47 protein-coding genes and 11 pseudogenes are annotated in these 53802 nt (G+C 60.8%); 47 read left to right on the top strand and 11 right to left on the bottom strand.

From position 1 onward, the window contains the following. A pseudogene (locus tag M3A49_RS36565) lies at nucleotides 1–211 on the bottom strand (IS5/IS1182 family transposase); the annotation flags it as partial. Between the two features lie 286 nt (nucleotides 212–497). Here M3A49_RS36565 and M3A49_RS36570 point away from each other — a divergent pair. Then, the gene (locus M3A49_RS36570; RefSeq protein WP_266233214.1) at nucleotides 498–809 is read left to right on the top strand and encodes an ATP-binding protein; all 312 of its coding nucleotides are present in this window, start codon (nucleotides 498–500) and stop codon (nucleotides 807–809) included. Nucleotides 810–1078: 269 nt separating this feature from the next. On the opposite strand, the gene M3A49_RS36575 is transcribed toward M3A49_RS36570, so the two are convergent. Then, nucleotides 1079–1456 carry a HesB/IscA family protein gene (locus M3A49_RS36575; RefSeq protein WP_133191141.1) on the bottom strand — a complete coding sequence of 126 codons (378 nt, stop codon included), beginning with the start codon at nucleotides 1454–1456 and terminating at the stop codon, nucleotides 1079–1081. A gap of 575 nt (nucleotides 1457–2031) precedes the next feature. Here M3A49_RS36575 and M3A49_RS36580 point away from each other — a divergent pair. The 12 genes and pseudogenes from M3A49_RS36580 to M3A49_RS36635 all read left to right on the top strand — a co-directional run bounded on the left by M3A49_RS36580 (nucleotide 2032) and on the right by M3A49_RS36635 (nucleotide 12544). Further along, entirely contained in the window at nucleotides 2032–2532 is a 501-nt protein-coding gene (locus M3A49_RS36580; RefSeq protein ID WP_246089473.1) for an Lrp/AsnC family transcriptional regulator, read from the top strand. 598 nt (nucleotides 2533–3130) lie between these two features. Continuing rightward, nucleotides 3131–3838: an IS5 family transposase gene (locus M3A49_RS36585; protein WP_323183470.1), complete on the top strand. Its 708-nt coding sequence runs from the start codon at nucleotides 3131–3133 to the stop codon at nucleotides 3836–3838. 352 nt (nucleotides 3839–4190) lie between these two features. Next, the gene (gene nifW / locus M3A49_RS36590; protein WP_266233215.1) at nucleotides 4191–4529 is read left to right on the top strand and encodes a nitrogenase stabilizing/protective protein NifW; all 339 of its coding nucleotides are present in this window, start codon (nucleotides 4191–4193) and stop codon (nucleotides 4527–4529) included. A 94-nt stretch (nucleotides 4530–4623) separates the two neighbouring features. Then, nucleotides 4624–5325: an IS6 family transposase gene (locus M3A49_RS36595; protein WP_266233216.1), complete on the top strand. Its 702-nt coding sequence runs from the start codon at nucleotides 4624–4626 to the stop codon at nucleotides 5323–5325. Between the two features lie 55 nt (nucleotides 5326–5380). After that, on the top strand, nucleotides 5381–5635 hold the full coding sequence (locus tag M3A49_RS36600; RefSeq protein ID WP_266233217.1) for a hypothetical protein: 255 nt from the start codon (nucleotides 5381–5383) through the stop codon (nucleotides 5633–5635). A gap of 224 nt (nucleotides 5636–5859) precedes the next feature. Then, the gene (locus M3A49_RS36605; RefSeq protein WP_266233218.1) at nucleotides 5860–6252 is read left to right on the top strand and encodes a hypothetical protein; all 393 of its coding nucleotides are present in this window, start codon (nucleotides 5860–5862) and stop codon (nucleotides 6250–6252) included. Nucleotides 6253–7623: 1371 nt separating this feature from the next. Next, nucleotides 7624–8279: pseudogene (locus M3A49_RS36610) on the top strand (IS6 family transposase); the annotation flags it as partial. Nucleotides 8280–8674: 395 nt separating this feature from the next. Further along, entirely contained in the window at nucleotides 8675–8926 is a 252-nt protein-coding gene (locus M3A49_RS36615) for a response regulator transcription factor (protein ID WP_246089462.1), read from the top strand. A 43-nt stretch (nucleotides 8927–8969) separates the two neighbouring features. Continuing rightward, nucleotides 8970–9104 (top strand): annotated as a pseudogene (locus M3A49_RS36620) (LuxR C-terminal-related transcriptional regulator); the annotation flags it as partial. A 185-nt stretch (nucleotides 9105–9289) separates the two neighbouring features. Continuing rightward, nucleotides 9290–9925 (top strand): response regulator transcription factor, encoded by a 636-nt coding sequence (locus M3A49_RS36625; RefSeq protein WP_266233248.1) that lies wholly within the window; start codon nucleotides 9290–9292, stop codon nucleotides 9923–9925. Between the two features lie 211 nt (nucleotides 9926–10136). Next, nucleotides 10137–10790: a hypothetical protein gene (locus M3A49_RS36630; protein WP_266233219.1), complete on the top strand. Its 654-nt coding sequence runs from the start codon at nucleotides 10137–10139 to the stop codon at nucleotides 10788–10790. Nucleotides 10791–11380: 590 nt separating this feature from the next. Next, complete coding sequence (locus M3A49_RS36635; RefSeq protein ID WP_266233220.1) at nucleotides 11381–12544, top strand: S8 family peptidase; 1164 nt, start codon at nucleotides 11381–11383, stop codon at nucleotides 12542–12544. 56 nt (nucleotides 12545–12600) lie between these two features. On the opposite strand, the gene M3A49_RS36640 is transcribed toward M3A49_RS36635, so the two are convergent. Continuing rightward, the gene (locus M3A49_RS36640; RefSeq protein WP_254344572.1) at nucleotides 12601–12822 is read right to left on the bottom strand and encodes a hypothetical protein; all 222 of its coding nucleotides are present in this window, start codon (nucleotides 12820–12822) and stop codon (nucleotides 12601–12603) included. 37 nt (nucleotides 12823–12859) lie between these two features. Between M3A49_RS36640 and M3A49_RS36645 the strand changes: the two genes are divergently transcribed. The 3 genes from M3A49_RS36645 (at nucleotide 12860) to M3A49_RS36655 (ending at nucleotide 14994) form a co-directional block, all read left to right on the top strand. Beyond that, nucleotides 12860–13285, top strand: a complete 426-nt coding sequence (locus M3A49_RS36645) for a hypothetical protein (RefSeq protein ID WP_266233222.1) — start codon at nucleotides 12860–12862, stop codon at nucleotides 13283–13285. A gap of 528 nt (nucleotides 13286–13813) precedes the next feature. Continuing rightward, the gene (locus tag M3A49_RS36650; RefSeq protein WP_266233223.1) at nucleotides 13814–14389 is read left to right on the top strand and encodes an IS110 family transposase; all 576 of its coding nucleotides are present in this window, start codon (nucleotides 13814–13816) and stop codon (nucleotides 14387–14389) included. Nucleotides 14390–14592: 203 nt separating this feature from the next. After that, nucleotides 14593–14994 carry a hypothetical protein gene (locus M3A49_RS36655; protein ID WP_416339086.1) on the top strand — a complete coding sequence of 134 codons (402 nt, stop codon included), beginning with the start codon at nucleotides 14593–14595 and terminating at the stop codon, nucleotides 14992–14994. A 39-nt stretch (nucleotides 14995–15033) separates the two neighbouring features. On the opposite strand, the pseudogene M3A49_RS36660 reads toward M3A49_RS36655, so the two are convergent. Next, nucleotides 15034–15159 (bottom strand): annotated as a pseudogene (locus M3A49_RS36660) (IS6 family transposase); the annotation flags it as partial. Nucleotides 15160–15232: 73 nt separating this feature from the next. Then, on the bottom strand, nucleotides 15233–15685 hold the full coding sequence (locus tag M3A49_RS42820; protein WP_416339087.1) for a DUF3757 domain-containing protein: 453 nt from the start codon (nucleotides 15683–15685) through the stop codon (nucleotides 15233–15235). Nucleotides 15686–16786: 1101 nt separating this feature from the next. Here M3A49_RS42820 and M3A49_RS36665 point away from each other — a divergent pair. The 20 genes and pseudogenes from M3A49_RS36665 (at nucleotide 16787) to M3A49_RS36765 (ending at nucleotide 37446) form a co-directional block, all read left to right on the top strand. Then, the gene (locus M3A49_RS36665) at nucleotides 16787–17812 is read left to right on the top strand and encodes an IS110 family transposase (protein ID WP_254346685.1); all 1026 of its coding nucleotides are present in this window, start codon (nucleotides 16787–16789) and stop codon (nucleotides 17810–17812) included. A gap of 344 nt (nucleotides 17813–18156) precedes the next feature. Further along, nucleotides 18157–19206 (top strand): annotated as a pseudogene (locus tag M3A49_RS36670) (IS630 family transposase). A 680-nt stretch (nucleotides 19207–19886) separates the two neighbouring features. Next, nucleotides 19887–20774 carry an IS5 family transposase gene (locus M3A49_RS36675; protein WP_266233224.1) on the top strand — a complete coding sequence of 296 codons (888 nt, stop codon included), beginning with the start codon at nucleotides 19887–19889 and terminating at the stop codon, nucleotides 20772–20774. Between the two features lie 329 nt (nucleotides 20775–21103). After that, nucleotides 21104–22189 carry a hydrogenase small subunit gene (locus M3A49_RS36680; protein WP_323183474.1) on the top strand — a complete coding sequence of 362 codons (1086 nt, stop codon included), beginning with the start codon at nucleotides 21104–21106 and terminating at the stop codon, nucleotides 22187–22189. A gap of 67 nt (nucleotides 22190–22256) precedes the next feature. Further along, nucleotides 22257–24113: a nickel-dependent hydrogenase large subunit gene (locus M3A49_RS36685; RefSeq protein ID WP_266233226.1), complete on the top strand. Its 1857-nt coding sequence runs from the start codon at nucleotides 22257–22259 to the stop codon at nucleotides 24111–24113. Nucleotides 24114–24172: 59 nt separating this feature from the next. Beyond that, nucleotides 24173–24883 carry a Ni/Fe-hydrogenase, b-type cytochrome subunit gene (cybH, locus tag M3A49_RS36690; RefSeq protein WP_266233227.1) on the top strand — a complete coding sequence of 237 codons (711 nt, stop codon included), beginning with the start codon at nucleotides 24173–24175 and terminating at the stop codon, nucleotides 24881–24883. A 7-nt stretch (nucleotides 24884–24890) separates the two neighbouring features. After that, the gene (locus M3A49_RS36695) at nucleotides 24891–25553 is read left to right on the top strand and encodes a HyaD/HybD family hydrogenase maturation endopeptidase (protein WP_266233228.1); all 663 of its coding nucleotides are present in this window, start codon (nucleotides 24891–24893) and stop codon (nucleotides 25551–25553) included. 8 nt (nucleotides 25554–25561) lie between these two features. Continuing rightward, nucleotides 25562–26353 (top strand): HypC/HybG/HupF family hydrogenase formation chaperone, encoded by a 792-nt coding sequence (locus tag M3A49_RS42545; RefSeq protein ID WP_323183471.1) that lies wholly within the window; start codon nucleotides 25562–25564, stop codon nucleotides 26351–26353. Between the two features lie 60 nt (nucleotides 26354–26413). Beyond that, a complete protein-coding gene (locus M3A49_RS36710; protein ID WP_266233229.1) occupies nucleotides 26414–27265 on the top strand; it encodes a hydrogenase expression/formation protein in 852 nt (283 codons plus the stop codon). Between the two features lie 2 nt (nucleotides 27266–27267). Then, the gene (locus M3A49_RS36715; RefSeq protein ID WP_028209130.1) at nucleotides 27268–27501 is read left to right on the top strand and encodes a rubredoxin; all 234 of its coding nucleotides are present in this window, start codon (nucleotides 27268–27270) and stop codon (nucleotides 27499–27501) included. Next, nucleotides 27498–28049 carry a [NiFe]-hydrogenase assembly chaperone HybE gene (gene hybE / locus M3A49_RS36720; protein WP_266233230.1) on the top strand — a complete coding sequence of 184 codons (552 nt, stop codon included), beginning with the start codon at nucleotides 27498–27500 and terminating at the stop codon, nucleotides 28047–28049. The genes M3A49_RS36715 and hybE overlap by 4 nt, the downstream gene beginning before the upstream one ends. Next, nucleotides 28046–29125 (top strand): hydrogenase maturation factor HoxV/HupK, encoded by a 1080-nt coding sequence (locus M3A49_RS36725; RefSeq protein WP_266233231.1) that lies wholly within the window; start codon nucleotides 28046–28048, stop codon nucleotides 29123–29125. Before hybE ends, M3A49_RS36725 begins: the two co-directional genes overlap by 4 nt. Beyond that, entirely contained in the window at nucleotides 29113–29475 is a 363-nt protein-coding gene (locus M3A49_RS36730) for a hydrogenase maturation nickel metallochaperone HypA (protein ID WP_266233232.1), read from the top strand. The genes M3A49_RS36725 and M3A49_RS36730 overlap by 13 nt, the downstream gene beginning before the upstream one ends. A 16-nt stretch (nucleotides 29476–29491) precedes the next feature. Beyond that, nucleotides 29492–30466 carry a hydrogenase nickel incorporation protein HypB gene (gene hypB, locus M3A49_RS36735; RefSeq protein WP_266233233.1) on the top strand — a complete coding sequence of 325 codons (975 nt, stop codon included), beginning with the start codon at nucleotides 29492–29494 and terminating at the stop codon, nucleotides 30464–30466. After that, the gene (locus M3A49_RS36740; RefSeq protein WP_266233234.1) at nucleotides 30463–31632 is read left to right on the top strand and encodes a carbamoyltransferase HypF; all 1170 of its coding nucleotides are present in this window, start codon (nucleotides 30463–30465) and stop codon (nucleotides 31630–31632) included. Before hypB ends, M3A49_RS36740 begins: the two co-directional genes overlap by 4 nt. Before the next feature lie 3 nt (nucleotides 31633–31635). Further along, entirely contained in the window at nucleotides 31636–31902 is a 267-nt protein-coding gene (locus tag M3A49_RS36745; RefSeq protein WP_266233235.1) for a HypC/HybG/HupF family hydrogenase formation chaperone, read from the top strand. After that, complete coding sequence (hypD, locus tag M3A49_RS36750; protein WP_266233237.1) at nucleotides 31899–33035, top strand: hydrogenase formation protein HypD; 1137 nt, start codon at nucleotides 31899–31901, stop codon at nucleotides 33033–33035. Before M3A49_RS36745 ends, hypD begins: the two co-directional genes overlap by 4 nt. Beyond that, on the top strand, nucleotides 33032–34108 hold the full coding sequence (hypE, locus tag M3A49_RS36755; protein WP_035515601.1) for a hydrogenase expression/formation protein HypE: 1077 nt from the start codon (nucleotides 33032–33034) through the stop codon (nucleotides 34106–34108). The genes hypD and hypE overlap by 4 nt, the downstream gene beginning before the upstream one ends. A gap of 452 nt (nucleotides 34109–34560) precedes the next feature. Further along, a complete protein-coding gene (locus tag M3A49_RS36760) occupies nucleotides 34561–34926 on the top strand; it encodes a hypothetical protein (protein ID WP_266233238.1) in 366 nt (121 codons plus the stop codon). A 627-nt stretch (nucleotides 34927–35553) separates the two neighbouring features. Then, entirely contained in the window at nucleotides 35554–37446 is a 1893-nt protein-coding gene (locus tag M3A49_RS36765; RefSeq protein WP_416339088.1) for a S53 family peptidase, read from the top strand. Nucleotides 37447–37553: 107 nt separating this feature from the next. Here the strand turns inward: M3A49_RS36765 and M3A49_RS36770 are convergent. The 3 genes and pseudogenes from M3A49_RS36770 to M3A49_RS36785 all read right to left on the bottom strand — a co-directional run. Beyond that, nucleotides 37554–37986, bottom strand: a pseudogene (locus M3A49_RS36770) (DDE-type integrase/transposase/recombinase); the annotation flags it as partial. A gap of 8 nt (nucleotides 37987–37994) precedes the next feature. After that, nucleotides 37995–38448, bottom strand: a pseudogene (locus tag M3A49_RS42825) (IS6 family transposase); the annotation flags it as partial. Between the two features lie 238 nt (nucleotides 38449–38686). Further along, a complete protein-coding gene (locus M3A49_RS36785) occupies nucleotides 38687–39691 on the bottom strand; it encodes a reverse transcriptase domain-containing protein (protein ID WP_266233241.1) in 1005 nt (334 codons plus the stop codon). A gap of 2 nt (nucleotides 39692–39693) precedes the next feature. Here M3A49_RS36785 and M3A49_RS36790 point away from each other — a divergent pair, with 2 nt between their 5' ends. The 3 genes from M3A49_RS36790 to M3A49_RS36800 all read left to right on the top strand — a co-directional run bounded on the left by M3A49_RS36790 (nucleotide 39694) and on the right by M3A49_RS36800 (nucleotide 42605). After that, nucleotides 39694–39990: a Y4bD/Y4pK family protein gene (locus tag M3A49_RS36790; RefSeq protein WP_266233242.1), complete on the top strand. Its 297-nt coding sequence runs from the start codon at nucleotides 39694–39696 to the stop codon at nucleotides 39988–39990. A 52-nt stretch (nucleotides 39991–40042) separates the two neighbouring features. After that, nucleotides 40043–40375, top strand: a complete 333-nt coding sequence (locus M3A49_RS36795) for a DUF6788 family protein (protein WP_323183472.1) — start codon at nucleotides 40043–40045, stop codon at nucleotides 40373–40375. A 136-nt stretch (nucleotides 40376–40511) separates the two neighbouring features. After that, complete coding sequence (locus M3A49_RS36800) at nucleotides 40512–42605, top strand: recombinase family protein (protein WP_266233244.1); 2094 nt, start codon at nucleotides 40512–40514, stop codon at nucleotides 42603–42605. Between the two features lie 410 nt (nucleotides 42606–43015). Here M3A49_RS36800 and M3A49_RS36805 read toward each other — a convergent pair. Continuing rightward, a pseudogene (locus M3A49_RS36805) lies at nucleotides 43016–43273 on the bottom strand (IS6 family transposase); the annotation flags it as partial. Further along, nucleotides 43224–43547: a hypothetical protein gene (locus M3A49_RS36810; protein WP_246089447.1), complete on the bottom strand. Its 324-nt coding sequence runs from the start codon at nucleotides 43545–43547 to the stop codon at nucleotides 43224–43226. The gene M3A49_RS36810 and the pseudogene M3A49_RS36805, both read right to left, overlap by 50 nt. A 775-nt stretch (nucleotides 43548–44322) precedes the next feature. Between M3A49_RS36810 and gspD the strand changes: the two genes are divergently transcribed. The 8 genes and pseudogenes from gspD to M3A49_RS36850 all read left to right on the top strand — a co-directional run. Further along, entirely contained in the window at nucleotides 44323–46527 is a 2205-nt protein-coding gene (gene gspD / locus M3A49_RS36815; RefSeq protein ID WP_254358490.1) for a type II secretion system secretin GspD, read from the top strand. A gap of 662 nt (nucleotides 46528–47189) precedes the next feature. Then, the gene (locus M3A49_RS36820) at nucleotides 47190–47618 is read left to right on the top strand and encodes a hypothetical protein (protein WP_133190727.1); all 429 of its coding nucleotides are present in this window, start codon (nucleotides 47190–47192) and stop codon (nucleotides 47616–47618) included. 84 nt (nucleotides 47619–47702) lie between these two features. Then, a pseudogene (locus M3A49_RS36825) lies at nucleotides 47703–48402 on the top strand (IS6 family transposase). 169 nt (nucleotides 48403–48571) lie between these two features. Then, the gene (locus M3A49_RS36830; RefSeq protein WP_133190731.1) at nucleotides 48572–48784 is read left to right on the top strand and encodes a hypothetical protein; all 213 of its coding nucleotides are present in this window, start codon (nucleotides 48572–48574) and stop codon (nucleotides 48782–48784) included. A 66-nt stretch (nucleotides 48785–48850) separates the two neighbouring features. Then, complete coding sequence (locus tag M3A49_RS36835) at nucleotides 48851–49114, top strand: PAAR domain-containing protein (protein ID WP_266233245.1); 264 nt, start codon at nucleotides 48851–48853, stop codon at nucleotides 49112–49114. 663 nt (nucleotides 49115–49777) lie between these two features. Further along, on the top strand, nucleotides 49778–51628 hold the full coding sequence (gene tssF, locus M3A49_RS36840) for a type VI secretion system baseplate subunit TssF (protein WP_266233246.1): 1851 nt from the start codon (nucleotides 49778–49780) through the stop codon (nucleotides 51626–51628). 30 nt (nucleotides 51629–51658) lie between these two features. Further along, the gene (locus M3A49_RS36845) at nucleotides 51659–52060 is read left to right on the top strand and encodes a hypothetical protein (RefSeq protein ID WP_266233247.1); all 402 of its coding nucleotides are present in this window, start codon (nucleotides 51659–51661) and stop codon (nucleotides 52058–52060) included. 95 nt (nucleotides 52061–52155) lie between these two features. After that, nucleotides 52156–53297, top strand: a pseudogene (locus tag M3A49_RS36850) (IS3 family transposase); the annotation flags it as partial. A gap of 247 nt (nucleotides 53298–53544) precedes the next feature. On the opposite strand, the pseudogene M3A49_RS36855 reads toward M3A49_RS36850, so the two are convergent. After that, nucleotides 53545–53802: pseudogene (locus M3A49_RS36855) on the bottom strand (IS5/IS1182 family transposase); the annotation flags it as partial.

A 53802-nucleotide genomic window follows, 5' to 3' on the forward strand; every position in this document is an offset into this window, starting at 1 on the left:
TCAGCATGGCTCGCAGTAACTTCTCCGGTGCGATGCTCGGCCGTCCACCTTTTATGTCCGCTTCGTACATCTCGGCGAACAGTCGATCCATCTTCGCCAGCGCTTCGTTCGCCATCACGCGGATCGAACGCAACGGATGCGACTTTGGGACGAAGTCGTCCAGCTTGCGCATGGAAAACAGACTCTCAGTGAACGTGTCGGCGCCGCGCATGATCTCCAGTGGGCAAGTGGTGGTTCATCTATCAACGCTTCACGAACTCTGCGCGATGACGTGTTTCAGCGGTACTTCAGCAACCTGCTAAAGCCCCTGTTGGAAGTTGCAAATCTCGATAAATTAACTTGATGCAATTAGAGAAGGCAGCGGCAGTAAACCCGACTGGTGTAAAGCGGGATTCGCACACTCATCTTCTCCGAGGAGCACGCAAATGGACGCGTCTGACACATCCCTCCGAGGGAGAATACGACGCTAGGTGGCCGCCTGCACATGGCATTTGAACTTGGCGAGAAGACTGGAAGCCCATCACTGGGTGATGGACGGCGAGCCGCTGGACATGCGTGATGTGATCAGAACCCAGGAGCTACGTATGCAAGGCATAGCCGCTGCTTCGAGCAAACTGCTCGAACAGGGCGAGCTTGCACAGTCAACGGGGCGGCGGTCGCTTGAGCAGTTGCTTGCCGCTGAGAGCGTCGATCGGGCCGTGCGCGTGGTCAACCACCAGATGTGGTTGGCGAAGTTCCCGGTGGATCGCGATCTGGGTGGGTTCGACTGCGACGGCTCGCCAGTTTATCGCAAGCCCGGTATGCGTTGATCCAGCGCAGTTGCGACTCGTGCTCCGCAGGCTGATGCCAGCGTGATTGCTCGCCCATCGGTACTCACATATGGCTGGCAACGGGTGTTAGGTGACTGAATGAACCCGTAAGAGCGTTCATTCCGGTACTGTTGATACCAGCGCGCAGACCAAGCGAGGCTTGCACGAATCTCATTGCATTCAGAGGTGGTCCGCGCGTCGCCGATTCACCATCTTTGGTCTGCATCGAGACCACGTGCAAGCGGTATAAATATCGGCATGCTGCGATGTCAGCGCGGACATGAGGAAAATGATTCACTGCGGCCGCAAGATGTTGATGCGCTCGGAATTTCAATCACGAAGCGCGGAAGCGGGGTATCTTCCTCATAGTCGATCCGGGTGCCGATAAAATAACGTAGGCTAGTCTCGTCCACGAACACAGTGAGGCCCTGTGTAAACACCTTCGTGTCGAAATCGCTTACGGAGTCAACCAGGACAATAGAATATTCTAGCTGTCCTCCCGCACGAAATTCGGCACGCAGTCGAATATAAAGGGGCGCTTCGTGGCTCTGCGCGACAAGCTCGGCGGCTTCATTTGCTGCTCGGGCCGTGAACGTAAAAAATTCACACGCGGGTGCTGTCGATATGCTTGATCGTTGGGAAATCATAGATTTTCCTTGAAAATTAACAGAGAACGATATCCGTCTTGACAAATGCGAATCTGCACAACGAAGGAAAGCAAGTACCGCGCCACGACGCTCGCTCGCAATACTATTGCTCGGGTACGGAATCAGCTTGTTGAGGCGAGTGTGCACCCAGAGGCTGTGTAAGCGACAAGCCAAATTATTCACGCTGTTGAGCTCGCCCCCAGACGTCGTCATCAAGAGTGAAGCGATGCGCGGAAGGGCATAGTGGAGATCTCCTTGCGCCATAGAAAACAACTAAGCGAGATCCGCGGCGCGCGACTTGCGACTTCGTCGCGAGTCGATAGACGTTCTCTTTAATCAGTTGAAGTTTGCGATCTTGGACGTCCACATTCGACGTTAAACCAAGTTTTCCCTATACACTGAGAAACTAGCGCCGCGCTCAGGAAACGCAGACGGAATAACGGCGCGAAGTTAGCTGATATAGAATGGTTAGCGCAAGCGACTCTCGCTCGGGGAAAGCGAGTTGCACGGATAACGCATGAAACAACGATACATTTTTCGAATTCCTCTCATTTGTCAGATGGGAAATGAGTGCAATGAAATTGATAGCGCATCCAGTCGCCGCCCAGAAGGGCATAGCCGCCTTGGATTCCGTAGACCGCGCGATCCTCAGACACTTGCAGCAAGACGCCTCGCTATCGATTGTCAGCCTTGCAGCGAAAGTGAAACGCAGTGCACCTGCCTGCCTGCGGCGCGTGAAACGGCTCAAGGAGACGGGACTGATACGAAGAGTCGTCGCACTGCTCGACGCGAAGGCCATCGGCGCGGGCATGTTCGCCGTAATCGGGATCGTGCTCGACGGCTCGACGCCCGAGGCGTTTGCCGCATTCGAGAAAGCGGCACAGAAGGTGTCGGGCTGCGTAACGTGCTACGCTGTGAGCGGGCAGTTTGACTATATCTTGCTCGTTCGAGCACGCGGCAACGAAAGCTTCAACCGGTTACATGCTGCACAATTGTTGCACCTGCCGGGAGTAAGGGAACTGCGTAGCTTCAAGGTGTTAAAGGAAGTCTTATCGACGCAGGCGATACCGCTGTAACCGCAAACGCTTGAGAATGTAGGCTTGACCTGTGTCAAACATCACACAGGTGCTGGTCGTAACCAAACGACACGTTTCGAATCGCCCCGCTGGCTTCCGCAGACCAAACTCGTGACGGATAAACTCTTGACCCGTCCGTCGGCAAAGTCCGTTCGTAGTGGTGCGAGCAGACTGAGTTGCGCCAGCAACGTCCCGACTCATGTTCAGTAAAGTTTCGCCGGCAACCGAAGCCGACTGGATGCACTTCGCGCAACGCGCTGCGCTGTCACAATCCAGACAATTCAGACAGAGGCAACGTGACACCGGCCTCCCTATTACGGTGATCGGGAATTGCGATGCATGCTAGAAACATCTTCCAGGTTTAGGTAAGACAGGGGCGTTGTTGCACTAATCGGAGAGCTTCGCGGCGGATTGACGTTTACGCGCAACGCTCGGGTTGACCAGGATGTTAACTCCGCTTCGAACTGCGTAGATTCTTGCTTTTTTCGCCGGCAAGATGCGCAAGGACGAACGCAAGGCAAGCGGGCCCAAAGGGGTCTACCGCGTCAGGAACTGGCGGGATTACAACGCCGGCTTGATCGCAAGAGGCGATGTAACCATGTGGATTGATGAAGGCGTACTGACGCAGGTTTCCGAGGCTGGCTCGACCAGGCGCGGCCGACCGCGTGTCTACAGCGGTGCAGCGATCCAGATGCTGCTTGGCCTCAAGGAGGTTTTTCATCTGCCTCTGCGCGCTGTGCAGGGCTTCGCGCACAGAATGCGCAAACTCGCCTACCCGGGCTTGCCGGTGCCTAACTACACGCAGTTGAGCCGTCGCGCGCAGACCCTCAAGGTCGCGCTGCCGGCGCAATGTCCCCATGAGCCCATGCACCTCGTGATCGACAGCACCGGGATGAAGGTCTACGGCGTAGGCGAATGGAAAGTGCGCAAGCACGGCTGGTCCAAGCGCCGGACGTGGCGCAAGGTCCACCTTGCGATGGACGCGAACACCGGCCAGATCTGCGCCGCGCTGATGACCCATCAGGACGAAGCCGATGGCGAAGTGTTGCCCGATCTGCTCGACCAGATTCCGGCTGACGTGATGATCGATACCATCGGCGGCGATGGCGCTTACGACACCAGGCCTTGCCACGCGCGGATCGCCGCGCGTGGCGCGAGCCCGTCGATTCCGCCGCGCGAGGGAGCGAAGCCGTGGCCAGATCGCACGCCTGGCGCAATGCAGCTATTGCTGCTATCGAAGGAAGCAGCAGGCGCGAATGGAGGCAGGCGACCGGCTACCACCGGCGATCGCTCGCCGAGACCTTGATGTACCAGCTCAAGGTACTCACGGGCTCCAGTATGTGGGCGCGCGCGACTGGCTCGCAAGCCACCGAGGTGTCGATCCGTGCGGGTGTACTCAATCGCATGGGAGCCCTCGCTCGCCCGCAGTCCGTCCGTATCGCCTGAGATTGAGAGCACAGAGGTCATGTCGTCTTTACGCCTGATTTTTGCAACAATGCCTAAGACAGGCATGGTCCTTGCGTGCCGTGGGCCGCTAAGTTAGAAGGCACAGACAAGTTAAGACCTTTCGTCAATGAGAAAGCGCTTAACAATGGCATAAAACTCGCCACCTCGCTACGGACGGCTTCGCGGCCAACTTTGTCATACGGAGCAACAACATGAAAGCATTAATTGATAAAATGCACCGGCTTTCGTCGGCTGAGGACTTCTTCCGATTCTTCGCCATCTCATATGACGACAAGGTGGTGAACGTAAGTCGATTACATATACTAAGGCGTTTCTTCCAGTACATCAGGCAGGCGGAGGAGCTGTCCGCGGATCACGACGCAACCTTATTCTTGATATATCGAAATCTCCTGCTGAAAGCGTACAACGACTTTGTCATTTCCACGCCTGCTGAGCAAAAGGTGTTCAGGGTTCTTCAGGAAGCCGACGGAGAGCGGCATATCTCTCTTGATAGCCTGCGTGAATCTCTGCCGGCTCGGGCTAATAATTGAAGTTGGTGAGCGAGTCATATTGGTGCTTGTCTGAGGGATCTGTCGCAATAAGGCGGTCTGCTATGCTGACGGGCCTTAATGCGTGACGTGATCGATGACCGAGAAGCTGAGTCCGGGTGTGGGAAAAGTACTCAAACGCTTGCATTACCCGCTGGACGTGATGTTGCTGTGCGTTCGGTGGTACGTGGCCTATCCGCTGAGCCTGCGCCATCTTGAACAGATGATGGCCGAGCGCGGGATTGCGGTCGATCATTCGACCGTTCACCGTTGGGCACTCAAACTGTTGCCGGTCCTGGAGAAGGCGTTTCGACGGTGCAAACGGACGGTCGGCAAGAGCTGGAGGATGGACGAGACCTACATTCGAATCAGGGGTGAGTGGCGGTATCTCTACCGGGCTGTCGACAAGGCAGGCAACACCGTTGATTTTCTGCTGCGAGCCCGACGGGACAAGGCTGCGGCCCGGGCCTATTTCGAAAAGGCAATCGACCAGAATGGTGAACCCGAGACCGTGACGATCGATAAGAGCGGATCGAATCTGGCTGCCTTGCAAGCGATCAACGCCAGGCGGGAAGTGCCGATCAAGGTCCGCCAGAAAAAGTATCTGAATAACATCATCGAACAGGATCATCGGGCAATCAAGCGCCGGACCCGACCGATGCTTGGGTTCAAGAAATTTCGTTGCGCCCGCATTCTCCCGGGTGGCATCGAAGTCATGCAGATGATCGTCAAGGGGCAATTGAACGATGGCGGCGTTGGTCAAACTCCCGCACAGCAGTTCTATTCGCTGGCTGGATAAGGAATCCATACCATATCGCTCTTGGCCGACCTTTCGCTCTTACTGCGACAGAACCATGCAGATGCTCGTCAGATTGAATGAGCTGCACGGCCTTCGCTATATTCGAACTGGAATGAAGCAATTTCCGCTGTGGTCGATAGTTGAGCCGTTGGCTGTACGGCTCCATCAAGCGGTGGCTCCGGTGGTGGGATACCGCACCTTCGCGAAGGCGTACGGGAGAGGCAATTCACCGAGTACTGCGCACAGTGAAGATGGGCTTGCTGCGAAGTTTGACATCTTGGCTCGGGCGTTCGACGAGCCTTCGAAATGACCGGTAAAATTCAGCAACACAGATGATGCAGCTTGAAGAAGCGAAAGGGCGAATGACCGCCACAACTCCGGAAATAGCCTGACTGGAAACCTGACCCTACGGCCTATAAGATGCGCGACGACTTCGATTCAAAGACAAGGAACGCACTCGCTGCTCGGGCGAACTATCGGTGCTCGTTTCGAGGATGCGATTGTCCGACATCGGGCCCTAGCGATGAATCGGACATGGCGGTCGCAAGCATAGGCGTGGCCGCACATATTCATGGCGCCGCCGAGGGGCCAGGGAGCCGGCGATACCTGAAAGAGATGACCTCAGATGAGCGGCGGCATATTAGCAATGGTATCTGGCTGTGCAGCAATCACAGCATCCTCATTGATCGGGATGAGGTGACGTACACCCCGGATGTCCTTCGGGCCATGAAGGAAGAACACCTTCATAGGGTGGGTCTTCAGCTAAGCGCGGCTGGGTCTTCCAATGCGACTTCCGCGGTACATTCAGACCTGATCGCGATCGGGCCTGAGGTCATCTGCACCGGGCGTTCTGTCGACGCTGAACGCAGCCTTGCGCAGCGCGCTTTCCTCCGGGCTCTCGCCTGCCCGGACGATGTCGTGAAATAAAATTCGCATGATGCGGCCTCAATGGCCTCAATGTTGGATCGGCAGGCGTTCGCAGTTTAACGTCTCTTTGGACGCGACGCCGGCTAACCCTGTGCCCCGCAATAACTGAGAACGAAAGTGATTCCCGATCCCCGCGGGCGGCCAAAACCCGCGTCCTCGAGTTCATACTGCAGGCGGAAGAGAAGCGGAACCCCACGCCTTTTAACAGTCCCCAGCTAGCCGGCACACGTCCTCCGGCAGTTCGTCCATGCGCACTTTGTACAGGATTCACCATGTTCGCGGCGAGGTGGTTGTACTTGGGGCGGTCTGAAGAAAGGGGCGACAAGATGCTCGTCGAAATGACCCGAAGCCGCCTCAAAAGGTTTGGACAGTCCTCAGAAAACCTGAAGCGAGTCAGTTTGTCCAGGCTCTTCAGCCTGCTCATCATCGGTTCTCAATTCGTTCAGCCCAACACCTTAACCGATTTGCCCACGCGCTATTGGCACCGCAGCCCTTGATCTTCAGCAAGGAGCGTCTTCATTTCGTCCTCCTTGACACATGCACCCTGTATCGTGCAGCAATAGGGCATTCCGTGAGGAATATGTAGCCATGCCGAAAATCGATGCAGGATCCCGTACGGCGGCGCTAGATGTAGCATCAGTTCTGCGCCCGCTGGCGATGTCCTTAGCGCTCCCGTTGCCTCCGACCCACCGCAACCATCGTGCAGCACCACTAACGCGGTTGGTGTTTGGCCGTCCAAGCTGGAGAACGACAGGCGCTGCGTCACACGGACGCAACTTGGTTGCCGCGTCATTGGAAGCAGCCGAGGCGCGAACTGCGGTGCCGGCGTTGACGCAACAATTGGGCATGAGTCACACAAAAACGCTGGCGACGCTCGGTCCAGTGCTTGGGCACCGGGGACTGGAAATGTCGTCGATTGTTGGAACTTCCTCGCGTCCGCCCGTTTCACTACCCCCTCGCCTGCGAGACAAGATTGCGGCTGTCGAAGGCGCGATGCACGAAGCGAAAGCGCCGCTCAGGCAGTACGCGCAAGCGGCGACTATCCGCGTACGGCATCGTGCCATGCAGGAGTCTTCAATAACGCACTTGACATCGCAAACCTGAATGCGTTGGCAGATGTCGAGACTTCGCGAGGAGGAAATGGTGGATGGCGCTCGGCCGCCAATTGCACTTGGACCGTCGAGACAAGTATGGTTCAATTCTGCCGGCCAAAGGCGACTGCTCTTGATCACACTGCGGAGGGAGTCATGTCGATGCATTCATAATCACACCCCAGTTCCGAGGATTTCGGCCCGGTGCGGGCAACATTGGAAATGGCCAAAGCTCATCGACTCCCTCTACGTGCCCATTCGTGATGACGTCATCGATAATTTCCGCTTTCAGTTGAGCTTGCGCGATATCGAGGAGTTGCTCTTTGAGCGCGGGGTGATCGTGAGCTACGAGACGATCCGATGCTGATGCGACAAATTCGGCAAGAGCGTGGCGCACCGGGTGAAAGCCGCGCGGCGCAAGCCCGGTTCAACCTGGCACCTTGACGAGATGTACGTCACGCTGCGCGGTGAACCGTATCTGCTATGGCGAGCGGTGCACGAGCATGGCGCCGAACTCGACATCCTGGTGCAGAAGCGGCGCGACACGGCCGCGGCCAAGCGCTTTTTCAAGCGGGTGCTGCGCTCAAACCCGGTACCCCGCAAGATCGTTACCGACCAGTTGCGCAGCTACCCGGCGGCCAAAGCCGAAATCCCGGAGCTGGCGAGCGTGAAGCATGTGTTCGTTAAAGCGGCGGCCCGGGTGAACAACCGCGCCGAGAATAGCCATCAACCCACGCGTGAACGCGAGCGGCGCATGCGCGGCTTTCGTGAGCCGAAACGCAGAAATTCCTTTCTTGCTTCGGGCCAATCCGCCAACATTTCCCGCTCAAGCGACATCTGGTGCGTGCTTCGCTTTATCGCAAACAGCTTGCCGCACGATTTGTGGCTTGGCGCGAATTCACCGATGCCACCCAAAATCCGTCCTTCGCTTTCTGATTACCCGGCCTGCAGGCCATCAACTCGTCTCATTTCGCTGAGTTGACAATGCCCGGCCAACGCCACCCCGCCAGCCGACGCGGAAATTGCCAACGATGGACATATTACCGACGAGCCCGCACAACTGAACGACATCGGCACCCATTGGTACCAACACTCCGCGCGGCCCGGCCAGACCCCGGCGGTCACGTGGTCATTCGATGTGGCACGCGACGCGGTGCTGACTATTGGCTCACGCGGCAGGACTGCAACCCTAATCGGCAGCTTGCGCGCTACGCGTTGAAGCCAGAGCCTATCGCACCTGTCGGTTACGTCGCCATGCTCGCCCGAACTCGTGGGTCCAGCTTCGCGCCTATCCTGCTGTGACCGACCTCGTCGTGCGGGCACACAACGGGGTGACCTGCGGATTGCCGCCGTTCACTGCTCGACAAAACCAGATTCTCGGCGCCCTCGGCCGCGGTCTCTCATGCCGGAGCATTGCTCGGGAACTGTCGATCAGCGAGTTCACCGTACGCAAGCACCGAAGCAACATGCTCACTAGGCTCTGCTTACGCAATGTTGCCGAACTCGTCACTCATGCACGGCGACAGGGATGGTTAATGCCACCCACCTTACTCGAAAAAAGACTGCTCCCTATCGGCACGTGAACATGAAGTAACAGCGCTCGTCGTTGAAGGGCGAACCAGTAAAGAGATTGGACGCCTGCTCGGCATCAGTGACCTCACTGTGCGCAAGCACCGCGAGAATGTTCTGCGGAAGCTGGACTTGCACAGCACGGTCGAACTCGTCTCACGGCTATCCAACCCGGGTTTTGGCGATGTCTGAACAGCGTGCGTCTTACCCGATACGACATCGGGAGTATTGAAGACCTCGGCCAATATAAGCACGATAGCCAGAACAACCGGACGCATTGAGCTTACCGGCATAACGCGGGGAACAGGATGGGGGGACAACCAATGGATACCGAACCAATTTGCGTAGCCGATACCCAATAGGAACGCCCAGTGAACATGCCTCCATCGACGACGCGGGTACTCTTGATCGCTCCCCCATGCTGGCCGAACCAGATGCTGGCGGCAGTCCTTGCCACGGTGCCGCAGATCCAGCTGGCGGGATGGAGTACCAGCACTGCTCAAGGCGCGGCGGCCACGACGAACCTGCAGCCGCATCTCGTGCTTGTTGACGCTGCGTTAGGCGAATACGAGGACCGCATGCCGACACTGAGCGCGGGGACGACCGCACGTGTCCTCGTTTTCAAACGGGCGGAAAAACCTCCGCATGAAGTGGACTATACGGCGAGCGTCGGGGCCGCCAGCGTCGAAGCCATCCTGTCGCTGACGCAGTTGATCTATGCATTGCAGGAAATCGATGCGGTCCGCGCGTCACTCACTCCAGCAGCAGCGGAACTTGTCGTGCCGAACCGCGTCGCTACCGAAGGTGCCGCCCCGGTGCCCTTAACCGCGCGCGAGTGCAACGTTGTACGGCTGGTGGCCTCAGGCTTGAGCAACAAGGAAATTGCTCGGACACTCGGCGTCAGTGTTGCGACCGTCAAGACGCACGTGCACAACGTCCTCGTGAAGCTGAAACTTCAACGCCGTGCGCAATTGGCCTTTTGGGCGTCGACATCTCGCTGGCTATTCACGTAAGACACGATTGTCAAATAACCACCGGCGAATCCAACGCCGCAAGCCGATCGAGCGGTTCTCAATCTTTTCTCAATCCATTTTCCGCCTTTTGGTCGATAGGCAGCAGCCGTACGAACGGACGAATATATTAACCAGACGAATATGGTTTCGACAGAATTTTGATTCCGCTTCGTCTACCCTGATTAATCAGAAACCTATCGAAGGAATCACCATGGCAAATGCATTCGCTTCCAACGTGAATTCGACTGAATTCCGTGTTACGAACAATACCGACAAGCTCGGAAATCAATCTATCCTGGTCTTTCTCACACCGGCGAACGATGCTCATCAGTGGCTCTACGCTGCATGGCAGCAGCTGCATCCGGGAAAGGGGGGTACGAGCAAATTTGTCCTGTGCGAGGAAGTCAGCGGCCAAATGGAGGCCACCGACGGAACCTATTCGACCAATGTGGTTGCAATCCCGCCCGGATATGTCTCCGAACTGGTCAATGGGTCTCAGCTGCAACCGACGTTGAGCACGCCCATTTTGGGATCGAGCGCACGGCTACCTCACGTCACTGCCCAGCAATCGGGCGTGCAGAATGCAACGGACCAGCCGGCCGTCGAGATGAATGCGCTCTGGTATATCAACGGAAATTTGACATGCCAATCGATTGCTCCGGTCAGTGCCGGCAATGTATTGTCGGCATTCGAATTGAATACCACGCTGTATTGGGCCGTCGGCAACACAGTCACCGGGCCCAATTACACATACAACCAGGTCACGCCGCTGACGAAATATGTGCTGCCCGCGGCAACGCCCGCTGTGAACGTTACGCTCGACTACAGTAATTCGCAATTTAAGTTTTCCTTTACTCCGGTATAAGCTGGCTGACAAAATCTAACGTCGAATCGATGCGTCTTCTTGTGAGGCGGTCGCCGTCGACGCGGCGACCGCTCGACGTATCGCGTCTGGACGACGTTCGCACAGTTATTCGGATACTCCACAATTGGTAAGGAGTGCTACTATGCCTGGAAGCAACGAGCATCAAAGGAATTTTTCTCTCAACTTCAAGAGCGAAAACTCGTATAGCGTGTTTGGTCGCGAATGGGCAAAGGCTTGCGTCGCAGGAAGGCGAAGGCGTAATCATCGCCAACCTGCTGAACCGGTGGAACGCCTTCGGCAAACCGGTTTGCGTCAAAAATGCATAGTCGCGTCCATAGCACGGGAACTCGTACCCATCCGGACAAAGCCCGTCCGATGTACCTGCACGGCGATGAAATCCAGCGCCAGACAGATGCGGCAGGCTTTTGTCGCGCGTCACGTCCCAAGCAAACAAGCCGATTGACGCTCTCAATGTCGTGATGACGGAATTTTCTGGGATTCCGGCGTAGAACCCCGTTATGGATTCCGGGGAGTTTGTGACGCGGTCACGGCGATCGGCCGCGGCCAATTGAACTTTACAGGAGCTTCTCGTGAAGGAAAAGTACATCATTCTCCGCGGCCGCGGGTTCGCCGCAGGGCTCGGGGCCACGCCGTTCGAAGTTGCTGCCGAGCCGGCGCCTGCTTTCGAGGTCGATGAGCTCGACTATCGCAAGGCAGCGCAGTTGAGCGCACGAGCAGACATCCAGATGGTCGCGCCCGCCATGCCGATGCGACTGACCCAGCCCGTCGAAATGCTGCCGGTCGCGGCGCCCGCGCAAGGGCCGGGCACCGCATGGGGCGTTCATGCCGTCAAGGCCGACACCTCTCCCTTTGACGGCGAGGGCATCGTCGTTGCGATGCTCGATACCGGCATCGATGCGACTCATCCCGCCTTCAGCGGCGTGACGTTCGTACAGGAGAACTTCACGGACGACCCGAATGGCGGAGACACGGTCGGTCACGGAACACATTGCGCCGGTACGATCTTTGGGCGCGATGTGGACGGGTTCCGCATCGGCATCGCGCGGGGCGTCGCGAAGGCGCTGATCGGCAAGGTGCTGAGCGACAAGGGCGGCTCGAGCGAGCGCATCGCCGACGCGATGCAGTGGGCGGTCAACAACGGCGCTCATGTCATTTCGATGTCGCTCGGCATTGACTTTCCCGGATACTCGGCGGGACTGCAGGAGCGGGGATTTCCGCCCGAACTCGCGATCTCGCGCGCGCTGGTTGGATATCGGATGAACGTGTTGCTGTTCGAGCGGCTCGCCTCGGCGCTGCGCGCTCGCGCTCAGGCAACCTTGATCGTCGCCGCGGCGGGCAATGAGAGTCGGCGCAAGGTCGATCCCCGATTCGAGATCGCGGTGTCGCCACCTGCCGTGTCGGAAGGGATTGTCTCCGTTGCAGCACTGGGCCAGGACGCGGCTGGATTGTCAGTCGCGGAGTTCTCGAACACCGGTGCACTCATATCAGGACCGGGCGTAAGCATCATCTCGGCGGCCGTGGGCGGCGGCTTGCGCACGATGAGCGGAACCAGCATGGCCACGCCGCACGTCGCGGGCGTCGCCGCGCTCTGGGCGCAGAAGCTGATCCAGTCCTCGCCGCTGGGTTGGCAGATCTTCAATGCAAGAGTGCTGTCATCGGGTACGTCGAACGGCTTCGCCCCCGGCTTCGACCCGACCGATACCGGCGCAGGTCTCGCGACGGCGCCTCAGTAAGTTTCACGCGGCGACCCGCCAGCGACACAGGCCCGAATCGAACGCCCGCTCATCGCTCAAAGCGAAACCTCGAAATACAACAGTGTCGTCTTCACGTTGTCGGTCGCCGCCGCCGGAGCCGGGTCTTGGTCGGTTCTCAACACGCTGCCGCGTCCCTGAATCGCGGCTTCGAGTGCCTCGACCAGCGACGGAAGCGGGAGCTTGCCCCAGCCTTTCTTGACCGCCATGTCGTGATCGACCGGAATCATGGCGTAGCGCAGATTGGACATCAGCTGCACGCCTTTGCTCCTTGAGCGTCGCATTGGGACTGCCGTGATGCCCGACCTTGTAGAAAATGGACCGGCGCAGCAGATCGGTTCCCGAAACCGTGCCTGCGCCGACGTTCCAGTTGCACCCGGACCATGTCAGCCAGTTGCCGACCTGCGCATCGGCGGCAAACAGCAGCACGTCGCCGCCGTCGAGCTCAATTGCGAGCACGAGGCTCGTGTTGTTCGTCATGTTGTCGAGGGCGATGGCGAGCGCGGTCGCGGCGCCGAGATAGTCGGAGTCGATCCTGCGCCAGTCGCCGCCGCTCCAGTACTGCCGCTGGAAAAACGGCTGCTGGCGGCCTACATCGTCCGGAGTTCGCCATGCGTTGCCAAATGGAATCGCCGCGTCATCACCGAATGCGTAAGCCGCGTTCGCGAGCGAATAGGTTTCGGGCGCGGCGCTCGACAGCTGGGTCTTCCTGGGGTCGCTTGAGAAAACGGAAAATAAAGCACGTGTGCGACGTGAGGTCGCGCCAGTTATGGTCTCGGCCCGTAAGGGACAGTGAGACTTGTTGTTCCCTCAGCAATAGCCTACCGGGGCGAGCGTGGCTGGTAACGGCTGGGTTCGAAGCCCTCGGGACAATGAAGTCCTTCGCAAGAGAAGAGCGGGCCGCGAGGCAAGCTCAACTGCTGCCAGCATCAGGCGGCAGGGACGCTAGGCTGGACAGGATGGTCAACGTAGGTGAACCGCCGTAACTTTCGTTAAATTTGACAAGCCCAAGATGCTGGCAGGCTTGGACCAAAAGGTATGTGACGGGTTGCTCGATACGTGCTGCGAGCAACAGGGACAGACAGTCACCGGAAGAAAGGCGGGACCTAAGCTGTTCGTGTAACTGGCGTGGAACACGGTAAGCCCGAATCTTCGCCCCCGTGGCAGGCGAACCGCAAGGAACGCCGACGGGGATGCGGGTAGAGGATGGTCGAAAAAGCGAATGCCACCAGGTAATGGGGTGGATAGGGGTTGAGGCAAAGGGTCATCGAAGCCCTCTCTAATCGCGAGCATGGCCTTTGCGAACAGTTCCGGACTCTGATCCAGTTACTTGTGGAGCACTTACGCGAACTGGGCAACAAGGCAGCTGAACTGGAGGGACGCATCCGCGCGATGCATCGTACGGATGAGGCCGGGCAACTTCTCGAAACAATTCCCGGAGTCGGGCCGCTCACCGCTTCCGCGCTGGCAGCATCAATCGGTAACCCACGAGCGTTTCGGGACGGCCGCGAACTCGCTGCATGGCTGGGTCTCGTCCCGCGTCAGCACTCCTCGGGAGGCAAGCCACGTTTGCTGGGCATCAGCAAGCGCGGCGATACAGCACTACGAACACTGCTGATTCACGGCGCTCGTGCTGTTATCCGTATGGCAGTCAACAAACCTGAAATGACCGATTCGTGGGTCATGAAACTATGTCGACGCCGACACAAAAAAATCGCCGCCGTGGCGCTTGCAGCAAAGAACGCCCGAACGGCGTGGGCCTTGCTAATTCGCAAGCAGGTCTATCAGGTTAGCCACGTTCCCGTGCGAGCTGACGCAACGGTCTAACAGGCTCAGGTTCTAACGTAGGTACAACACCACCTTCCAGAGGTTGCTTGAGCAGATTTTGATTCGATGACAGAACGGTCGGACCGTGGCGGGCCAAACCCGCTTTGCACCAAGGGCAATCAAGCCCGTGGCTCTGATGGGGTACCCACTCGCGGATATTCATCGTGGGCCAGCAGCGATTGCTGCCAAATGAGCCCGGATACATGGCTGCAACCTCGACCCAATGCCAGAGAGTCAGTCTGCTTGACAACTGGGAGTCGTCCATACATGGTGCAAATAGGCGGTCGGCCTATCCCCTGCAGGCGTTCGACACCCTGTTTGCCGCGCGCGCCTGGGTCACCGGGTTGGTGCGCTGGTATAACCACGAACATCGTCACAGTGCGATCCGTTTCGTCACGCCTGCCCAACGGCACGCCAAGCTCGACCAGCAGATCCTCGATCGCCGCGCTACGCTCTACGAGGCGGCAAAGCAGCGCAACCCGCTACGATGGAAAGGCCCCACGCGAAACTGGAAGCGCGTACATACGGTCCACCTGAATCCCGATCAGAAAGACAACTTCGAACCCATCAAACGCGACCACCGACAGGAGCAAAAAGCCGCCTGAATATAATCGTTGAGGCGACATCTAGCTTGAAATTTACCGACGCTCGAGCAGCAACTCCTCGACGTCGCGCAGGCTCAGGCTAAACCGGAAATACCAGCGAACCGCGCAGCTGATGACGACGGCAGGGAACCGGTGGCCGTGAGAAAGCTGTTTTGCCTTCTTCATTACGTCATTCTACCGCCCCCTCTCCATCAACCTGACAGAGCCGCTGCCAATTGTAAGCCCGCTGACTAAGGTTCTACGGTTTGTTGGACCGTCGAACAAGATAGAAGCTACAACCCGAGCCGGCCACCGCAGTGCATTCATAGTAGCTACGACCGTAAGGACCATTTTTCCGGCGCCACATGCTTTCATCCACCCCTAAAGTCGGTCGCGGAGGCCTCGGTACGAATCGTAAATCTGCATGGCGGCCGTTCCTAAGCTCATACGAGCAGTTAACTAGCGCTGGCGGCCCACTATCACTATCCTTCGCTGGATAGAACGTGGCAGAGGTAAATCTCTTGATGCGATCGTCATCGTCCGGCGCAACGCCCAACCACATACCCTCAGCATCGTTGGGTACTGCTGTAGCTGTATACCAAATTCCTTCCTTACTTATCTCAGAGATAACTGGACAGCGCTCTAACGTTTCGGCCGACGCGTACCACGATGCGCTAACTGCGATGTGAAAAATTAAAATGCTTTTCTTCATAGTCAAGATTAATCCTAGTACACAGAAGTATATTCGGAGAATAAATCCAAATCATCGATTTGAATCTGAATTAAAAAATGGCTCGTAAGAGCACTTCAAGGACGCAGCCGACCCACTATCCTTCGTACGTGTTGAAGAAACACGGTGGAGAAACGCCTTGATGGTGCTTTCCCCCAAGTCCCGGCGCAACACGCAGTCATTTGTTCTCGCCATCGCCGGCGATTGCTGTGTACACCCTCTTGCCATCGCGATATCATCGGTAATCGGGCAGCTTACGACTGCTTCAGCCAATACCGACATCAATAACCGGTGGATGGAAAGCAGGCCTTTACATAAAGCGCGAGCCGTGAGTCGCAGCCAACTTGTGGGCGCAAACAGCATCGAACCTGCACGAAGTGTTGCATTGACTCTCGGTAACAGATATACGTTTAACCGAACTGCTGCTTAAGCAGGTGGAACGCATATTGATTCCGGGCGCGCGCGTGCTAACCTTTGGTAGCTTGATCTGGTTAAATACGGCATCCAATTAAATTATTCAGCTCGAGTTGTCGTCTAGCGACAATACGGCCGCCGTATTGTCGTGAACAGTCGAATGAGTTTTGCAGACATTATATGACCCATTGCTTTTTGACGAGTCAGTTGATTTACAAAAAAAGAAGTTCTTCCTTTATAAGGCATAGAAGTAACCATATCAAATAAATAAAATTGATGGTGCTGATAATTTTTTTGACTCTTCAAATCCACGTTTCAGGCGTTAAGGCACACCTGCAATGTCTGTCTGGGTTGTGCGCTGTGGCGCTACCCCTGTAGCGCTGCGCAAGTCGACTGGCGAGATTTTTTCCCAACCTGCAGGATGCCATGCCCCTAGCAGTTTGATAAAAAACGCTGCGCAGATCACTACGTTATTCGCCTTGAAGAATTTGTGGATGCCGCGCAGAGCTTTGCGAGACGCTTACTCACGAGTCAGAAAGTTAGGGAACAAAACCGGTAAATGAATGAAAGGGACTTCCCCATCCTGGTTTCGGTGGAAGCCGCGAACCAGCTTCGGCGTACCATTGTTCGGTCCCGATCCCTCAACCGCATCGATATCAGGGGAAGTTCATGACCATTGCTACGTTAGGAATCGATCTTGCAAAGAACGTCTTTGCCGTGCATGGCGTGGACAAGGCTGGCAAAGCCGTACTTGTAAAGCCGCGTGTCATGCGCGATCAATTGGCGGCCCTCATCGCACAACTTCCGCCTTGTCTGATTGGCATGGAAGCCTGCTCAGGCGCACACCATTGGGCGCGAATGTTCCAGCAACACGGGCACACGGTAAAGCTGATTGCGCCAAAACTGGTTGCGCCGTACCGGATGTCAGGCAAGCAGGGCAAGAACGATGCCGCTGACGCGGCTGCCATCTGTGAGGCTGTCACGCGGCCTAACATGCGGTTTGTCCCTCTCAAAGACGAACACCAACAGGCGGCCCTTTGCCTGCATCGCACACGTCAAGGCTTTGTCGAAGAGCGCACCGCGAGCTATAACCGTGTACGTGGCCTGCTGTCCGAGTTCGGTATTGTGTTGCCGCAAAGTACGGCGAAGTTGCGCAGCAACATTACGACCCGTATGGAGGCTTTGCCTGGCTGGGCAAATCGCTGCATTCGAGATCTGCTCGAACATATCGATCGGCTGGGAGAACGTATCGACGAGTACGATCGCGCCATTCGTGGGCTTGCCCGCGAGGATGAGCGCAGTCGCAGGCTCATGGAACTGCGCGGGATAGGGCCCACCACGGCCAGCGCATTGCTCGCCACTCTCGGCGCTGCCCACGACTTCAAGAATGGCCGGCAAGTGGCTGCATGGCTCGGCTTGACGCCTTCGCAATATAGCAGTGGCGGCAAAGTCCGGCTCGGAGGCATAACCAAGGCCGGCGACGCCTACATACGTACGCTTCTGGTAAGCGGCGCACGCGCCGTGATGTCAAATCTTCGGGATAAACAAGACCGGCTTAGCCGTTGGATTAGAAGCCTCATTGAGCGGCGCGGATACTGGCGCGCGGCGGTTGCCATTGCCGCCAAGAATGCGCGGATGGCGTGGGCGGTATTGAGATACGGCGATGCTTTCCAGCAAGAACCGGTGGAAGCCTGACCGGCAATGCCGCAATGTTCAATCGAACCTTCTCCACGGCGGTCAGAATCATCAATAGATAGAAGATCACTTTGCGCTGCCAACGGTGATGTGAAGTGGGTTGGACCCGCGCGGGGGATACCTGCAAGATCTACTGGGGTACTCGCTCCCGATAAATGAATTAGGTCCTCGCGCGCGTCTTTCATCAGGGTCCGGGCCGTAGGCCCAAAATGACCGTTTGTAGTATCGCAGTCCTTCACCTTCTCAAACACTGCGGGCAACGCAACAGGCAACATCAGGAACCCCATCGGACTTGCGCTGAATGGGGAAGCCCTTGTAGTAGATCTATCGTTTCGTGTCACTCGATGGAGCCACGGACTGTGAAGCGAGACGGAAGAAGTCTGGCGCACAACGTCCTCGAAGCGATGCGCATGCTCGCGCTTCAACGGATGGATGAAGGGGAACATCCCGATGTGGTTTCGGCGTCGTTTGGAATGCATCGTTCGTGGGCATACAAGCTGCGGGCGAAGGCGCGGGCGCGAGGACGAGGTGCGCGTGCATTGCGCTCGACCTTGGCGACAGGCCGCCCGCGCAAGCTCACCGCCGCCCAGGAGCAGCAGGTGTTGCGGTGGATCAATGGCAAGAACCCGATGCAGTATGGTTTTTGACTTCGGGCTTTGGACGCGTAACCTGGTAGGCGAACTGGTACAACGTAAATTCGGGATCACGCTCAGCGTGGCTTCGATCGGTACGATGCTGGCGCGCCTGGACCTGACGTCACAAAAGCCACCGCAGCGCGCCTACCAGCGCGATCCGGAGGCAACGAGCGCTGGCAACACGATACGTATCCATCCATCGCCAGACGGGCTCGCGAGCAGAAGGCGGACATTTTCTTCTGGGACGAATCGGGTTTTCGGGCCGACTCGGTACATGGCAGAACATGGGCGCCACGCGGCGAAACACCCGTCGTAGAGCGACCCGGTCAGCGGCAGAGTATGAGCGCAGCGTCTGCCGTGAACTCGAAGGGCGCCTTCTGGTTTGCGACGTACGAAGGAGGCCTTAGCGGAGAGTTGTTCGTCGTGCTGCTCAAGAAGTTGATGTTCTATCGGAAGAGACCGGTTCATTTGGTAGTCGACGGACTACCAGCACACAAAAAAGCTGTCATGAAGGACTACGTTGCCAGTACTAACGGCAAACTGACTCTGCACTTTCTGCCCGGCTACGCACCGGACCTCAATCCGGATGAGTTAGTTTGGAGCCACGTGAAGCGCACAGGCGTGGCTCCAAATCCATTGCGCAAAGGTGAAAAGCTCGCTCCGAAGATTCACGAGCAACTTGCCCAGGTTCAGCAAAACCCAGAGCTCGTGCGCTCGTTTTTCAGGCATCCGTCTGTCGCCTATATTTCTGACCTATGAGTAATCTTTGAGGGTGACTGTCCCGGGTGTCCGGTTCTCGACATCATGTGTTCGCAAGCGGACCGAAGTGCTCACGCGGCGGCGCACGCGACCGGGCGAAGGCGGCGTCGAGGAACTGCTCACCTCACTCTATCGCAAACAGCTCGCCGCACGCTTCGCCGCTTGGCATCTTTTCACTGAGGTTAGCCGGATTCCGTCCGTTTTCTGAACAGATCCGTGTCCTCTCCGCTATTGCGCCGCGAACAATTTAACGTGACAGCGCCGAAATTGGCTTCGTCGCAACTAAAGCCAACAAACGGCGAGTTTGTCTGGTTTGTCTGGTTTGTCTGGTTTGAATGTAGGTCCACGTAAAAGAATTACGTTGGTTGACCAACGGGCGCGAGTGTGGGCGCAAACGAGTGAATTGGCATGAAACTCGCGTTTATCAACATGTGACCTGCCCAGTAAAAAGGACATGCCCGTTTTACGGATGCCGGTGCCGCCGCGCTTCCGAACGGCTTTGTCCGGATGGGGGTATTGCAACGATGCTACGGGTTGTGTAAAAGCGCAACATCATGAAGCCAGCTTGAATAATGCCATATAAAGCCAGACTAAAGACGGGTGAACCGCGCAAGCGCAAGAAGCCGGGGTACCGGGTGACGAATGCGCGGGCGTATAACCAGAGCCTGAGAAAGCGCGGCATGATCAGCCTGTATGTGCCGGGCGGCGATCTGAAGGCGCAGCTTATCAACGCAAAGATCCGTACGCCGGGCGTGTCGGGGCGTGAGCCGACCTACACCACGGCGTACATCGAGCTGATCTTTACCTTCTACCGGCTGTTCGGCTGGGGGATGCGGCAGATCACCGGCTATATGGAGGACTACTGGGAGACCCGCGGGCTGGACATCCCGGTGCCCAGCGCCAGTCAGCTGGGCGAATGGTTCGCTTCACTGGAGGTGAGCGTCACGCAGCGTTGCGAACAGCTGGCCCGACGTCTCGCGCGCGGCGAGACGATCAGTCTCATCATCGACAGCACGGGATTGAGCTTTGGGCGGGCGAGCCAGTGGTACGAGGAAAAGTACGGTCAGAAGGCCGCGCGCACGCCATGGCGCAAGATGCACCTGTCGATCGACGCTGACATGAACGTACACGCGATCCGCATCACCACTACAGAAGTATCGGACAGCGAAGGAATGGACGCCGTGCTGCCCGCTGATGTGCCGATGGATCGGGTGATTGCCGATGGCGCGTACTACAGCATCGAGCGTACCGAAGCGCTTTCAGGCGCGGGCGTGACGCCCGTCATCCCACCGCCAGCTCACGCTGTCGGACACGGCGAGGAGCGAACCCGCCGGCATGACCCGATCGTCAGATACATCGAGGACAAAGGCATCTATGCATTTCACAAGAAATACGGCTACGGTGTGCGCTCGCTGGTCGAGGCGCAGATCTCGCGCATCAAGCGCTGCATCGGCGAGCGCCTGCTGACGCAGGAGCTTGCGTCGCAGGAAGGCGAAGGCGTAATCATCGCCAACCTGCTGAACCGGTGGAACGCCTTCGGCAAACCGGTTTGCGTCAAAAGTGCATAGTCGCGTCCGTAGCACGGGAACTCGTACCCATCCGGACAAAGCCATCGCGCGGGTGGTCACGACGTTGCCTCTTTGGCGCGCGAATGGTCGCGTCGTGGCTACCTGAGCGGCCTGAGTGCGGCGCCGCGACAGGTGTGTGACACCGCCGCCGGAGCATTTTTCTTTTGTGACCTAGATCAACGCCATTCTGAGGCCGGGTTGGACCGGGTGCGCACGAAGCTGGCACGAATCTTGTGTTTTGAGAACGCTAAACGCCGACAGGGGGCGCCCCGAGACGCAACCGCATGTCGGCGTCGCCAACCCGATGGCCATCAAGGAACCACACAGTGATCGAAACGTTTTATGAAGTCATGCGACGTCAGGGGATTTCGCGCCGCAGCTTCCTCAAATTCTGCTCGCTGACGGCGACGTCGCTCGGTCTCGGGCCCGCATTCATGCCAAAGATCGCCCACGCGATGGAGACCAAGCCGCGCACGCCGGTGCTCTGGCTGCATGGGCTCGAATGCACGTGCTGCTCGGAGTCGTTCATCCGTTCGGCGCACCCGCTGGCGAAGGACGTCGTGCTCTCGATGATCTCGCTCGACTACGACGACCTGTTGATGGCCTCCGCGGGGCACCAGGCCGAGGCGATCCTCGAAGAAGTGATGACGAAGTACCGCGGCAACTACATCCTCGCGGTCGAAGGCAATCCGCCGCTGATCCAGGACGGCATGAGCTGCATTATCGGCGGCAAGCCGTTCGTCGATCAGTTGCGCCGTGTGTCGAAGGACGCGAAGGCCGTGATCTCGTGGGGCTCGTGCGCGTCGTGGGGCTGCGTGCAGGCGGCGAAGCCGAACCCGACGCAGGCGGTGCCGATCCACAAGGTCATCACCGACAAGCCGATCATCAAGGTGCCCGGCTGCCCGCCGATCGCCGAGGTGATGACGGGCGTGATCACCTACATGCTCACGTTCGACCGCATGCCGGAGCTGGACCGCCAGGGGCGCCCGAAGATTTTCTACAGCCAGCGCATTCACGACAAGTGCTACCGCCGTACCCATTTCGACGCGGGCCAGTTCGTCGAGTCGTGGGACGACGATGCGGCACTGCGCGGCTACTGCCTCTACAAGGCCGGCTGCAAGGGCCCGACGACCTACAACGCCTGCTCGACCGTGCGCTGGAACGGCGGCACGAGCTTCCCCATTCAGGCGGGCCACGGCTGCATCGGCTGCTCTGAGGACGGCTTCTGGGACAAGGGCTCCTTCTACGACCGGCTCACCCAGATCAACCAGTTCGGCGTCGAAGCGAACGCCGACAAAATTGGTGGCACCGCGGCCGTCGTGGTGGGCGCCGCTGCCGCGGCGCATGCGGCCGCTTCGGCGATTCAGCGCGCCAAATCGAAGCACGACGCGAGGCAAGACCGCGACGGCCGATAGCCGCATCTAGCGCCCCGCGCCGGGGCGCCGCCGACAAGCACAGGAAGCAGCACAGGAAAAAACAAGCATGACAGCCATTTCCACCCAGGGGTTTCAGCTCGACAACAGCGGGCGGCGCATCGTCGTCGATCCGGTCACGCGCATCGAAGGCCACATGCGCGTCGAGGTCAATGTCGATTCGAACAACGTGATCCGCAACGCCGTCTCCACCGGCACCATGTGGCGCGGGCTCGAAGTCATTCTCAAGGGGCGCGATCCGCGCGACGCGTGGGCATTCGTCGAGCGCATTTGCGGCGTGTGCACGGGATGTCACGCACTCGCCTCCGTGCGCGCCGTCGAGGACGCGCTCGACATCCGCATTCCGCCGAACGCGCACCTGATCCGCGAAATCATGGAGAAGACATTGCAGGTGCACGACCACGTGGTGCACTTCTACCACCTGCACGCGCTCGACTGGGTCGATGTGGTATCGGCGCTGAAGGCCGACCCCAAGCTCACGTCCGAGTTGCAGCAACGCGTCTCGCCCGCGCATCCGATGTCGTCGCGGGGCTACTTCCGCGACGTGCAGACGCGCCTGCGCAAGTTCGTTGAAAGCGGCCAGCTCGGGCCGTTCATGAACGGCTACTGGGGCAACCCCGCCTACGTGCTGCCGCCGGAAGCTAACCTGATGGCCGTCACACACTACCTCGAAGCGCTCGACCTGCAAAAGGAGTGGGTCAAGATTCATACGATCTTTGGCGGCAAGAATCCGCACCCGAACTACCTAGTGGGCGGCGTGCCGTGCGCGATCAATATCGACGGCGATCTCGCCGCCGGCGCGCCGATCAACATGGAGCGCCTGAACTTCGTCAAGTCGCTCATCGACGAAGCGATCACGTTCTGTCGCAACGTCTACGTGCCCGATCTGCTTGCGATCGGCACGATCTACAAGGCGCGCGGCTGGTTGCATGGCGGCGGCCTCGCCGCGACCAACGTGATGGACTACGGCGCGTATCCGCTCGTCAACTACAGCCCATCCACCAACCAGATGCCGGGCGGCGCGATCCTCAACGGCGACTGGAACACGATCCTGCCGGTCGATCCGCGCGACCCCGAGCAAGTGCAGGAGTTCGTTGCGCACTCCTGGTATCAATACCCGGACAACGACCGCGGGCTGCATCCCTGGGACGGGATTACCGAGCCGCATTACGAGCTGGGGCCCAACACGAAGGGCACGCGCACCGCGATCGAGTCGATTGACGAGAGCGCGAAATACTCGTGGGTCAAGTCACCGCGCTGGCGCGGGCACGCAATGGAGGTCGGACCGCTCGCGCGCTACATCCTGGGCTACGCGCACGCGCAGCAGGGCAATGCGCATTGCGGGCGCACGAAGGAGCAGATCAAAACCTCGCTCGTCACCGTGAACCAGGGCATGCCGAAGCTGCTCGGCTTGCCCGAAACCTCGCTCGGCGCGAAACAACTGCTGCCGACCACCATCGGCCGCACGCTCGCCCGCGCGCTCGAAGCGGAGTATTGCGCCGAGATGATGGCGGACGACTGGCAAAGCCTCATCGACAACATCCGCAACGGCGACACCTCGACCGCGAACGTCGACAAGTGGGACCCGTCGACGTGGCCCGCCGAAGCGAAGGGCGTGGGCGCGGTCGCCGCGCCGCGCGGCGCGCTCGGCCACTGGATCAGGATCAAGGATGGCCGCATCGAGAATTACCAGTGCGTCGTGCCGAGCACCTGGAACGGCGGCCCACGCGACGCTAAAGGGCAGATCGGCGCATTCGAGGCGAGCCTCATGAACACGCCCATGGCGAACCCCGAGCAGCCTGTCGAGATCCTGCGCTCGCTGCATTCGTTCGATCCTTGCATGGCGTGCTCGACGCACGTGATGAGCGAGGACGGCGCTGAAATGACCGCCGTGACCGTGCTCTAACTCCACCAGGCCGCTGCGGCGCCTGCGCTCGCCGGCGCAGTGGCGGCCAAGAAAGGATGATGACGATGCAATCGTATTCCCGACGCGAAGAGGCGCGCGACACCGTTCCGCCCGCCGAGGCGATTTACGTGTACGAAGCGCCGGTGCGCGTCTGGCACTGGATCAACGCGGCGTCGATCGTGGTGCTCGCGGTGACCGGCTACCTGATCGGCTCGCCGCTTCCCACGCAGCCCGGCGAGGCAAGCGCGCATTTTCTGATGCGCTATATCCGCTTCGCGCATTTCACCGCCGCCTACCTGTTCGCCATCGGACTCGCGGGCCGCGCCTATTGGGCCATTGTCGGCAATCACCATGCGCGCGAGATGTTCTGGGTGCCGGTGTTCTCGCGCGAGTACTGGCTCGCCATGCTCGCCATGCTGCGTTACTACGCGTTTGTCGGGCCCACGCCGCGCCAGTTCAGCGGGCACAATCCGTTGTCGCGAATCGCAATGTGCTTCGTGTTCCTGCTGGTCTCCCTGTTCATGATCGTGACCGGCTTCGCGCTGTACGGCGAAGGCGCGCAGGCGGGTTCGTGGCAGCAGATTGCGTTTGGCTGGGTGCGTCCGCTGCTCGGCCAGTCGCAAGGCGTGCACACCAGGCATCACCTCGGCATGTGGGCGATCCTGATCTTCGTGATCCTGCATGTCTATGCGGCGATCCGCGAGGACATCATGGGCCGCCAGAGCGTGGTCGGCTCGATGATCTCGGGCTACCGCGCGTTCAAGAAGTGAGGCCGCGATGCTGACTTCCCCGCAAAGCGGCGCGCCCGCCATCGTCGTGCTCGGCATCGGCAACGTGCTGTGGGCCGACGAGGGCTTTGGCGTGCGCTGCATCGAGGCGCTCCAGCAGCGCTTCGAATTCGCCCCGCACGTGAGCCTCATGGACGGCGGCACGCAAGGGCTGTATCTGGTCCAGTACGTCCAGGCCGCCGACAGCCTGCTGATTTTCGACGCGGTCGATTACGGTCTCGCGCCCGGCACGCTGAAGATCGTTGAGGATGACGACGTTCCGGCGTTTCTCGGGGTGCGCAAGATGAGCCTGCACCAGACCGGCTTCCAGGAGGTGCTGATGCTCGCGCGCCTGACCGGCCGGTATCCGCGCCGCGTGCTGCTGGTCGGCTGCCAGCCCGACGAAGTGGACGATTACGGCGGCAGCTTGCGGCCCGCCATGAAGGCGTCGCTGGAGCGCGCGCTCGAACTGGGCGTCGAGCGCCTTGCCGCATGGTGCGGTGAACCCTCGCCGCGCCGCACCCCGCTGCGCGCCGACGAGGCGGTCACGCTGCCGCATCTCGCGCTCGCGCGCTACGAAGGCGAGCGGCCGAGCGAAGCCGATGCGTGCCGCACCGGCGACGAGCGCGTGCTGCTGCGCATGCGCCGCGAGGAGCCGCCGTCGTGTGCATAGGCGTGCCGATGCGGGTAATCGAGGTGCAGGGCTTGCAGGCGTCGTGCGACGGGCGCGGCGCGCGCCGCCGCATCGACACGTCGCTGGTTGGCCCGTGCAGCGCCGGTGAATGGCTGCTGGTCTTTCTGGACGCGGCGCGCGAGAAGCTCGACGCGACGCGCGCGGCGGAAATCGACGCGACGCTCTCGCTTGTCGAGCGGGCGCTGGCGGGCGACGCCGCCATGGCCCGCGCGAGCGCGCATTTTGAATTGCCGTCCGCGCTCGGCGTGGACGACCTGATCCGGCTGACTGGCGGCGCGCGGCACTCACCGGTCCACCAAGGAATCGACGTGACAAATACGAGCGGCGGCGCGCATGAGGCGGCGCCCGTGGTGCAGCGGCTGATCGACGACGGACACGCCGAGTTCGTGGACGAACGCACACTCGACGACTGGCTGGCGGATGGCGGCGAATGCGTCGTGCTGCTTGCGGGCGACCCGGTGCGCTTTCCCGAATCCCTCGACGTGGCCGTGGTGCTGCCCGAACTCGCGCGCCTCGCGGCGGGCCGCTTTGGCCGCCCATTGCGCGTGGCTGTGGCGACGCGCGAAGGCGAGGACGCGATCGCGCGCCGCTTCGGCTCGCAGCGCTGGCCCGCATTGCTGTGGCTGCGCGACGGCGGCTATGTCACGACGCTCGCGGGCCTGATGGACTGGGACGATTACGTGGCCAACGTCGCCCATGCGCTCGCGCAGCCGACTACGCGGGCGCCTTCGGTCGGCATTCCCGTCAACGCCGCCGGCGCTTCGGCGGATTGTGACTAGTCTTAACTATCCGTTACCAAGTGTCGAATGAACATCGATCAATCATCTGGATTGCCAACCATGTCCATGACTCCGTTTCCCGTGCCGTTCGGCCCTGGCAGCCAGGACGAGGGCGATGCGGTGCTCGACTATCTGCCGATGCCGCAAGGCATGCGCACCTATGTAGCGCCGTCGCTGCCCGAGCGCGCCGATGCGCGGGCGTTCGACGCCGCACGCGGCGTGCTGCGCGATGTACTGCGCGTGCTGGCGGCATACGAACCCGGCACGCCGCCCGAAGCGATCGACCTGACGACCTGCGACGCGGTGGCGCTGCGCATTCTCAACGACGTGCTGGGCGAGGGCGAGGTCAGCGCGCGCATCGACAATGCGCAGCGGGGCAGCGTCCTGATCCAGGAGACGGTGCTACCCGGGCTGTGGCGCATGGTCGAGCCCGGTGGCGCGAGCGCGGCCGACCGCCTCGAAATCGGTGCAGCACCGGCGCTCCTCGCGCGGCCCGCAGAGGGGACGCAGCCGATGGCGCCGTTGCCGGGGTTGTTGCCACCGGGCGTGATGAACGCGCCGTCGATCCTGAGCGAGGTGCGCGATCATGTTGCGCGCTGGCGTGCCGGGGACGCGCCCCATGCCGTCAACCTGACGCTCCTGCCGTTGTCGCTAGGGGATGAACAATTGATCGACGCCATGCTGGGCGAGGGCTCCGTGCAGGTGCTCTCGCGCGGCTACGGAAATTGCCGCGTGGGCAGCACGGCGATCGCAAACTGCTGGCGCGTTGCGTATTTCAACTCGCAGGACACGCTGATCCTGAACACGATCGAGATCACCGATCTGCCGGAGGTCGTGCGCGCCGCGCCGGAAGACATCGCGGATTCGTGCGAGCGCCTCGCCCAGTTGATCGAGTGGGTAGGCGAAGCGTGACGATGAACGATCGCATGATGCAATTCGAGGGCAGCTATCTCGGCGATAGCAGCCGCATCGCGGCGCATACGCGCCTCGAATGCAAGATCTGCTGGTGGATCTACGATCCCGAACAAGGCGACCCGGTCTGGCAGATTTCGCCGCACGTGCCGTTCGCGGCGCTTCCCGCGCACTGGCGCTGCCCCGTTTGCGACGGCGCGGCGGACCAGTTCATGGTGGTGGGGGACGCGGCTTGACCGCGCGCGCCATCGCGCGAGACACCCTGCGCGGCGAGCCACGGGTGGCGGCGCTGGTCGCGCACTTCGAGACGGTCACCAGCGGTGCGATGCGCGATATGCCGGTCGTGAATCGCGCCTTGCGCGTCGAGGCAATCGGCTTCGCGCCGATGCCCGGGGAGGCCGGGGCGCGAGGTGCCTGGCTCGGCGTACTGATCAGGCCGTGGTCCATGAATCTCCTCTGGCTGCTCGGCGCGATGCAGGATTCGGTGCCATGTCCGCGGCCGGGCGGCAAGGCACGCTTGCGCGTAGGCAACGTCGATTTCGAATGGATCGGCGCGCACGTGCAAGGCGTTGGCGCGTATGCGTGCTGCTCGCTTTTTTCGCCGATGTTCGAATTCGCTGGCCAGGAGAGCGCCGTCGCCACCGCGCAGGCCGTCCTCGCGCAGTTGCGCGGCGGGGAAGGCGGCGCGAAGGGCGATGGGAACGGCGACCCAGCGGGCATTGCGCCGCGCGCGTCGCGGCGCGCGTTCCTGTTGCGGCCGGCCGCGTTCGGGAGCGCTGCATGAATGCGGCGACGCTGGCCGCGCTGGCCGGGCAATACCGGGTGCGCCCCGGCCGGCAGGACAGCATCGCGGGCGGCCGCCCGCCGCTCGCCGCCGCGCTGCTGCGCGGGCAACCGGCGGCAACCGCCGCGTCGCGGCTCTCGGCGCTGTTCGCGCTGTGCGGACTCGCGCACCGGCTCTGCGCGGAACTTGCCGTCGGCGCGGCGGGCGGCTCAGCGGTGCACGAGCGGGAGGATGCCGTCAAAGCGGTTCATACCTCGATGCTTACGCGCGAAACGCTCGCCGTGCAGCTGCGCTGCATCTGGACCGACTGGCCCGTGAGGCTTGCCGCCGCCGCGCCGCATAGGCTGCCCGATGTCGAAGCGGCAGGCTCGCCCGACTGGGTGGAGCGGCATGTTCTCGGCATGCCTGCGTGCAAATGGCTCGCACACTGGGCGGACGATCCGCGTGGCTGCCTGAGCGCCTGGAGCGCGCGGGCCAAGACGTTCCCGGCCCGGTTGCTGGCAGACTGCCGCCCATACGCCGATACGACCCGTGCCACGCCGCGGCCACTCGTGGTCGACGAAGCGCGGTTGAGCGAACTGGCCACAGCGATTGCCGGGAGTCCGGCTTTCGCGCACGCTCCCCTGCAACGCGGCCTACCGGCGGAGACCGGCGTGTGGACGCGTAGCGACGATCCGTGCGCGCTGGACTACGATACGCCCTGGCTGCGGCTTGGCGCGCGCGTCGCGGACGTGGTGCGGCTGGCGGCGGCCGACGGCGCACGTGCGCTGCGCTTTGGCGCGCTGACGTGCGCACCCGGCGAGGCGCTCGGCTGGTGCGAGATGGCGCGCGGCGTGCTGGTCCATTGGGTGCGACTCGCGCCGGACGATACGGCGCGCATCGAGGACTACCGCGTGGTCGCGCCGACCGAGTGGAATTTCCACCGCCAGGGCACGCTCGCGCAAGCCTTGTCGCGGCTCGACCCCGCGCCCGGCGATGGAGCGTTCGCCGCGCGCGCAGGCGTGTGGATGGGCGCGTTCGATCCGTGTATCGCCTATGCGCTCGACCGGGCGGAACCCACGATATGCATGAAGTAAGCCTGGCCGGCGGCGTCCTGGCATCGGTCGAAGCGGCCGCCAAGCGCGAGCGCTTTGTCCGCGTGAAGGTGCTGAGGCTCGAAGTCGGGCGACTCGCGGGCGTCGAGGTCGAGGCGCTGCGCTTCGCCCTCGAAGCAATCGCCACCGACACTTGCCTCGCCGGCGCGCGCGTCGAGATCGAGGAACCATCGGGCAGCGCGTGGTGCATGACCTGCAACGCGACCGTGCCGCTGGCCGCGCGCGGCGACCCCTGCGCACACTGCGGCGGCTACTGGCTCCAGCCGAACGGCGGCACGGAGCTGCGCATCGTCGACCTGACCGTCGACGATGCCTGGCCATCATCGGATTAGCGCAAGGAGAAGCAACATGTGCGTGGTATGCGGGTGCGACAGCACCGGCGATCGGCAAAACGCCGCGCAGGCGCACGGCCACTCCGGCTCTCATTCCCACGCCCACCCGGGCGCATCGGGCCAGGACTTGCACTATGGCCTCGGGCCAGCGGGCGTGACGGTGCCCGGCCTCGACCAGGGGCGCACCATCAAGCTCGAGCAGGACGTGCTGGGCGAGAACAATCGCCATGCCGCCGCCAACCGGCGGCACTTCGCGGCACACGACGTGCGTGCGCTGAATCTCGTGTCGAGCCCGGGCTCGGGGAAAACGACGCTGCTGTGCGCGTCGATCGCCGCGCTGCGCGAGCGGATGCCGGGCCTGCCCGTCGGCGTGATCGAGGGCGACCAGCGGACGGCGAACGACGCCGAGCGCATTCGCGCGGCCGGTGCGCCCGCGATCCAGGTGAACACGGGCAAGGGCTGCCATCTCGACGCGGCGATGGTCACGACGGCCTTCGGGCGGCTGCCGCTGCACGACCATGCTCACGAGCACGAGCACGAGCACGAGCACGAGCACGAGCATGAACACGCGCCCCTCGCGTCCAACGCACCGCGCAGCGTGCTGTTCATCGAGAACGTCGGCAATCTCGTCTGCCCCGCGCGGTGGGATCTCGGCGAGGAGGCGAAGGTCGCGATCCTCTCGGTGACGGAGGGCGAGGACAAGCCGCTTAAGTATCCCGACATGTTCGCAGCCGCGCGCCTCATGATCGTCAACAAGATTGACCTGCTCCCTTATGTGCAGTTCGACGTCGAGCAGTGCATCGCGTATGCGCGCCGCGTGAATCCGTCGCTCGAAGTGATCCGGCTCTCGGCCGCGACCGGCGAAGGCCTCGATGCGTGGCTCGACTGGATCGCGCGTGCGCGCGACCCGATTGCCGAGCGCATCGGCGTGCTGGAGAGCGAGCTTGCGGCGTTGCGCGCGCAGCAGCGGCGCGCCGGAGACGCCGTATGACGGCGCATGTGCAGCACCTGCCGCATGCCCTCGGCGATCAGACGGTGCTCGCCACCGGCGCGTGGCTGAAGAACGCCGCGTGCGTGTGCATCGGCGGCGAGGTGCACTGGTCGCCGCTGCACGGCGATCTCGACGACCCGGCGCACTGCGTGGCGCTCGATACGTCGGTGGCCGCGCTCGTCGAGGCCGCCGCGCGCGCGGGGCGGCCCGTGTGCGCGATCGCGCACGATCTGCATCCCGACTTCTACAGCACGCGCGTCGCGCTCGAATGGGGTGAGCGGCTCGGCGTACCGACCGTCGCCGTTCAGCATCATCACGCGCACATCGGCGCGGTTGCGGCCGAGCACGGGTTGAGCGAGCACGTTGTCGGCCTCGCGCTCGACGGCGTGGGTCTCGGCACGGACGGCGCCGCTTGGGGCGGCGAACTGCTGGAAGTGGCGCCCGCCGGCTGGCGGCGCCTGGGCAGTCTCACGCCGCTCGCGCTGCCCGGCGGCGACGTCGCGGCGCGCGAGCCTTGGCGCATGGCCGCCGCCGCCCTGCACGCGCTCGGGCGCAGCGACGAAATCGAGCCGCGCCTCGCGGCCGCCGTGGGCGATAGCGCCGCGCGCACGGTCGGCGTCATGCTCGCGCGCAGCCTCAATTGCCCGCCGAGCACCGGCGCGGGACGGTGGTTCGACGCTGCGGCGGGACTGCTCGGCGTGAGCCTGCGCCAGCGCGCCGAAGCCGAGGCGGCCATCGCGCTCGAAAGGCTCGCGAGCAGCTACCTCGACGCGCACGAGGCCCCCGATGTGGCGGACCTGTGGCAAGTCACGGACAACGGCGAGCTTGACCTTCGTCTGCTCCTCGCCGAGTTGCTGACGCTCGCGGACGCGGGCGAAGCCGCGCGCGGCGCCGCCGTCTTTCATCTCGCACTGGCTGCGGCGCTCGCCCACTGGGCCGCGCTCGCCGCGCAAGGTCGCTCCGTGCTCCTTGGCGGCGGTTGCTTCGCAAACCGGCTGCTCACCGCGCAACTGCGCGCGTCTCTCGCGACGCGCGGGGTGCGCACCCTCATGCCCGGCACAGTACCCTGTGGCGACGCCGGCCTCGCGCTTGGTCAAGCCTGGGTTGCCGCATACGATCCGCAGTTAGGCGCGATGCTCGCGACTGCGCCAGGAATCAGGAGTTAGCCCATGTGTTTAGCCATTCCCGCACGGCTCATCGAATGGTCTGACGCTGAAACGGGCGTCGTCGATCTCGGGGGCGTGCGCAAGACGGTCTCGCTCGCGCTCGTGCCAGACGCGCGCCCGGGCGATTACGTGATCGTGCATGTCGGCTTCGCGCTGGGCGTGATCGACCCGGAAGAGGCCGAGCGCACGCTCGCGCTGTTCGGCGAAGTCGCCCAGTCGCTTGGCGAGGCGCATGATGCGCCCATCGCGCAACCCGGAGCCGCGCAATGAAATACGTCGACGAATTCCGCGACGGCGAACTCGCTGCGCGCATTGCCGGGCGCATCCAGGCGCAGACGCAGACCGAGCGCCGCTACCACTTCATGGAGTTCTGCGGCGGTCACACGCACGCGATTTCCCGCTACGGCGTGGCCGATCTCCTGCCTGAAAACGTGCGGATGATCCACGGTCCCGGCTGCCCGGTTTGCGTGCTGCCGATCGGGCGCATCGATCTGGCGATTCGCCTCGCGCTCGAACGCGGCGTGATCCTCTGCACCTATGGCGACACGATGCGCGTGCCGGCCTCGGACGGCCTGTCGCTCCAGCGGGCCAAGGCGCGCGGCGCGGACATCCGCATGGTGTATTCGTCGCGCGACGCGCTGCGCATCGCGCGCGAGCATCCCGAGCGTGAGGTGGTCTTTTTCGCAATCGGCTTCGAGACAACCACGCCGCCCACCGCGCTCGTCGTGCGCGAGGCGGCGGCCAGCGGCACGGAGAACTTCAGCGTGCTGTGCTGCCACGTGCTCACACCCGCCGCCATCACTCAGCTGCTCGCCGCACCGTCCGTCGACGCGAACGCGGTGCCGCTCGACGGCTTCGTCGGCCCCGCGCACGTGAGCATCGTGATCGGCTCCGCGCCTTACGAGGCCTTCGCGCAGGGGTATCGCAAGCCGGTCGTGATCGCCGGGTTCCAGCCGCTCGACGTGTTGCAGGCGATCCTCATGCTCGTGCGCCAGGTCAACGACGGCCGCGCCGAGGTGGAGAACGAATTCGCACGCGCCGTCACGCGCGCGGGCAATGCGGCCGCGCAGGCGCTCATGCAGGACGTGTTCGAAACGCGCGAGTCGTTCGAGTGGCGTGGCCTGGGCGAGGTCCCGGCGAGCGCGCTGCGCATTCGCCCGAAGTACGCGCGCTACGACGCGGAAAGCCGCTACGAACTCGTCTACCGGCCCGTCGCCGATCATAGCAAGTGCGAGTGCGGGGCGATCCTTCGCGGTCTCAAGCACCCGCGCGACTGCACGCTGTTCGGCACGGTCTGCACGCCCGAGAATCCGATGGGCTCGTGCATGGTGTCGAGCGAAGGCGCGTGCGCCGCGCATTACTCTTATGGTCGTTTCAAGGATATTCCGGTCGTTGCAGCATGAGCCCAGCCCACCCATCTCCGGTCAAGCCCGCCTTCGTGCGGCCCCTGAACTTTCGCGACGGCCGCATCGACATGGGCCACGGCGCGGGCGGCCGCGCGTCGGCGCAACTGATCCGCGAGCTGTTCGTCGCGGCCTTCGACAACGAATGGCTGCGCCAGGGCAACGACCAGGCCGCGTTCGCGCCGCTTGCGCCAGGCCCAGGCGAGCGCATGGTGATGGCCACCGACGCGCACGTCGTCTCGCCACTGTTCTTTCCAGGTGGCGACATCGGCAGCCTCGCCGTGCACGGCACCGTCAACGACGTCGCGATGGCGGGCGCGCGGCCTTCGTATCTCAGCGCGAGCTTCATCCTGGAGGAGGGCTTCCCGCTGGCGGATCTGCGCCGCATCGTCGAGTCGATGGCGTTGGCGTCGCACGCGTGCGGCGTGCCGATCGTGACGGGCGACACCAAGGTCGTCGAGCGCGGCAAGGGCGACGGTGTGTTCATCACCACGAACGGCATCGGCGTCGTGCCCGCGGGCATTCATATCGACGGCTCGCAGGCGCGGCCCGGCGATGTCGTGCTGCTCTCGGGCACGATCGGCGAACATGGCGTGGCGATCATGTCGCAGCGTGAGGGCTTGGGCTTCGAAACGCAGATCCGCTCGGACAGCGCCGCGCTGCACACGCTCGTGGCGGACATGCTTGCCGTCACGCCTGGCGTGCGCGTGCTGCGCGACCCCACGCGCGGCGGGCTTGCCACCACCCTCAACGAGATCGCCGGCCAGTCGGGCGTCGGGATGCGCATTCAGGAGCGCGCGATTCCCGTGCTGCCGCAAGTCGATGCGGCGTGTGAGCTGCTGGGCCTCGATCCGCTCTATGTCGCCAACGAAGGCAAGTTGGTCGCGATCTGCGCAAGCGGCGACGCGCCGCAACTGCTCGCGGCGATGCGCGCGCATCCGTTGGGCGCGGCGGCGGCGCGCATCGGCGAAGTGGTCGAGGACGCGCATGGCTTCGTGCAGATCGAGACGAAATTCGGCGGCCGGCGCATTGCCGACTGGCTTTCGGGCGAGCAACTGCCGCGGATCTGCTGATCCGCTTGCGCCGATGGCTCAGATGGGTATCGGGAGACTCAAGGTACGATGGCGGACCGCCAGCCCTCCTGTCACGTTGCGCTCGCGGGGAGCCCTGAACGACGGGTTCCCCACGGCTTCGATCAAGCAATGAGTTCCGCCAGTCCCCGCCAGTCCCGTTTCGCTCCCGCTGCGCCAGGCCGCCACCGTGCTCGTGGTCGACGACGAGCCGCGCTTGCAGGAGACGACCCGGTGCGTGCCGGACGACGAGTTCGAGGTGCTGACGGCAGGCTCCGCCGACGAGGCGCGCGCAGTCCTCCAGGAACGCGCGGTCTCCGTAATCCTGTGCGAGGTGCGCGAGACCTGGCCCGACGTCGTGCGCATCATCGTCTCGGGCTACACCGATTCGGAAGACATCGTCGCGGGCATCAATCGCGCGGGCATCCATCCACTAGTTCATCCTCAAGCCCTGGTTGCCCGATCACCTGATCGAAACCGTGCGCCAGGCCGCCGAGGCGCAGTCGCTCCAGCACGACATGTGCCGCCTCGATCTCGAACTGCGCGGCAGCGTTTCGCTCTTGCGGCGCCGCCGCCACGAAAAGCTCGCGCGCGTGCAAAGCGAGTTCGGCTTCGATTCGATCGTGCGCTCGCCGGGCAGCCCGCTCGACCCGGTCTGCTCGCTCGCCGCGAAGCTCGTGCGCTACGACCTGTCGCTTCTCATTCTCGGCGAATCGGGCACCGGCAAGGTTCGGGACTTCCCGTGCGCGGAAGTCTGGGAGGCAAGTCCGGTAAATTCCCGACGCAGCCATTGGGCGACCAGCCCAGCGGTGACGGGCTGACCGATTCTCCACGGCGCGATTTCGCGCATCGGGAAGTCTTCGGCAATCGCCAGGCTGAGCAACTGCGTGAGCGTCCAACCGGTCAATCTGGCTTCGCATTGTCCGATACATGCCAATGTTTGGTTTGCGACAACCAGTTGAGGCGTGGCCGGGATTCGAAAATATCTGTAGCTTCGGATATTAACGATTACCCTCAACGGGAATGGATTTTCGCCGGTCCACGGAATGTACGGCCAACGCACTTCAGGCGTCCACGCTCGAGCTGCCCGACACGCAGCTAAGTGCGCTAGCCGTTGATGATGGCCCAATCCTTGCTGGACTCGAACTGGAATGCCTCGCCGGCGATCAACGGAATCGCAGGTTGCGCGTGCAACATATCTGGCTCATCGGTAGCCTGAAAGGCCACGCTAACGTCGGCGCAACATGCTGATCAACAGCCTTTTCGGAGTCAGCGGAATCGAAGGAAAGGGGGGAATCTATGCCGCTTTGGACGATGCGCGTCCGCGCGATTTTCTGTCGGGGTGCAACACGGTGCCCATCGCCACCCGCGATGCGGGCTGCGGGCTGCATCTGTTTTTCGTCGAAATCTTGGAGACTACCATGCAGAGAATGCCGTACTTCAATTCCATGTTTCTACAATTTTATGCGCTGGCGGTATTTTCGCTTGGCGAGACGGCCACGATGATCCCGTTGCCCGCCCACGCCGCAACCAGCTGGGTCTCGACCCACACCAACGCCTTCCTCCTGTCCAATGCGCCGGCATCGGCGGCGTCCGTTGCGGCGCGCAACTACTCGCTGAACAGCTTCGGTAATCCGGCGCTGACCGATACGCATGTGACGCCGCTCGAATTGAGTGTGCCGCTGCACATCATCGTGGTCCTGAAGAACCGAAACGCGGAGCAACTGGACGACTTCCTTCGCGACGTCAATCAGCTGGGCAGCAAGACTTACCACGAGTACCTCACGCCGACCCAGTTCAAGGCGCGCTTCTCGCCGACTGACGCGCAGGTCGCGGCCGTAGTCGATCACCTGAAGGCGAACGGCTTCAGCAACGTCTCGGTATCGGCGAACAACACGCTGATCTCCGCCAATGGCAACGCGAGCAACGTGCAAAGCGGCTTCCAGGCGAGCATCAAGCGGTTCGCCTATCGCGACAAGCCGGTCTACGCGAACGATTCGTCAGCCATGGTCCCGGCATCGCTTGGCCCGATCGTCGATTCGGTGCTGGGCCTACAGAACGCGGCGGTGCCGCACCGCCTGCTCCACCGCTTCGCGCCGGGTGCGCTCATCGAACCAAACCGCATTGCGAAGAATGCGACACCCGAGTCGCAGCAGATCGGCCATCAGCCGACCGATTTCGCGAAAATCTATGACGCAAGCAGCCTGCCCGCCGCGACCCTCACGACGGTGGGCATCATCACTTGGGGTGACATGACCCAGACCATCGCTGACCTGAACACCTTCACGCAGAACGCAGGCCTGCCGACGGTGAACGCGGCGGTCGTCGCGAGCGGATCGGGCACCTTGGCCGACACCGGCGATCCCACCGAATGGGATCTCGACAGCCAAACCATCATCGGCACATCCGGCGGCGTCAAGCAGCTGATCTTCTATTCGGCCGTGAACGGCGACAGCAATGACAGCGATCTCACCGATGCAACGCTGAGCGCTGCTTACAACAAAGCGGTGACGGACAACAAGGCGACCATCATCAATGTTTCGCTCGGCCTCGACGAAACCGCCGCCAATTCGGACGGCTCGCTCGCTGCCGACGACGCCGTATTCAAGCAGGCTGTCGCGCAAGGACAGATCTTCTCTGTTGCTGCAGGCGACGCCGGCGTCTATCAGTGGTCGATCTCGCCGCAAGGCAAGCCGGGCTATATCGGTACGTACAATGGATCCTCGGTCGCTACGACGATCGATCTGTCGAAATACAGCGTCTCGTTTCCCGCGAGCTCGCCGTACGTCGTCGCAGTCGGCGGCACGACGCTCTCGACCACCGGCGCCACGACGTGGGCGGGCGAAACCGTGTGGAATGATGGCGTCGACTACGCGGACCTCGACAGCAACGGCAACCCGGTCGACAACGCGGTGCGGCTCCGGGCAACGGGCGGCGGCGTGAGCGCGTACGAAACCGCGCCGAGCTGGCAGACCGCGGCGCTCGGCAGCTCGGTGACGAAGCGTGCGTTGCCCGACGTGGCGTTCGATGCTTTGCAATCGACAGGCGCGTACATCATCGTCAACGGGCAGAAGACGACGTCGCCAATCGGCGGCACGAGCCTCGCGTCACCGATCTTCGTGGGCGGGTGGGCGCGGCTCGAATCGGCCAACAACAGCCTCAGCCTGCCAACGCCGGCGTTTTATCAGAATCTCCCAGGCAATACGGCGCTGTGCCACGACGTCACATCGGGCAACAACGGCAGCGGTGGCTACGGCTACACTGCGAAGCCAAGCTGGGACATGGTTACGGGCTTCGGCAGCCTGGACTTCGCGAAGATCAGCGCGAGTGCCGGCAGGTGATGCGTTCCCGGCGCGATGCGGCGTGCATACTGCACGGTATCGGGTACTGTCGCAATAAGGAAGCTGACCGGCGAGAGCACCGAAATATGGAGAGCTGCTGATGAAAAGAGCGAGGTGAATTGCTGGACGGAAGAGAGTGCCCTACCGCCATCGTTCATCTGGGCTTTGCGAATCATATGCATCGTCTCGATTCCACTCGGAATGATACGCGCGCAATGAAAATTATCGAGTCCCATCATTGGGCGGGTGCGAACGCTTGATGGCCCGGTGATCCTGTCCGACAATGTTATTCCGATACCCTTTCTGACGGACCCTGATCGGCACCTCCCGCCTGGCGTTGATCGCCTGCGAGGCAGCCAGATTCGATCCGCTCTTATCGATCGTCACGGTCTCGGGTTCGCCATTCTGGTCGATTGCCTTTTCGAAATAGGCCCGGGCCGCAGCCTTTTCCGGACGGGCTCGCAGGAGAAAATCAACGGTGTTGCCAGCCTTGTGGTTCTGGTGCAAATAGGTAAGCGGGTTGAGAAAGTTCATATAGGTAGGAAAGCTTATCGATCAAACAGGACCGCATTCCATACGGCGGGCGCAGCGGCCTCCTTGAGGCCGAGCTTCGCGAGATCGAACTGCCCCTTGCGAATGCGATGCGTCAACTCGATTCCTGAAATCGTGGTCGCGGCGCTCCCGAATCGCTTGAACCCAAGCATCACGTTCGTTCTGGACTTGATGTGGCGATGGTCTTGCTCGATCACGTTGTTCAGATATTTTGAGGACCGGACCTTCGTGTCTTCAGGGCAGCAGACCATCGGTCTTCATTTCGCGCACCGCGCGGTGCGAGGCGGCATAGCTGTCGAGCGTGATGGTCTGCGGCGGCTGGCCCTGACGCTTGATGGCCTTGCTGAAAAAAGCTTTGGCCGCAGCCACGTCGCGTCGAGCTCTGAGCATGAAGTCCACCGTCTGGCCAGCCCGATCCACTGCCCGGTACAGGTAGACCCACCTGCCGCGAATCTTCAGTGGAGTAAGAGACAGGGCGTAGTCGAACTATTTCCCTGCCTCTCCTCCCCGGTAGGGTCGAGAACTGGCGCGCGCACGGTAGGCTCCGGTGGCTTCTCCCTCGCTTTCGCGGTGGGCCTCAATCCGGCTGCCATGGTCACGTTTCCAGCTCCCGCCACGTCAAACGCAGCATGCGGTTTTCCCGCACTACGCTTTCCTGTCTGCTTCACTTCAAAGTTTATGGGGCCTATCATGCCGGGGACGCTTTCAGTGCGGCAGCACGACGAACTCGGTAGCCGTTGAACAGCTTCAGTTCGTCATATAGCCAGCACCTACTCCACGTCTTCCAGCCGAAGCCCCGACGATTCCGGGATCGACCCATGTGGCGTCGAATCTTCTTCTCCACCCAGTCCTTGATGAAGCTGAAGCACTCGCTGGAATGTCCCACAGCGAAGTAATTGACCCAGCCGCGCAGCACCGGGTTGATCAGTTGCACTACCCGATTCACCGGCTGCGACTGGTATCGCCGGAACACCTCCTTGAGCTTGCGCAATAGCGCCGTGCGTTTCTTCAACTTCGGCGTATAGTGCGCTCGCCACACCTGTCGCCCGATACTGCGCAGGCGTCGGAAGTCAAACCCCAGGAAGCCGAAGCTCTCCGCGCGGTTCAGATCCACGGTGCGACTCTTCTCTTCATTAACCTCGACCTGTAGTTTGGCAAACTCTTCCCGAAGACGCCGGCTCACCATCCTCAGCAACCACGCATTGCGCGGATGAGCATCGATCAGCACGACCAGATCGTCAGCGAAACGGGCATACTCGACGTAGGTGTACTTCCCGCTACGGGTTGACCCTTTCACCTGCTCCAGCATCCGGTCTACCTCCGTGAGGTAGATGTTGCTGAGCAGGGGCGAGATCACACCTCCTTGCGGAACGCCTTGTTTGCCCGACGCCGTTAGCGTCAGCTTCAGCAGATGCATGACGTCGTCGTCCCTGATCCGACGCGCCACTTTTTCGAGCAGTAGATGATGCCGAACTGTGTCAAAGTAGGCGCGCAAATCGAGATCTATGACGCGGGTCTTGCACTGAACAATCGCCGGCGCCACCCGATGCACCGCTTCATGCGCGGTACGCTTGGGACGATATCCGTACGACCCCGGTTGGAAGTCTGCCTCGAAGATCGGCTCCAATATGAGCTTGAGCGCGCCCTGGACCACCCGGTCACGGATAGCCGGGACGGTCGGTGCGAACTGCACAAGTGCTCAACGAGCATTTGGGATGGGCTGAGATCCGTCATCCATTTCATCCCCTCAGGGGCCAACGCTTTTTCGTGCTGAAGGCGCGCCGCGTCGCAGGCGCCGAGACACTGCTTCTGCGCGATACAGAACGCGGCAGCTTTAGCATTGCGCGCGAATGGACCGACTGGGGCACACCGTCTGTCCACGACGACGCCATCGCGCCCGTGTGCTACTTCGATCTGGGCATGTTGTTGGAGCTGGTCACGTTGATTGACCAGCTTGCCCCATCCAGGAAGTCATCGAACAAAGGAGCTTGATCAATGCGACTCCTTGTCCTACTATCAGACCAGTTTTGCACGTGGTCCGCCAATGGAAGATATTCCGTCGTCCACTTTGCGCAGACGCCGCGCGCAATTGCTGAAGCAAATGCCGGCGTTAGAGACGCTCTTGCGCGGCTCACTGATCGAGCGCTACAAGCGCTGCGGCAAACCGGGCTGCAGGTGCGCAGACGGCCCCGGCCATGGTCCCAAGTACTACCTGTCCGTGAGCTTCCCCGGCCGCCGTCCGCAAATGGACTACGTGCCGCAAGCCAATTACACCGACGTCGCCGAGCACCTGGCGAACTATCACCGCGTTCGAGAGATCATCGAGGAGATCTGCGAGATCAACCGCGAACTATTGCGCCGCCGCGAGGCGCTCTGAGGGGCGCCGGTGAGCCAGTCGTCGCTGTCGCTCGCCAACTTCATCGATCCGCAATCGGCCGGCGTACTCGTCGCCAACATGCTCGAGGCCTGGCTCACTGCCGAGCCTGCGCTGGAGCTGACCGAGGAGGCCTTCGATGAACACCAAGATCACCCCCCAACATCAAAGCAAGCCGGCGTACATATACATTCGCCAGTCGACGCTGGCCCAGGTACGACACCATCAGGAGAGCACCGAGCGTCAATACGCGTTACGCGACAAAGCGCTGGCACTGGGTTGGCCGGAGACGGCGATCCGTGTCCTGGACCGCGACCTCGGTCAATCGGGGGCACAGATGACGGGGCGCGAGGACTTCAAGACCCTCGTAGCAGACGTCTCGATGGGGAACGTGGGTGCCGTATTCGCACTGGAGGTTTCCCGCCTGGCACGCTCGAATCTGGACTGGCATCGCCTGCTCGAGTTGTGCGCGCTCACCCATACGCTCGTGATCGACGCCGATGGCTGCTACGACGCGGGCGACTTCAACGACGGCCTGATACTTGGTCTCAAAGGTACGATGGCACAGGCGGAACTGCACTTTTTGCGCGGCCGCCTCCAGGGCGGCAAACTCAACAAGGCGAAGAAGGGTGAGTTGCGCTTTCCACTGCCCGTCGGCTTGTGCTATGACGATGACGGCCGCATCGTCCTGGATCCCGACGACGAGGTACGCGGCGCCGTGCAGTTGGTATTCCGGCTGTTTCAGGAGACTGGCAGCGCATACGCGGTTGTCAAGCGCTTTGCCGAAGAGGGTCTGCGCTTTCCCAAGCGCGCCTATGGAGGTGCCTGGGCAGGTCGACTCATCTGGGGGCGCCTGAGTCACGGACGTGTTCTCGGTTTGATACGTAATCCTTCCTATGCCGGCATCTATATTTTTGGACGTTGCCAGTATCGCCAGCGCATCACACCACAGGGAGAGGTCCATAAGCGCGTGCAGCCAGTTCCAAAGGCAGAGTGGCGCGTCCATCTGCCCGACCATCATGAAGGCTACATCACCCCGGAGGAATTTGAGCGCAACCAGGGAAACCTGGCGCGCAACCGGACCAACGGCGAAGGGACCTTGCTCAGTGGTGCGGCGCGTGAAGGATTGACGCTGCTTCAGGGACTGCTGATATGCGGCTGCTGTGGTCGGGCATTGACCGTTCGCTACCAGGGTAACGGCGGCCTTTATCCATTGTACTTATGCAGTGCTCGGCGCCGCGAGGGTTTGGCGACCACCGATTGCATGAGCATGCGCAGCGAACTACTTGACAACGCAATTGGCGAGGCTGTGTTCACCGCCCTGCAGCCAGCCGAACTTGAGCTCGCCGTGACCGCCCTGAACGAACTCGAGCAACGCGATCGTGCCATCATGCGCCAGTGGCACATGCGAATCGAACGCGCCGAGTATGAGGTCGCACTCGCTGAACGTCGCTACCAGGAATGCGACCCGGCCAACCGTCTGGTCGCGGGTACCCTCGAGCGGCGCTGGAATGACGCGATGCTTCGCCTCGAGGCGATCAGGACGGAAGCCGCCCAGTTCCGGAACCAGAAAGCACGCGTCGCCACGCCCGAACAGAAAGCTCAGGTCCTCGCGCTGGCGCGCAACCTGCCGCGTCTATGGCGGGCGCCGACCACATCAGCGAAGGATCGCAAGCGCATGTTGCGACTGCTCATCCGGGACATCACGGTCGACAAACTGTCCGCCACGAGACAAGCGGTGCTGCATATCCGCTGGCAGGGCAGCGCGTGTACTGATATCACCGTGAACTTGCCCATGCCGGCTGCCGAAGCGATGCGTTACCCCGCCGCGTTCGTTGAGCGGGTGCGCGAACTATCGCAGCATCTGCCTGACCGGCCAATTGTGGCGCACCTCAATCAGGAAGGTTTGCGCAGTTCTACTGGCAAATCGTTCACGCTTGAAATGGTCAAATGGATCCGTTACCGGTATGGAATTGAAGCAACCTCTCCTCACTATGGTCAGCTAATCAACCCAGCAAACCACTTCAACTGCCCCCCTTCGCCATGTAGCCGGCTTTCCCGGCCTCGGACTACTACGGGGGCTCCGCCAGCCTGCATATCATCGGGGGCACACTCCCTTGACATCTATGCAAGCCTTCCCCAGTTCACATGTCGGACTCAACGCACGGGCGAGGTTGCCTATCGCAGTCTTTATCCTTGCTTGCCGCAAGTCGTCGCAGACACCACGGTCTAGCTGCGCGCTCTCCGTGATTCCAGCCGGCCGGCATACATCTCCAGCCAGCATTCGCGGCACCAGTCCATACCTGTGACCAACGCCGATCCGCGTCCTGCCTCTTAAGCGGTGTAGGCAGGGGTGACGATTCAACCCTCAGATGCGTTTCAATAGGTTCGTGTCCCTCAACCGTCCCATGCTCAGCCTGGAAGCTCATCTTGGCGTAACCGCTTCGCCGCAAGCTCCGTTTCCCACGGACTTCGTCACCTTGCCAGTGTCCGGCAAGTCACCGCCGCTTCGGCTCACTTTCTCTCGCAGCAGAGAAAGGGCATGCCCCGGTACCGCAACTTCAAATCCACCGGGTCCTGCATTCCAAACATGTTCAAGCAACTTCACCCCCATGTGGGCGGGCTACGTTGGCTGGGCGTACGGTAGGTCTCATCGACACGCCACGAGCGACCCGCAGGTGTAGCAAGGCGGTTCCAGCGTTTGACGAACTCGGGTGTATAACGCCTCACCCAGCGCAGAATCGTCGTGTGAGCCAGCGACAATCCCCGTTCGGCCATCATCCCGACCAGATCGCGAAAGCTGAGCTTGTAGCGCAGGTACCGGCGAACGCACAGAATGATGATCTCCCGATCAAAATGGCGTCCGTCGAACAACTTCTCCGGACTCTTCAGCTTGCTCATCGCGGCTCGTCGGTTCGTTTTGTTCCGACAACTCTAACCCATTCGCCGGCCCTATTTGCACCAGAGCCTCCGAGAACCGGAGTTTGCGTGCCCAGTAGTGCGCGGCGCTGCATGCCTCCATTGCAACGAGGCACGGCTCGAGATTCGCAAACCAGTTAACGAACCGATCGCGCGTAATCGCCTTTCGGACGATGACAAGATCGGCACTGTCGACGGCATGGATCTGCATGACATGCTTCGCCAGATCAACTCCAACACGAGCAATCTTGTCCATGACTCCCCCTTCGCGGAAGGTTGCGTAGCTCCGCTATGGTGCTCGCTTTCGGCGCAAATCGCGACTCATAAATGTGCTTGATGCATCCCAAAAAAATAGCGACTTATACAAAACGAGCCTGCGCTGTTACGATTCGTGCATCGTTGCCACGGGGTTAGGTGCGAGCGCGGAGTTGTCGCGGCCCGTGACGAGCGGGCTCAGCACGCCTCGGATGCCTTTATGTTCTCGAGCTGGAGCTTGAGAGCGTGATGCGACCGCCGCGCCGGATTGCCATCTTTCTTGTCCGTAGTGTCCTCGCAAGGATGGCCCTGTCTACTTCGAATCAGTTCAGAGGGTGCTAGGGCAGTCTCGCAATAGCAGTCGCCATCTGCGTCGTAGGGCGGCTCCGCGTACCGACGGTCAGGATATTTGGCCACCTCGTTCACCGAGCTGGTGGTCGGAATCGGCTCAGCAGCTCGGCTGCCTCAACTGCATCGTGATGATGGAGCGGTTGGGCGCGCTGTTCCATGGCTGTCAAGGCCTCTTGACGTCGCTGTTCATCGCCACGCCGTTCGCTCTTCTGCAATGTGGCGGCCATGGTCCTGCCGTGCGACTGATTGCTTCCCACCGTTGCATGCGTAGCGATCGTGATCGTGTTTCCCCTCATGCGGTCCTCCTGGAGTTTGAGGGTGACTCGCGAACAAAGCGGCAACTGTCACAACGTAAAAGCGCTGTGCGTGTTGATTCAACTGCCGGCAAATCCACATTGACTGTTAACCTCACAAGAACAAACCGTATGGCTTTACGTCGCATCGCAACCGCATTGCTGCTGGCTGGATTGATTGCCGCCCATACCGCGCAGGCAGATGTGATGCTCAATTTCGTTGACGCCGGCATCGATCAGGTCGCCAAGGCGGTCGGCGCGGCGACAGGGAAGACGATCATTGTTGACCCGCACGTCGAAGGGCGGCTGAATCTAGTCTCTGAGCGCCCTGTTTCCGAGAATCAAGCATTGAAAACTCTGCAGTCTGCGCTGCGAATGCAGGGTTTCTCGCTGGTGCAGGATCACGGTGTGCTCAAGGTTGTGCCCGAAGCGGACGCGAAAGTGGAGGGTGTGCCGACGTACATCGGAAATGCGCCTTCGGCACACGGCGATCAGGTCGTCACCCAGATCTTTCGCCTCAGGTACGAATCGGCGAACAACCTCCTGCCAGTGCTGCGTCCGCTCATCTCGCCGAGCAATATGATTGCGGCCTATCCATCAAATAATACGATCGTCGTCACGGACTACGCTGATAACGTCCGCCGCATTGCGCAGATCATCGCGGGCGTCGATTCTGCGGCCGGCCAGCAGGTGCAGGTAGTGGAACTGAAAAACGCGAATGCGATCGACGTTGCGAGGCAGATGACCAAGATGCTCGACCCTGGGTCGATCGGTAATACGGATGCGACGCTGAAAGTCTCGGTGCAGGCCGATCCGCGCACGAATTCGCTAATGCTGCGAGCGTCGAACGCAGTGCGCCTCGCGGAGGCGAAGTCGCTGGCGAAGCAGCTTGATGCGGCAACCAGGCGACCCGGTAACATCCACGTTGTGCAGCTGCGGGGCGCGGATGCCGGGCGTCTTGCGAAGACGCTGCGCCGCATGCTCGGCAAGGGCGGCAATGATTTGATGTCCACAGGGGGCGGTAATGCCGCGAACTCGTTCAACCAAGGCATGGACTCGTCGGCGAGCACACCGGGCCAGCCGCCACTTCCAGGCGGATCCTTGGGCGGTTCGTCATTCTCGTCGATGGGAAGCAATCGACTCGCAGGCGGCGGCAACAACGGCGGTCAAGGCAACAACGCGGCGTTTCTTGGCGAAAAGGAAGGCGGTGACGGTGAAGAGAACCAGCCCGGCGGGGTGATCCAGGCCGATCCGGAGACGAATTCGTTGATCATTACCGCGTCGGACGCCGTCTACGGCAATCTGCGCAGCGTGATCGATCAGCTTGACGTCCGCCGCGCGCAAATATATATCGAGGCGTTAATCGTCGAACTGTCGGCGACGACAAACGCGAATCTCGGCATCCAGTGGCAGGGTGCGCTGCTGTCGAATGGTAGAAACAACGGTCTCTACGGCAGCTCCAACTTCAATTCCAACGGCAGCCAGGGCATCGTGAACCTGACCGCGCAGGGGGCGACCATCGCAAACGACCCGGCCCCAGCGCTCGCGACGAAGGGCGCGGACCTGCTGAACAACGGCCTGAACGTAGGCCTGCTGCACCGCTTCGGCGACGTGTTCGGTCTCGGCGGCCTGTTGCAGGCGCTGTCGCAGTCGAGCGACGCGAACGTCCTATCGACACCTAACCTCATCGCGCTCAATAACGAAGAGGCGAAGATCGTCGTTGGCTCGAACGTGCCTGTAGTGACGGGTTCATACGCCACGCCGACCGCGAATGCCGCGACGTCCGTAACCGCGTTTAACACGTTCGATCGACAGGATGTCGGGATCGTGTTGCGCGTGAAGCCGCAGATCACCGACGGTGGCATCATAAAGCTGCAAATCTATTCCGAAGCCTCGTCCGTCGATTCGGCCTCGACGAACAATCAGGGCGGCGTGACGATCAGCAAGCGCTCGGTGCAGTCGACGGTGCTGGCCGATGATGGCGAGATCATCGTACTCGGCGGCCTGATAGAAGATAAGTACGCGAACGGCAACAGCAAGGTGCCGCTGCTAGGCGACGTGCCGTGGATCGGCCAGTTGTTCCGTTCGGAGCAGAAGAGCCGCGAAAAGACGAATCTGATGATATTCCTGCGTCCGGTCATCATCGACGATCGGGATAAGGCGCAGGCTGTCACGTCGAACCGCTACGACTACATTCAAGGTGTGCAGGGCGCGTATCGTCAGGACAACAACCTGATGAAGGACGACGACCCTGTCGTGCCGCAGAAGCCGGTAGGTCAAAGTCAGGACGGGTCAACCCTGAATCTGTTCGATCTCGACAAGATGCGTCGCCAGTAGATCGATGTCTTAGTTGTCGTGTTGGGATGCCCCTATGCGATTCATCAAGCGTTAGCAGGTTGCGGAAATGGAGGAAGGCCGCTTCCGTCGGGGTGTATTTCCGCAACCTGCTAAGGGCGAGCTTGCGACAAGAATCGAGCTACTTTGACTGGCGTTGCTGCACATATCTTTTGACGGCGTGGCGCGCTGACGTCCACGTGCAACAGCCGGGAGGAAGCCCCAATACGATTCCTGCGTACAACTTCGATTTATGTTGGCCGGCGTGTTGCGCAGTGACTATGGGACTGAAAAAGCCGGCGCACGGAAGAGCTACATCAAGGTCAAGGGCGGCCAGTGGAAATATATGCACTGGACCGCATGAAAAAAACTGATGCCTCACGCAGTTTGTTCGGACTGAACTACATATCAATTAATTTGATGTTAATTGTCTTGTGCCCTCTCCTACCCACGAGGCAAACTTCTACCTCGCGCGGGCAGTGTGTGGTAACCAAGTGGGCTCACCAACGGTTGAAAGATTGATTCAGAATAGTGAACGGCACCTCTTAAATCAGTAGGATCTGGTATGGTCGTTGAGTCACTAGCTCCTCAAGAATGGTTGGACACCTTGCTGATGTTACGCGGTGCATCGCCACGCGTTTCCAATATCTCCTTCGTAAATTTATATGGCAGAACTAACAAAAATTACCGATGACACCCTTGGCACCGTGCAAATTTGGGGGTTCCATGGGGAATGCAACGTAAGGGACGTCGCAGCGGCTCTTGAGGAGATCGCTGCGGGGCTGAAGGGCGACAGCCATACAATTCACGTGATGTCGGGCACCCACGGCTGTTGCGTGGGGCGAGTCGGTGCTGTCGCAACACGCGAGCAAAGGTTTGCGGAAGAAGATCGGGCTCTCGCCCACCCCATGACGGCAGACAACAAGACCATTGTTGTGGCTGTCCACGACTTCAATACGAACAAGCTGCCGGCTCCCGACTATGTGTCCGCAGCGATGGCCAAGCTCAACAAGGACATCCGCACGATCGTGGCAGAGACGCCCGGAACTCCTACATTCCTGCTCGCCTATTGCTGCAGTGCAGGCACGAAGTAGCAGTGATGGGTTCCGCGGCTCAGGTGCAAATAGCGCGGGGGCGAATCGGTTAAGGTGTCGGGCTGAACGAATTGAGAACTGGCGATGAGCAAGCTGAAGAGCCTGGACGAACTGTTTGCAGGCCGTCACTTTGACCGCGATGTGATCATTCTGTGTGTTCGCTGGTACCTGCGCTACAAGCTTGGCTTGCGCGATCTGGTCGAAATGATGGCGCAACGGGGTCTGGCGCTGGCCCACACGACGATCCTGCGCTGGGTGCGGCGCTTTGCGCCGGAGTTCGTCAAACGGTGGAATCGTTTCGGCAGGCCCACCGGCCAGTCCTGGCGTGTTGACGAGACTTATCTCAAGCTGCGCGGCAAGTGGGTCTATCTTTATCGGGCGGTGGATCGGGTGGGCCAGACAGTGCCAGGCGCGACGTGAAGGCGGCAAGAGCCTTTTTCAGGAAGGCAATAGACATCAGGGCCAGCCACCGAAGAGCATCACGCTTGATGGCTATGCCGCCTCGCACCGCGCCGTGCGCGAGATGAAGGCCGATGGCTTGCTGCCTGAGGACACGAAGGTCCGATCCTCGAAATATCTCAATAATCTGGTCGAGCAGGACCACCGCAACATCAAGTCCCGGACGAAAGTCATGCTCGGCTTCAAACGTTTCAGGAACGCAGCGATCACTCTCTCTGGTATTGAGTTGGTACATCGCATTCGCAAGGGCCAATTCGGTCTCGCGAAGCTCGGCCTCAAAGATGCCACTGCGCCCGCAGTCTGGGAGGTCGTCCTGTCTGCTTGATAAGATATCCTCTATATAAGAAAAATCTCGTGCAGACCGCCTATTTGCACCAGAGCCGCCCTTCGCGGGTTTTGCAATCGCAGGGGCTGCTGTCGCATTTTCCGCGGTCGTTGGTTTTTCCATAGCTTATTGTCGGGAACCCGTGGGCGCAGTGTTCTGGACATTCCTTATGGCATTCGGTGCGCCCATTGAAACTGCGATGAATGAGCCGGGCGTGTTTTTCCAGGCGCTTCTCGGATACCTTGCGGTAGTTGCCGTTATCAGTGGGAGTAAGCGGACTCGCTTCAGTTGGAAATGGTTCGCCCCCGGTCTCGCTGCGGCGTTTTGTGTAAGTCTGGCGGCGTGGATGTTTGCCGATCCAGGAGTATGCCGCATCATGTGAAAGTATGGCCAAGTGACTCGATTTACGGATCGTTGTCCTGGTGAATTCTCTTTCAGGAGATTGTGGGTGCGAGGCGTTATTCGAATGGGAGACGCAACAAGTCATGGCGGCCGCGTGGTGACTGGACAGAATCGGTCTACAGTGATGGGCCGGCCAGTCGCATGTGTTGGCGATAAATGCACCTGTCCTCGATCTGGTCACAGGGATTGCGTGATTATCGAGGGTGATGAGAATGTCAGAATCGATGGGCATGCGGTTGCGTTCGATGCTCACAAGACCTCGTGCGGGGCCGTCCTGATCTCCTCAGTGGCAACGTCCGGCTTGGCGTGAAAGGCAGGTGAGCATATGAGCGATCCCTCAACATGATTCAGATGCGAAGCAACCCAGGCAATCATCTCTCCTATGGCTATCCGGCATAGCCCTGTGGGCGTTCCTGATCCTCCAGATCTACTTCTGGGCGAATGGCCCCTATGAATTTGGCGATGCCTTAGTCAACGGACTGATCTCGATATTTGTGAGCGTCGCTGGTTGCGTTCTGCTACTGCTATACGCGCTTGTGTGCCGTCCGTGGCGTTCGCACAATGATGGCCTAGGCTTTTGGCACCAGATGTTGATCGCGCTATATGCTGTTTTGTACTGGTGCGCGGTGTTAACGCGAGGGCATTGATTGCCCACATCGATCGTGTATGGGTTGTGTGACGGGCAGTTGTAGATTGATGTCGATGTATGACTTTGAGATTGCCTTTGTCAAGATCTTTCAGGCTGTGTTCACTCTAACCGTGTGATAGAGGTTCGGGGTGCGCAGGATGCCTTCGCGGCAACGTACCGTCGGAATTCCGGATTGTGGTTCGAGTGTGCTTTGCTGCTGCGAGGAGCTCGGCCTGGCTCTGGCAAGGGGGTGTCCATTGCGTCGAAAATAGTGGGCATCACGTTCATGCTGACTTATGCGTCTGTCGACGAGAGGTGTCGTGAGCCGCTTATTTTCAAAACACAATGGACGATCTGATTTCCTTTTACGAGCGGGAGCTTGGGCAGTTGCGCGCTTCGCTTGCTGAATTCGCCGCGCGATATCCCAAGGCCGCTGCGCGCCTGTCGATTTCCGGTCAGCACTCGGAAGACCCGCAGGTTGAGCGGATGATCCAGTCCGCAGCTTTGCTCAACGCGCGGACGACGGCGCGGCTTGAAGACGACGTGCCCGAGTTCACGAAGCCGCTGCTTGAAGTCGCGTATCCAGAATATCTGCGCGCGTTTCCATCCTGCACCATCGCGTGTTTCGAAAGCAGCCGGGCGCTCGATCGGCTGACGAAACCGGCGGTCATCAAACGACGTACCGAACTGAAAACACAGACCGGAGAATACCCGTTCGAGACCGCGTACGAGGTGACGCTGGCACCGATACGGGTTGTGGACGCCGGGTTTCGCATGCCCACAGCCGCTCCAGCAGCCGTATGCCTGTCCGATGAGACGACCGGGGTTCTATCCATTTCCTTTGACGCATTGATAGCTTGCGCTGACCTGAGAAGTATCGTGCCGGATAAGGTTCGCGTTTTCGTGGACGGTAGCGCGCCGTCCGTTGCAGCAACCATCGATGCATTCCTGCAACGTGCGCTGGGCGCATTTGTCGAGGTCGATGGAAGCGGGCGATGGATAGCGTTGCCACAGGTGCCTGTCAGCGCCGCAGGCTTCGATGACGATGATGCGATGATCGAGCGCGCCGACCGGCAACGTTCGCCGTTCCGACTTCTCCTGGAGTATTTCGCGTTTCCACAGAAGTTCGACTTCGTCGACATCGATCTGGCGACACTGCTGCGCGGCAACGGCCCGCGCAATCGTGTCGACCTTCATATCCCTGTGCGCGGAATCCATCCGGACTCTTTCGCGGCCCGCGTCCTGCGCGAACTGGGACCGGCGAACTTTCGGCTTTCGTGCACGCCCGCTGTCAACCTGTTCCGGCTTCCGGCAGAGCCCGTTGTACTTAAGGACATGACGACGCCGGTCTATCCGCTCGCACCGCAAACATTGACGCTAGGGGAAACTTCTGTCTGGACTGTGGACGCCGTCCGGGTGAGCGTGAAGGGCGGAAGCAGCACGACGATTGCGCCGGTGCCGGCTTTCGAGTCCCTGAACCACCATGGCCGCACAGGTGCGCATGGCGCTCGCGGACCCTTTTTCTGGGTCGCCGAGCGCGACAGGCGCCTGGCAGAATTCGTTGCCGGACAGGACACGCTACTGTCGTTCGTCGGCATCGATGGTCGCCCTGTTGAGCCCGCTGGCTTCGAACAGATTCATGCTGATCTGCGATGCACAAACCGCAATCTGCCAGCGGCGATTGCTCCAGGTAACCCGGCGGGCGATTTTGTAAATGTGGTCGGGGCACGGGGAAGCCGTATCGTCATGCTGCGGCGACCAACAGTCAGTCAGCCCCGACCGGGAAAGCCGGGCCGCTACTGGAACCTCGTGAGCCTGCTCTCGCCCGGAACTTTCAGCCTGAACCAAGCGGGGCTGCCCGCGTTGAAAGAACTGCTATCGGGTCATGTTCCGAAGGATTCGCAGCCCGCGGCCAGGCATATCGACGCGATTGTCGGGCTTGCAGGCGAACCCGTAATGGAGTGGGTGATAGCGCCGCCGCAGTCGCAGCTCGAGCGTGGACTACGCATACGCCTGGTCGTCGACGATGTTGCACTCGCGGGTTACGCACTCAGCACGTTCACGCGAGTGCTAGAAAGCGTGTTCGTCCGGTATGCCCCCGCACACAGCTTTGTGCAGGTCGTACTCATTTCAGCGAACAACGGCGCGGAACTCACCCGTAGCCGATTGCTGCGCGGAACGACCCCGCTCATCTGAGGGCAGGATTTGATCGGTGAATCAACAGACATGATCGAACGGTTGTCGGACATGTCGCGCGAATGTAGGCGATGGGCAGTCTCAGTCGCCGGTACGAGACTGCCCGTCTGGTTCAAATCCACATTCGCACATGTCGCTCCGGACGAGTATCAGGAACTCGTGCAAGTCTGGAGTGAGGAGCCTGTGTTGCGGGATATGTCGGCGATGTTGTCAGCGCTGCAACCGGAGCATCTGGTGACGATTGCGTGTCCATATTGCGAGAACCGGAACATCACGCTGCTGAAGCCCACCCAGGCGTTCTATCACTGCGACGCCTGTGATTCAAATTTTTCCGGTCGAAAAACACGCCGTTTTATCGCCTTCAGCGTCAGAGCTATCCACGCATCTATGCAACGGAGCCGTTTTGCTGTGGGCCTCATGGACACCGTTTGAAGCACGGAGGATCTCGGGGGCCAGCGACTCGGGCCTGAGGCCGGCCGGAAAAAGTGGAAGCCATCATTCCGTAAAATTCAGGAATGGAGGCATACTTGAATCGAATCCCCAAAGCCGTCTACACGAAGGAATTTCGTGAAGAGGCAGTGAAGCTGGGGTAGCGGCGAGGTAAGCGTTTATGCGCTGCAGGGCATAAGTGCTTACCTTGTTCGCCCCCCAAGCTTGCAATGACCGAGGGTGTTGGTGTCTCGGAGGCTGCGCGACGGCTGTCGATATCAAGAAGACAGTAGCAAACTGGGCGCGTGCTGCGAAGGCCGGCAAGCTAGAGCGCGTGGGCCAGCATCAAAAGCCGCTCACTGAGATCGAGACCGAGCTCGCGCAAGTCAAGCGGGAACTGGCCGAAGTCAAGATGGAGCGCGATCTACTAAAAAATTCGCAACGTACTTTGCGAGGGAGTCGCGGTGAAGTACGGCGTGATCGAACAGATGCGACAGGACTATCCCGTGCCACCGATGTGCCGGCTGCTGGGCGTTTCCGTGAGCGGCTATTACGCTTGGCGCAAACGCTCGCCGTCGTTGCGGGCACAGCAGGAGGCGCGACTGGAGGCGGAGGTGCTCGCTGCGCATCAGCGCACGCGTGAAACCTTCGGGCCCGAACGCTTACAGAAACACCTCGGTGAGCATGGCGTGCAACTCGGCGTTCATCGCATAAAAAGGCTGCGTAAAAAGCTCGGGTTGCGTTGTAGGCAGAAACGCAAATTCAAGGCGACGACAATTCGAAGCACGACCTGCCAGTGGCACCGAACCTGCTGAACCAGGATTTCGCCGCAACCGCGCCAAATCAGGCCTGATGTGGTGATATCACGTATATCGCGACCGACGAAGGCTGGCTATATCTCGCCGGCTTGAAAGATCTGTTCAGCGGCGAACTGGTAGCCTACTCCATGAGCGAGCGCATGACGAAGAATCTGGTGATGCACGCACTGTTCCGTGTCGTTGCATCGCGCCGCCCGGCGCGGGGTCTGATCCATCACACGGATCGCGAGTCTCAATACTGCGCTCTGGCCTATCAGGCGCTCGTACGCCAGTTCGGCATGCAGGGCTCGATGAGTCGCCGTGGCAATTGCTACGATAACGCACCAATTGAGTCGTTCTGGGGCACGCTCAAAAGCGAGCTGGTCTGTCATCGACGCTTCGCCACACGCGAAGAGGCACGGCGAGCCATCAGCGAATACATTGTGAGCTAGGCGCTTAACGACGTACCGTTGTTGGAATCTGAGTTCGTCGCCATGCTCGATTCCGAGACTCGCTTTGCAACCTGCTGGCTGGATAGCGTGAATCACATAGGAACGGGTGCGACGTCTGGCTACACGTTGTAGCGCACGGAGAGTGCGACTACGAAGACACGAAGACGACAAAGACCACGGTAGATCGTTGTTGACCAATTAGTCGCCCCTGAACAATTCGCTTCTCGTGCGGCCGGCGTCACACCATCGCGTCGGCAGCAATGCTGCGGTTGAACAATGCAGCGAGAATGAAGACACAAAGAAAGCGCAGCTTCCTGAGGATCATCCGCAGATTATGGCCAGCGCCGCACAGCACCGCGTGCATCGCATCGCCGAGCGCGCCCTTCAGCCAGTTGCGATCGAGTTTTCCGTCTGTCTTCATGTGACCGATGGCTGGCTCGATTGCGCTGCGCCGTCTGATCATCGCGCGTAGCCCGCGTGTGATGCCCCGCCGCAA

Source organism: Paraburkholderia sp. CNPSo 3076, from assembly GCF_026343935.1.
Taxonomy (GTDB): Bacteria; Pseudomonadota; Gammaproteobacteria; order Burkholderiales; family Burkholderiaceae; genus Paraburkholderia; species Paraburkholderia nodosa.

Bases quoted from the DNA above. Each gene is read 5' to 3' on its own strand.
- M3A49_RS36655 (WP_416339086.1), top strand. From the start codon at position 14,593: ATGGCTGCAACCTCGACCCAATGCCAGAGAGTCAGTCTGCTTGACAAC.
- M3A49_RS36595 (WP_266233216.1), top strand. From the start codon at position 4,624: ATGACCGAGAAGCTGAGTCCGGGTGTGGGAAAAGTACTCAAACGCTTG.
- M3A49_RS36685 (WP_266233226.1), top strand. From the start codon at position 22,257: ATGACAGCCATTTCCACCCAGGGGTTTCAGCTCGACAACAGCGGGCGG.
- M3A49_RS36645 (WP_266233222.1), top strand. From the start codon at position 12,860: ATGCCCGACCTTGTAGAAAATGGACCGGCGCAGCAGATCGGTTCCCGA.
- M3A49_RS36625 (WP_266233248.1), top strand. From the start codon at position 9,290: ATGCCTCCATCGACGACGCGGGTACTCTTGATCGCTCCCCCATGCTGG.
- M3A49_RS36795 (WP_323183472.1), top strand. From the start codon at position 40,043: ATGGAAGATATTCCGTCGTCCACTTTGCGCAGACGCCGCGCGCAATTG.
- gspD (WP_254358490.1), top strand. From the start codon at position 44,323: ATGGCTTTACGTCGCATCGCAACCGCATTGCTGCTGGCTGGATTGATT.
- M3A49_RS36740 (WP_266233234.1), top strand. From the start codon at position 30,463: ATGACGGCGCATGTGCAGCACCTGCCGCATGCCCTCGGCGATCAGACG.
- M3A49_RS36725 (WP_266233231.1), top strand. From the start codon at position 28,046: ATGAATGCGGCGACGCTGGCCGCGCTGGCCGGGCAATACCGGGTGCGC.
- nifW (WP_266233215.1), top strand. From the start codon at position 4,191: ATGAAAGCATTAATTGATAAAATGCACCGGCTTTCGTCGGCTGAGGAC.
- tssF (WP_266233246.1), top strand. From the start codon at position 49,778: ATGGACGATCTGATTTCCTTTTACGAGCGGGAGCTTGGGCAGTTGCGC.
- cybH (WP_266233227.1), top strand. From the start codon at position 24,173: ATGACGATGCAATCGTATTCCCGACGCGAAGAGGCGCGCGACACCGTT.
- M3A49_RS36715 (WP_028209130.1), top strand. From the start codon at position 27,268: ATGAACGATCGCATGATGCAATTCGAGGGCAGCTATCTCGGCGATAGC.
- M3A49_RS36730 (WP_266233232.1), top strand. From the start codon at position 29,113: ATGCATGAAGTAAGCCTGGCCGGCGGCGTCCTGGCATCGGTCGAAGCG.
- M3A49_RS36810 (WP_246089447.1), bottom strand. From the start codon at position 43,547: ATGGACAAGATTGCTCGTGTTGGAGTTGATCTGGCGAAGCATGTCATG.
- M3A49_RS36745 (WP_266233235.1), top strand. From the start codon at position 31,636: ATGTGTTTAGCCATTCCCGCACGGCTCATCGAATGGTCTGACGCTGAA.
- M3A49_RS36695 (WP_266233228.1), top strand. From the start codon at position 24,891: ATGCTGACTTCCCCGCAAAGCGGCGCGCCCGCCATCGTCGTGCTCGGC.
- M3A49_RS36845 (WP_266233247.1), top strand. From the start codon at position 51,659: ATGATCGAACGGTTGTCGGACATGTCGCGCGAATGTAGGCGATGGGCA.
- M3A49_RS36575 (WP_133191141.1), bottom strand. From the start codon at position 1,456: ATGATTTCCCAACGATCAAGCATATCGACAGCACCCGCGTGTGAATTT.
- M3A49_RS36585 (WP_323183470.1), top strand. From the start codon at position 3,131: ATGTGGATTGATGAAGGCGTACTGACGCAGGTTTCCGAGGCTGGCTCG.
- M3A49_RS36820 (WP_133190727.1), top strand. From the start codon at position 47,190: ATGGCAGAACTAACAAAAATTACCGATGACACCCTTGGCACCGTGCAA.
- M3A49_RS36665 (WP_254346685.1), top strand. From the start codon at position 16,787: ATGACCATTGCTACGTTAGGAATCGATCTTGCAAAGAACGTCTTTGCC.
- M3A49_RS36630 (WP_266233219.1), top strand. From the start codon at position 10,137: ATGGCAAATGCATTCGCTTCCAACGTGAATTCGACTGAATTCCGTGTT.
- M3A49_RS36830 (WP_133190731.1), top strand. From the start codon at position 48,572: ATGGCATTCGGTGCGCCCATTGAAACTGCGATGAATGAGCCGGGCGTG.
- M3A49_RS36600 (WP_266233217.1), top strand. From the start codon at position 5,381: ATGCAGATGCTCGTCAGATTGAATGAGCTGCACGGCCTTCGCTATATT.
- M3A49_RS36605 (WP_266233218.1), top strand. From the start codon at position 5,860: ATGGCGGTCGCAAGCATAGGCGTGGCCGCACATATTCATGGCGCCGCC.
- M3A49_RS36580 (WP_246089473.1), top strand. From the start codon at position 2,032: ATGAAATTGATAGCGCATCCAGTCGCCGCCCAGAAGGGCATAGCCGCC.
- M3A49_RS36710 (WP_266233229.1), top strand. From the start codon at position 26,414: ATGTCCATGACTCCGTTTCCCGTGCCGTTCGGCCCTGGCAGCCAGGAC.
- M3A49_RS42820 (WP_416339087.1), bottom strand. From the start codon at position 15,685: ATGAAGAAAAGCATTTTAATTTTTCACATCGCAGTTAGCGCATCGTGG.
- hypB (WP_266233233.1), top strand. From the start codon at position 29,492: ATGTGCGTGGTATGCGGGTGCGACAGCACCGGCGATCGGCAAAACGCC.
- hypD (WP_266233237.1), top strand. From the start codon at position 31,899: ATGAAATACGTCGACGAATTCCGCGACGGCGAACTCGCTGCGCGCATT.
- M3A49_RS36800 (WP_266233244.1), top strand. From the start codon at position 40,512: ATGAACACCAAGATCACCCCCCAACATCAAAGCAAGCCGGCGTACATA.
- M3A49_RS42545 (WP_323183471.1), top strand. From the start codon at position 25,562: ATGCGGGTAATCGAGGTGCAGGGCTTGCAGGCGTCGTGCGACGGGCGC.
- hypE (WP_035515601.1), top strand. From the start codon at position 33,032: ATGAGCCCAGCCCACCCATCTCCGGTCAAGCCCGCCTTCGTGCGGCCC.
- M3A49_RS36675 (WP_266233224.1), top strand. From the start codon at position 19,887: ATGATCAGCCTGTATGTGCCGGGCGGCGATCTGAAGGCGCAGCTTATC.
- M3A49_RS36765 (WP_416339088.1), top strand. From the start codon at position 35,554: ATGTTTCTACAATTTTATGCGCTGGCGGTATTTTCGCTTGGCGAGACG.